Source organism: Clostridium sp. D43t1_170807_H7 (assembly GCF_015555905.1).
Lineage (GTDB): Bacteria > Bacillota > Clostridia > Clostridiales > Clostridiaceae > Clostridium.
The window spans coordinates 1-49,970 of the sequence record NZ_JADNLK010000020.1 but is presented as its reverse complement, the minus strand read 5'-3'; the positions used below and the strand labels follow the sequence as shown (position 1 = coordinate 49,970).

Annotated in this window: 44 protein-coding genes, 1 pseudogene and 1 other annotated feature; of the genes and pseudogenes, 12 read left to right on the top strand and 33 right to left on the bottom strand. The window is 26.1% G+C overall.

The window, feature by feature from the left end:
* Positions 1-206 precede the first annotated feature (206 nt).
* On the top strand, positions 207-467 hold the full coding sequence (locus I2E98_RS12345) for a stage V sporulation protein S (RefSeq protein ID WP_195469200.1): 261 nt from the start codon (positions 207-209) through the stop codon (positions 465-467).
* Positions 468-606: 139 nt separating this feature from the next.
* Positions 607-867: an HPr family phosphocarrier protein gene (locus tag I2E98_RS12340; RefSeq protein WP_195469199.1), complete on the top strand. Its 261-nt coding sequence runs from the start codon at positions 607-609 to the stop codon at positions 865-867.
* Between the two features lie 56 nt (positions 868-923).
* Here I2E98_RS12340 and I2E98_RS12335 read toward each other — a convergent pair whose 3' ends face one another.
* Complete coding sequence (locus I2E98_RS12335) at positions 924-1,148, bottom strand: DUF378 domain-containing protein (RefSeq protein ID WP_195469198.1); 225 nt, start codon at positions 1,146-1,148, stop codon at positions 924-926.
* Positions 1,149-1,286: 138 nt separating this feature from the next.
* On the opposite strand from I2E98_RS12335, the gene purB reads away from it, so the two are divergent.
* The 6 genes from purB (at position 1,287) to I2E98_RS12305 (ending at position 9,237) form a co-directional block, all read left to right on the top strand.
* A complete protein-coding gene (purB, locus tag I2E98_RS12330; protein ID WP_195469197.1) occupies positions 1,287-2,717 on the top strand; it encodes an adenylosuccinate lyase in 1,431 nt (476 codons plus the stop codon).
* Positions 2,718-2,852: 135 nt separating this feature from the next.
* Entirely contained in the window at positions 2,853-4,691 is a 1,839-nt protein-coding gene (locus tag I2E98_RS12325) for a hypothetical protein (RefSeq protein WP_195469196.1), read from the top strand.
* 117 nt (positions 4,692-4,808) lie between these two features.
* On the top strand, positions 4,809-6,734 hold the full coding sequence (locus I2E98_RS12320) for an ABC-F family ATP-binding cassette domain-containing protein (RefSeq protein WP_195469195.1): 1,926 nt from the start codon (positions 4,809-4,811) through the stop codon (positions 6,732-6,734).
* Positions 6,735-6,811: 77 nt separating this feature from the next.
* Positions 6,812-7,423, top strand: a complete 612-nt coding sequence (locus I2E98_RS12315) for an acetate uptake transporter (protein WP_195469194.1) — start codon at positions 6,812-6,814, stop codon at positions 7,421-7,423.
* Positions 7,424-7,534: 111 nt separating this feature from the next.
* Positions 7,535-7,723, top strand: coding sequence for a hypothetical protein (locus I2E98_RS12310; protein ID WP_195469193.1), 189 nt, complete (start codon positions 7,535-7,537; stop codon positions 7,721-7,723).
* Positions 7,724-8,289: 566 nt separating this feature from the next.
* Positions 8,290-9,237, top strand: a complete 948-nt coding sequence (locus I2E98_RS12305) for a tyrosine recombinase XerC (protein WP_243251117.1) — start codon at positions 8,290-8,292, stop codon at positions 9,235-9,237.
* 118 nt (positions 9,238-9,355) lie between these two features.
* Here I2E98_RS12305 and I2E98_RS12300 read toward each other — a convergent pair whose 3' ends face one another.
* Positions 9,356-9,754, bottom strand: coding sequence for a hypothetical protein (locus I2E98_RS12300; RefSeq protein WP_195469191.1), 399 nt, complete (start codon positions 9,752-9,754; stop codon positions 9,356-9,358).
* 156 nt (positions 9,755-9,910) lie between these two features.
* On the opposite strand from I2E98_RS12300, the gene lexA reads away from it, so the two are divergent.
* Entirely contained in the window at positions 9,911-10,519 is a 609-nt protein-coding gene (gene lexA, locus I2E98_RS12295) for a transcriptional repressor LexA (protein ID WP_243251115.1), read from the top strand.
* Between the two features lie 66 nt (positions 10,520-10,585).
* The gene (locus I2E98_RS12290) at positions 10,586-11,545 is read left to right on the top strand and encodes a DUF3267 domain-containing protein (protein ID WP_195469189.1); all 960 of its coding nucleotides are present in this window, start codon (positions 10,586-10,588) and stop codon (positions 11,543-11,545) included.
* Between the two features lie 52 nt (positions 11,546-11,597).
* Here the strand turns inward: I2E98_RS12290 and I2E98_RS12285 are convergent, their stop codons facing one another.
* The 13 genes and pseudogenes from I2E98_RS12285 to I2E98_RS12220 all read right to left on the bottom strand — a co-directional run bounded on the left by I2E98_RS12285 (position 11,598) and on the right by I2E98_RS12220 (position 28,148).
* A complete protein-coding gene (locus tag I2E98_RS12285; RefSeq protein ID WP_195469188.1) occupies positions 11,598-12,875 on the bottom strand; it encodes a methionine gamma-lyase family protein in 1,278 nt (425 codons plus the stop codon).
* A 127-nt stretch (positions 12,876-13,002) separates the two neighbouring features.
* Positions 13,003-13,239, bottom strand: a complete 237-nt coding sequence (hfq, locus tag I2E98_RS12280) for an RNA chaperone Hfq (RefSeq protein WP_195469187.1) — start codon at positions 13,237-13,239, stop codon at positions 13,003-13,005.
* Between the two features lie 50 nt (positions 13,240-13,289).
* Positions 13,290-14,216: a tRNA (adenosine(37)-N6)-dimethylallyltransferase MiaA gene (gene miaA, locus I2E98_RS12275; RefSeq protein ID WP_195469186.1), complete on the bottom strand. Its 927-nt coding sequence runs from the start codon at positions 14,214-14,216 to the stop codon at positions 13,290-13,292.
* Positions 14,217-14,229: 13 nt separating this feature from the next.
* On the bottom strand, positions 14,230-16,245 hold the full coding sequence (gene mutL, locus I2E98_RS12270; RefSeq protein ID WP_195469185.1) for a DNA mismatch repair endonuclease MutL: 2,016 nt from the start codon (positions 16,243-16,245) through the stop codon (positions 14,230-14,232).
* A gap of 10 nt (positions 16,246-16,255) precedes the next feature.
* The gene (mutS, locus tag I2E98_RS12265) at positions 16,256-18,982 is read right to left on the bottom strand and encodes a DNA mismatch repair protein MutS (protein ID WP_195469184.1); all 2,727 of its coding nucleotides are present in this window, start codon (positions 18,980-18,982) and stop codon (positions 16,256-16,258) included.
* A gap of 186 nt (positions 18,983-19,168) precedes the next feature.
* Positions 19,169-20,512, bottom strand: a complete 1,344-nt coding sequence (gene miaB, locus I2E98_RS12260; protein ID WP_195469183.1) for a tRNA (N6-isopentenyl adenosine(37)-C2)-methylthiotransferase MiaB — start codon at positions 20,510-20,512, stop codon at positions 19,169-19,171.
* Between the two features lie 235 nt (positions 20,513-20,747).
* Entirely contained in the window at positions 20,748-21,683 is a 936-nt protein-coding gene (locus tag I2E98_RS12255; protein WP_195469182.1) for a GNAT family N-acetyltransferase, read from the bottom strand.
* A gap of 95 nt (positions 21,684-21,778) precedes the next feature.
* Positions 21,779-23,685, bottom strand: a pseudogene (locus I2E98_RS16065) (bifunctional 4-hydroxy-3-methylbut-2-enyl diphosphate reductase/30S ribosomal protein S1).
* A 44-nt stretch (positions 23,686-23,729) separates the two neighbouring features.
* Positions 23,730-24,392 (bottom strand): (d)CMP kinase, encoded by a 663-nt coding sequence (cmk, locus tag I2E98_RS12240; protein WP_195469203.1) that lies wholly within the window; start codon positions 24,390-24,392, stop codon positions 23,730-23,732.
* Between the two features lie 160 nt (positions 24,393-24,552).
* Complete coding sequence (locus I2E98_RS12235; RefSeq protein WP_195469179.1) at positions 24,553-25,767, bottom strand: NAD(P)/FAD-dependent oxidoreductase; 1,215 nt, start codon at positions 25,765-25,767, stop codon at positions 24,553-24,555.
* A gap of 81 nt (positions 25,768-25,848) precedes the next feature.
* Positions 25,849-26,745, bottom strand: coding sequence for a MurR/RpiR family transcriptional regulator (locus tag I2E98_RS12230; protein ID WP_195469178.1), 897 nt, complete (start codon positions 26,743-26,745; stop codon positions 25,849-25,851).
* A 112-nt stretch (positions 26,746-26,857) separates the two neighbouring features.
* Positions 26,858-27,397 (bottom strand): class I SAM-dependent methyltransferase, encoded by a 540-nt coding sequence (locus I2E98_RS12225; RefSeq protein ID WP_195469177.1) that lies wholly within the window; start codon positions 27,395-27,397, stop codon positions 26,858-26,860.
* Between the two features lie 10 nt (positions 27,398-27,407).
* Positions 27,408-28,148 (bottom strand): pseudouridine synthase, encoded by a 741-nt coding sequence (locus tag I2E98_RS12220; protein ID WP_195469176.1) that lies wholly within the window; start codon positions 28,146-28,148, stop codon positions 27,408-27,410.
* Between the two features lie 252 nt (positions 28,149-28,400).
* Between I2E98_RS12220 and ilvA the strand changes: the two genes are divergently transcribed.
* Positions 28,401-29,600, top strand: coding sequence for a threonine ammonia-lyase (ilvA, locus tag I2E98_RS12215; RefSeq protein WP_195469175.1), 1,200 nt, complete (start codon positions 28,401-28,403; stop codon positions 29,598-29,600).
* 78 nt (positions 29,601-29,678) lie between these two features.
* On the opposite strand, the gene pyrE is transcribed toward ilvA, so the two are convergent.
* Positions 29,679-30,350 carry an orotate phosphoribosyltransferase gene (gene pyrE / locus I2E98_RS12210; protein WP_195469174.1) on the bottom strand — a complete coding sequence of 224 codons (672 nt, stop codon included), beginning with the start codon at positions 30,348-30,350 and terminating at the stop codon, positions 29,679-29,681.
* A gap of 188 nt (positions 30,351-30,538) precedes the next feature.
* Here pyrE and I2E98_RS12205 point away from each other — a divergent pair, with 188 nt between their 5' ends.
* Positions 30,539-31,495, top strand: a complete 957-nt coding sequence (locus I2E98_RS12205) for an alpha/beta hydrolase (RefSeq protein ID WP_195469173.1) — start codon at positions 30,539-30,541, stop codon at positions 31,493-31,495.
* A gap of 145 nt (positions 31,496-31,640) precedes the next feature.
* On the opposite strand, the gene I2E98_RS12200 is transcribed toward I2E98_RS12205, so the two are convergent.
* The 17 genes from I2E98_RS12200 to I2E98_RS12120 all read right to left on the bottom strand — a co-directional run bounded on the left by I2E98_RS12200 (position 31,641) and on the right by I2E98_RS12120 (position 49,799).
* Positions 31,641-32,558: an LD-carboxypeptidase gene (locus tag I2E98_RS12200; RefSeq protein ID WP_195469172.1), complete on the bottom strand. Its 918-nt coding sequence runs from the start codon at positions 32,556-32,558 to the stop codon at positions 31,641-31,643.
* Positions 32,559-32,646: 88 nt separating this feature from the next.
* A complete protein-coding gene (locus tag I2E98_RS12195) occupies positions 32,647-33,594 on the bottom strand; it encodes a hypothetical protein (protein ID WP_195469171.1) in 948 nt (315 codons plus the stop codon).
* A 125-nt stretch (positions 33,595-33,719) separates the two neighbouring features.
* Positions 33,720-34,535, bottom strand: a complete 816-nt coding sequence (locus tag I2E98_RS12190) for a TerC/Alx family metal homeostasis membrane protein (protein ID WP_195469170.1) — start codon at positions 34,533-34,535, stop codon at positions 33,720-33,722.
* Positions 34,536-34,663: 128 nt separating this feature from the next.
* Positions 34,664-35,629: a DUF523 and DUF1722 domain-containing protein gene (locus I2E98_RS12185; protein WP_243251111.1), complete on the bottom strand. Its 966-nt coding sequence runs from the start codon at positions 35,627-35,629 to the stop codon at positions 34,664-34,666.
* A gap of 142 nt (positions 35,630-35,771) precedes the next feature.
* A complete protein-coding gene (pulA, locus tag I2E98_RS12180) occupies positions 35,772-38,969 on the bottom strand; it encodes a type I pullulanase (protein WP_195469168.1) in 3,198 nt (1,065 codons plus the stop codon).
* Positions 38,970-39,254: 285 nt separating this feature from the next.
* The gene (locus tag I2E98_RS12175) at positions 39,255-39,668 is read right to left on the bottom strand and encodes a hypothetical protein (RefSeq protein WP_133016210.1); all 414 of its coding nucleotides are present in this window, start codon (positions 39,666-39,668) and stop codon (positions 39,255-39,257) included.
* 164 nt (positions 39,669-39,832) lie between these two features.
* Positions 39,833-40,357 carry a tryptophan transporter gene (locus tag I2E98_RS12170; protein WP_195469167.1) on the bottom strand — a complete coding sequence of 175 codons (525 nt, stop codon included), beginning with the start codon at positions 40,355-40,357 and terminating at the stop codon, positions 39,833-39,835.
* A gap of 144 nt (positions 40,358-40,501) precedes the next feature.
* Positions 40,502-40,755, bottom strand: a binding site (T-box leader).
* Between the two features lie 48 nt (positions 40,756-40,803).
* Positions 40,804-41,148 (bottom strand): hypothetical protein, encoded by a 345-nt coding sequence (locus I2E98_RS12165; protein WP_195469166.1) that lies wholly within the window; start codon positions 41,146-41,148, stop codon positions 40,804-40,806.
* Between the two features lie 103 nt (positions 41,149-41,251).
* Positions 41,252-41,779, bottom strand: coding sequence for an isopentenyl-diphosphate Delta-isomerase (gene idi, locus I2E98_RS12160; RefSeq protein ID WP_195469165.1), 528 nt, complete (start codon positions 41,777-41,779; stop codon positions 41,252-41,254).
* A gap of 120 nt (positions 41,780-41,899) precedes the next feature.
* The gene (locus I2E98_RS12155; RefSeq protein ID WP_195469164.1) at positions 41,900-42,268 is read right to left on the bottom strand and encodes a hypothetical protein; all 369 of its coding nucleotides are present in this window, start codon (positions 42,266-42,268) and stop codon (positions 41,900-41,902) included.
* 51 nt (positions 42,269-42,319) lie between these two features.
* Positions 42,320-43,096, bottom strand: coding sequence for a tetratricopeptide repeat protein (locus I2E98_RS12150; RefSeq protein WP_195469163.1), 777 nt, complete (start codon positions 43,094-43,096; stop codon positions 42,320-42,322).
* 42 nt (positions 43,097-43,138) lie between these two features.
* Positions 43,139-46,015, bottom strand: coding sequence for an SNF2 helicase associated domain-containing protein (locus I2E98_RS12145; RefSeq protein WP_195469162.1), 2,877 nt, complete (start codon positions 46,013-46,015; stop codon positions 43,139-43,141).
* 103 nt (positions 46,016-46,118) lie between these two features.
* Positions 46,119-47,000, bottom strand: coding sequence for a DMT family transporter (locus I2E98_RS12140; protein WP_195469161.1), 882 nt, complete (start codon positions 46,998-47,000; stop codon positions 46,119-46,121).
* Positions 47,001-47,158: 158 nt separating this feature from the next.
* Entirely contained in the window at positions 47,159-47,395 is a 237-nt protein-coding gene (locus I2E98_RS12135) for a DUF1292 domain-containing protein (protein WP_195469160.1), read from the bottom strand.
* 160 nt (positions 47,396-47,555) lie between these two features.
* Positions 47,556-48,275: an amino acid ABC transporter ATP-binding protein gene (locus I2E98_RS12130; RefSeq protein ID WP_195469159.1), complete on the bottom strand. Its 720-nt coding sequence runs from the start codon at positions 48,273-48,275 to the stop codon at positions 47,556-47,558.
* Positions 48,276-48,285: 10 nt separating this feature from the next.
* Positions 48,286-48,927 carry an amino acid ABC transporter permease gene (locus I2E98_RS12125; protein WP_195469202.1) on the bottom strand — a complete coding sequence of 214 codons (642 nt, stop codon included), beginning with the start codon at positions 48,925-48,927 and terminating at the stop codon, positions 48,286-48,288.
* A gap of 56 nt (positions 48,928-48,983) precedes the next feature.
* Positions 48,984-49,799 (bottom strand): amino acid ABC transporter substrate-binding protein, encoded by an 816-nt coding sequence (locus I2E98_RS12120; protein ID WP_347708036.1) that lies wholly within the window; start codon positions 49,797-49,799, stop codon positions 48,984-48,986.
* Positions 49,800-49,970 lie beyond the last annotated feature (171 nt).

The following is a 49,970-nucleotide window of genomic DNA, read 5'->3' as shown; positions in this document are numbered from 1 at the left end:
CGTCTTAAGACGCAAGCTAGTAATTTGCCCTTATAGGGCTCATGAAAAACCACCAGCTTAGCTGGTGGATATTTATTATTTATAAAAATTTTTTTTATATTTTAAATAAAAGAAGGAAATTTAAGTATTTTGTAGAATATATTATCATATAAGTAACTATACGTTATTACATGTAAACGATTTTAAATTAGGAGGTAGAAATACAAATGGAAGTATTAAAAGTATCAACAAAATCTAACCCAAATTCAGTGGCAGGTGCTCTAGCAGCAATAATTAAAGAAAAGAATATTGTAGAAATACAAGCTGTAGGTGCAGGTGCAATAAATCAAGCGGTAAAGGCTATAGCAATTGCAAGGGGTTTTGTAGCACCAAGTGGAAGGGATATAATATGTGTGCCTGCCTTTACAGATATTGAAATTGATGGAGAGGAAAGAACTGCAATAAAATTAATTGTTCAACCTAGATAAGTAAATAAAAAACATATTTGAGAATAAAAAATGCTTAACTTTTTTATTAAAAAGTATTTTGGTATTGAAATTCTTTAAAAGACAGTATATAATGTAATCGTTAGATATATAATATATTATACGTAAAGAGGTGTGTTTAATGGTATCTAAAGAAGTAATAGTGAACAATGGAACTGGTTTACACGCAAGACCAGCGACTTTATTAGTTAAGAAAGCTTCATCTTTCAAATCAGATGTAAGCATTGAATTTAACGGAAAGAAAGCTAATGTTAAAAGCTTAATCGGTGTTTTATCATTAGGAGTTACTAAAGGGGCTAACATCACAGTAACAGCTACTGGTGATGATGAAACTTTAGCAGCTGAAGAAATTGCTAAATTAATCGAAACTTTAGAAGACTAAAATAAAAAAAGTGCTTTATGCACTTTTTTTATTTTGCTATTTTTTATGTAGTAAAGTTAATTATTGTTTGTTGTTTTAAAGATATTACATCTAAATAGAAGAGAAATTAGGTCTATAGCGCCTATTAGAATTAATACATATATTATCCTAAATATAATAACATTATTACCTACTAAAGAAGCTATAATATTAGTAGTAAAAAGGCCTATACCACCACAGTTAATTGCTCCTAATAAAACAAGTATAGCAGATAGTTTATCAAAGAAGTTTAACTTACACATAATAAATCCTCCGTATTGTATTATTCATATAAAATAATATGAAAATTTTTTTTGAAATATAACTAACAAAATAAATAAAAATATGATATAATACGAATTATATTATATTAATAACAGATAACATTCGGAGGTATTTAAATGACAAATCTATACAATTCGCCATTAAACTCAAGATATGCATCAAAGGAAATGAGTTATATATTTTCTGATGATATGAAATTTTCAACTTGGAGAAAGCTTTGGGTTGCTTTAGCCGAAGGGGAAAAAGAATTAGGATTAAATATTACAGATGAGCAAATAAATGAATTAAAATCTAATATAGATAACATAAATTATGAAGAAGCAATAAAAAAGGAAAAAGAAGTAAGACATGATGTTATGAGTCATGTTTACGCTTATGGATTACAATGCCCGAATGCGAAAGGAATAATACATTTAGGGGCTACTAGCTGCTATGTTGGAGATAATACTGATATAATAATAATGAGAGATGCTTTATTATTAACTAAAAAGAAGATAGTTACTGTATTATATCACCTTTCTAATTTTGCAATGAAATATAAAGATATGCCTACTTTAGGATTTACACATTTTCAACCAGCTCAATTAACAACTGTAGGTAAGAGAGCTTCGTTATGGATGCAAGATTTAGTTTTAGATATAGAAAATATAGACTTTTTATTAACTAAACTAAAATTAAGAGGGGTAAAAGGAACAACTGGTACTCAAGCTAGCTTTATGAATTTATTCGAAGGTGATGAAAGTAAGGTTAAGGCATTAGATACATATGTTGCTGAAAAAATGGGATTTGATAAAAGTTATGGAGTAACTGGTCAAACATATCCAAGAAAAGTTGATTCAATAGTATTAAATACATTATCTGAGGTAGCTCAAAGCGCTTATAAATTTAGTAATGATTTAAGATTATTGCAAAGTATGAAGGAGATAGAGGAACCATTTGAAAAACATCAAATAGGATCTTCTGCAATGGCTTATAAGAGAAACCCTATGAGAAGTGAAAGAATTGGTGCTTTAGCAAGAACCGTAATTGTAAATGCATTAAATCCTGCAATAACAGCATCTACACAGTGGTTTGAAAGAACATTAGATGATTCTGCTAATAAGAGAATATCTGTTGCAGAAGCCTTTCTAGCATTAGATGGTGTATTAAATTTATATATTAATATAGCTGAAAATATGGTTGTATATGAAAAGGTAATTGCTAGTCATGTTAATAATGAGTTACCATTTATGGCTACAGAAAATATAATGATGGAATCTGTTAAAAAAGGCGGAGATAGACAAGAATTACATGAGAGAGTAAGAGTACATTCTATGGCTGCATCTCAAAGAGTTAAAGGTGAAGGATTAAACAATGACTTAATCGAGAGAATTATAGCAGATGAATCATTTAATTTAAGTAAAGAAGAAATCTTAGCTATTATAGATCCACAAAAATTTGTTGGAAGAGCTCCAAGTCAAGTTGTTGAATTTATAGAAGAGTATGTTGAACCTATTATAAAAGAAAATAAAGATGCTTTAGATATAAAAAGTGAAATTAATGTTTAATTATTCTTAGAAGAACTCGCTTTAGGCATAGTATTATGCTTGAAGCGAGTTTTTATATTAAATTATCAATGAGAGTAATGTAATTAATAGGAAAATCATATCTTATAGTAATAACAGTATAAGGGGAAATTTATTATGAATAGCATTTATAAACTTATGTTAAATAATAAAGCTTTTAATGATATTATTGAAAATTTAATAAATAAAAAGAATGTTGCGATAATAAAGAGAGATGAAGACCTTAATGAGATTATTAAGTATTTTAATGATTTTATAATAAATGAGTTTGATAAGAAAAGATTATATGAAATTATTAATGAGCTAAAACAAGGTGATAATGATAAAGATTTAGAGATTAAAAAAATGACAGTTTTAAGAAGACAAATAAATAATAATGCAGAAAATATTATAAAAATATTTTCTGCATTTATTGATAGAAATCAAATAAACTACTCTTTAAATGATTTATATTCAATTACCAATAAAAGTATTGAATTCAAAGATAAGGAGTTTGAGTATTATTCTATATTGAGTAAATCTCCAATAGTTATAGAAGGTGATAGTTCAAAAATAATTAAAGAAGTTGATTATTTAATAAAAAATAAATATGTAAATAGTTTTATTAAATATAAAAAATTTAAGAATAATAGAAAATTTCATATAATAAGGAATAATATTAATAAAACTGATATTGATAAGGTTATAAGCAAATTAGGTGGAATTTTAAATAACAACTTTGCGTTTATACCACCAATTTATTTTAATGAATATACAAATGATTTTCAAAGTGAAAAAGTATATTATCAAAATTATAGTAATGATAAAATTAAGGAGTTAGCAAAGAATATAAATTATAAACATAATAAAGAAATTCTTGATGAGGCAGAAAGCTTTAAATGGTATAAATGTTTTGGAATAAAAAAATATAAAGAAATGACTATTAAGAAAAAAGAATTATACGAGGAATATAAAGAAAAAGAAAAATCTATATATAATCAATATATTGAAAATATAGAGAATTTAAATATGTTTTCAAAATCATTTTCTTTTGTGAATGAGGTTTATGAAGATGGAGTTTTAGATGAAATAAATAAGAGAATTGCAAATGAAGATGAATTATATAATTATATAAAATATATTAAGGAAACATTATCTATATATAAAGATTACTTAGAAGTGGAAAGCGATATTGAAATGTTGAGTGAAATTTCGAAGGAGCTTTTAAATTATATATATGAAAAATTAACTAATAAGAATGATTTGAATAGTATATTAGAATTTATACCTAATTATTATCACTATAAGCAAATAGAAGCTATAGAAAATGATAAGATAGATACAATAAATTCTTATAATAAGGTATATGAAAAAATAACTAGATTAAATGGAGCATTGAAATCATATCATAAAATATTATTAAAAGCTTTAAGAGAAAATTGTAATAAAGAAGCTAATAGATTTGCTAAAGAAAATAATATGAATTTGGATACACTAGATATTGATAAATTAATTAATGGAAGGTATACCGAAGAAAATATAGAGTTTTTATTAAAGATATTTCCAATAGCAATTTTTGATGAAAAGCAATATATGGAAAATAAAGAAAAGATAGATGAACTCTTTAGTTTGACTGTTCAGCAATCGGATTTAATGGAGATATCAGATAATAAAGAGATAAAGTGTAATGAAGTTTGTAATGAAAATTTAGATCGAAGTATATTTAAAATGCTTAATAATTTAGGATATACTATTTTTCAAAAAGAAGATGATATTTCAATTATATATGTTGATTTTGGAAAAGCAGAAAATAAAGTTATATATATAAATAATAAAGAGTTTTTTGATTTTAAAGAATTGATTAAAATAATAGATTTAATCAATTCAGGTTGTAAAGTGATTTTTGTATGGTATAGAAACTGGTGGATGAATAAAAATGAAGAGGTTCAGAAAATACACAAATTATTAAATGAATAATTAAATTTATTGAAATGGCATCTATAAAGGATGCCATTAATTTTGTATTAAATTTGAACTGTATTATTAAAATATGATAAAATTAGTGAATGAAATGAATAATCAAAGGAGAAAGAAATGAATTTATTAAATGTTGAAAATATTAGTAAAACTTATAGCGAAAAAATATTATTAAATAATGTATCTTTTGGTATTAATGAAGGAGATAAAATTGGAATTATTGGTCTTAATGGTAGTGGAAAGTCTACTTTATTAAAGATTGTTACTGGTAGGGATGAGTTCTTTGATGGAGTTATAACTAAGGGAAAAGGTGTGAGAGTAGAATATCTAGAGCAAAATTCTGAATTTGATGCTGATGCAACGGTACTTCAACAGATATTTAAAGGTGATACGCCTGAGATGAAGTTGCTAATGGAATATGAAGAATTACTTGAAAAAATAAGTAATAATGGCTTTAATGAAGAAGATAATAATAAGTTAATAAAAATACAAGAAAAAATAGATACATTAAATTTATGGAATTTAGAAAGTGAAGTAAAGGTAATATTAAACAAACTTGGAATAACAGATTATGCAATGAAAATGGGTTCTTTATCTGGTGGACAAAAGAAAAGAGTATTTTTAGCTTCAGCTTTAATTAAACCTTGTGAACTATTAGTTCTAGATGAGCCTACAAATCATTTAGATTCTGATTCTATAGAATGGTTAGAAGAATATTTAAATAGCCGTAAAGGGGCTTTATTAATGATTACACATGATAGATATTTCTTAGATAGAGTATCTAATAAGATATTAGAATTAGATAGAGGAAACATATATCAATATGCAGGTAATTATAGTGATTTTTTAGAGAAGAAAGCTGAAAGATTAGAAATAGAAGCTGCATCTGAAGAAAAAAGACAAAAGTTAATTATAAAAGAATTGCAATGGGTAAGAAGAGGAGCTAAGGCTAGAACAACAAAGCAAAAAGCTAGACTTCAAAGATTTGATGATTTAGTTAATCAAGAGTACATAGCACCAAAACCAAGTCTTGAAATGTCATTTATAGGAACTAGATTAGGTAAAAAAATTATTGAGTTACATGATATAAGCAAAAGTTATGGTGAAAAGAATCTTATAAACAAATTTAGTTATACTATTTTAAAGGAAGATAGAATTGGAATAATAGGAGATAATGGAGTTGGTAAGACAACATTATTAAATATAATAAAAGGTTCCATTATGCCAGACAATGGTGATATAGAAGTAGGAGAGACTGTAAAAATAGCTACTTTTACACAAGATGATTCTCATATGGATTTATCAATGAAGGCTATAGATTATATAAAAGAAGGTGGGGAATGGATTCCTACTGAAGATGGAAGTAAAATAAGTGCATCTCAATTAGCAGAAAGATTCTTGTTTGATGGAACTATGCAGTATACAATGATTAAAAAGCTATCAGGTGGAGAGAGAAGAAGATTACATTTGTTAAGAGTGTTAATGGAAGCTCCAAATGTTCTTATATTAGATGAGCCTACAAATGATCTTGATATAGAAACGTTAAAGATATTAGAAGATTTTATTGATGAATTTGTAGGAGTTGTAATAGTTGTTTCTCATGATAGGTATTTTTTAGATAGAATTTGTAATAAGATTTTTTCTTTTGAAAATAAAGGCTTAATTAATATCTATAACGGGAATTATAGTGACTATTTAATAAATAAAGAAATTAAGTTTTTGAGAGAAAAAGAGGAACAAATTTCTAAAGGAGAGAACACTAAGAAAAAGGAATATGTAAAGAATAAGGATGAAAGACCTAAATTTACTTTTAAAGAACAAAAGGAGTTTGAAAATATTTATAATGATATTGAAACTATAGAGATGAAAATAGCCGAGATAGAAGAGGAAATGAATAAGAACTCTAGTAGTTATGGTTTGTTAAATAAATTAGATCAAGAGAAAACAAAGCTGGAAGAAGAATTGTTGGAAAAGTATGAACGTCAAGAATACTTAGAGGATATAGCTAGAAAGATAGAGGAATATAATAACAATAAGTCATAAAATATTGACAAGATATTGAGTTTCTGATAATCTTGATTAGGTCATAATAAACGATAAACATTACTTAGGAGGAAAAAATGGAAAACACACAAAAGGTAAAAATTGTTACTGCTGATCCGTCAGCATTAGGATTATTTGGACTAGCTATAATAACGTTAGTTGCTTCATCTCAAAAATTAGGATTAACATCAGGAGTATCTTTAGTATTACCATGGGCTATATTCTTAGGTGCAACAGCTCAATTATTTGCATGTATAAATGATTTTAAACATGATAATACTTTTGGAGCAACAGCATTTGGTGCTTATGCATTCTTCTGGTATTCAATGGGATTCACTTGGTTAATCCAAAATGGAGTATTTGGAGAAAAATTAGCTCAAGCTACAGATACTAAGCAATTAGGATTTGCTTTCTTAGGTTATTTAATATTTACTGCATTTATGACAATAGGTGCTATGGAAACTCATAAAGTATTATTTACAATATTTGTTTTAATTGATTTCTTATTCATAGGATTATCATTAAATTCATTTGGTATTATGCCAGAAATTTCACACGGATTAGCTGCATGGTCTGAATTATTAATTGCAATAATGTCATTCTATGGTTCAGCAGCTGCTGTATTAAATAAACATTTTGGAAGAGTATTTTTACCAGTTGGAAAGCCTTTCGGAATTTTCAAGAAGTAAAAATATATTTATAGAATTGAGGAAAAGTTTGTATAAACTTTTCCTTTTTTTACTTTATAAATTTAATTTGATGATGTATACTAAAGGTATAATTACACAAAGGAGTAAGATATGAAAATTAAGATTACTATTAAAGGACAAAAGGAACCAATAATATATAGAGGAGATCGTATTGATGTTCTTGATTTTGAAATGAATGGAGAAATGTATAAACAAATACGATATTTTAGAAAAGGATTTTCTAAATCAGAATTATTAAAATCTGATTTAGTTATTAAAATTGTAGAAGTTGAAAAATAAGACGTATTTTTATATGCGTTTTATTTTTTTTGTTCATAAGAATGGTTTTAGATTTGAATAAAATTTTAAATTTATATTTTTATAAAATATAAATTATATAATATGAAGAAAAAGTTGAAATTTTAAAAATGATAGAATCGAAGTTGAGAATTGATAAAAAATTAAAGTGATTAGGTATAAAAAAATAAATAATAAATATTTTAAGGATATTTTATGATAAATCTAGAGGGAACATGAATGTTTAAAAAATAAATAGCTAATACAAGAAAAATAACTCTAAAAAATTAAAAAAACGTAGAAAAAACTCTAAAAATAATTTCGCTAAATAACCATTTAGCGAAATAAATATTATTGTTAGCATAAAATTCCTATGATATAATGAAATTAATGCTAAATTGCATATAAGGAGGATTTAAATGACTGAAATACAAGGCTCAGATGCAAAAAGGATCAAAAGTAAAATTGATATAAATTCAATTATAAAAGATGATGAAAAGTATATTAATAATATAAAGAATAGATTTGGTATTGAGGTTCAAGAAGTAAATAAACTTCCTAAGGTTATTATGGATTTTTTAAATTATTTAGAAACTATTAAAGGTAAGTCGCAAAATACTATTGAAGCTTATAAAATAGATTTATGTTTATTATTCAAATATTTAAAGGTATATAAAGGCTATTACATACCAGACGATATAGAATTTGAAGATATACCTATAAATGATTTAGGAGAAGATTTTGTAAGAAGCATTGTTTTAACAGATCTTTATGCCTTTTTATCTTTTGTAGAAAAGCAAAGGGGTAATGGAGCTTATGCTAGAGCTAGAAAAGTAGCTACCTTTAAATCTTTTTTTAATTATCTACAAGGGAAAGCTAAGATAATAAATTCTAATCCAGCAACAGAATTGGAATCTCCTAAAATAAATAAAAGGCATCCAATATATCTTACATTGGATGAAAGTGTTTCACTACTCTCTTCTTTAGATACTAATAATTGTAATTATTTAAGAGATTATTGTATATTAACTTTATTTCTTAATTGCGGAATGCGTTTATCAGAATTGTGTTCAATAAAAATAGATAAGATAAAGGGAGATACCCTAATTATAATAGGAAAAGGTAACAAAGAGCGTACTGTTTATTTGAATGATGCATGTATATCAGCTATAAATAATTATCTTTCTAAAAGAAATGATTCCAAAGCTACAGATGAAAATAAAAAATATTTATTTTTATCATCTAGAAATACTCCAATAAATAAAAGGACTGTAGAGTTGTTGGTGAAAAAACATGTTAAGAATGCGGGATTAACAAATGCTAAGTATACTCCGCATAAACTTAGGCATACTGCAGCTACTTTAATGTATAAGCATGGTAATGTTGATATTAGAAGTTTACAAAGCATATTAGGTCATGAAAATATATCTACAACACAAATTTATACTCATGTAGATGAAGAAATTTTAAGAGAAGCAGCTAATTCAAATCCTCTTGCGAATATAAAAAATAGATAACAGAACATATGTTCTGTGCTCATGAAAAATCCATTTTTGTATTAAATAGATAAAAAAACGCTTTATAAATTAAAAGAAACTCAAAAACAATAAGAGTTTCTTTTAATTTTAATATTTTCTATTTTTTCATTTTTCTTATACCTGGATAAATTTCTTCAGTTAATTCTTCTAATTCTGTATCGTTATCTACTCCAAGTTCATCGAAGTAAACAATATTATCAAAAGCATCAACATAATCTTCATTATTATCTAAGTTATTTAAAATGTCATTGTAATTTTCTAATGTAAGTTCCTCTTCAGAATCATTTTCACAGTCTTTTTCTTCTTCTTTTAATGCATCTAAAGCGTTCTTTAGCTCCTCTTCAATAAATGCATTTTCTTCAACGGTTTTAGCTATATCATCAATATTAATGGCTCTAATGTCAATACCATCTTCTTCTAAGCATTTTCCACAATTATCACAGATTTTTTTAGAAAATAAATCACAATAATCATCTTCAGTATATTTATAAGTCATAAAATCACCACCTAGTTCTATTAACCTTATCATTCTATCAGTTATTTTATTATATTTCAATAATAAATAATGTTTAAATATTATTTATTATTATAAAGAACATAAGTTTGATATTGTAATTGGTATATGTTATAATAGATTTAAATAAGTGAGGTGTTGAAAATGCGTGAAGTAAGCGAAAAACAAAATGAAATATATGAATTCTTAAAAACTTACACCGATAACAAAGGATACCCTCCTTCAGTAAGAGAAATTTGCGAAGCTGTAGGATTAAAATCTACATCATCAGTTCATGGTCATCTTAAACGTTTAGAAAGTAAGGGGTTAATAAAAAGAGATCCTACTAAACCAAGAGCGTTAGAAATAATAGATAATTCAGTGAAAAGAGAGATGGTTAATATTCCTATAATAGGAAAGGTAACTGCTGGTTTACCAATATTAGCAAATGAAAATGTAGAGGATATATTCCCTATTCCACTTGATTATGTTAGTCATAATAAAGAGTTATTTATGCTTAATATAAGTGGAGATAGCATGATTAATGCAGGTATATTCGATGGAGATTTAGCTATAATAGAAGAATGTAAAACAGCAAATAACGGTGAGATAGTTGTTGCATTAATAGAAAATGAAGCTACTATAAAAAGATTTTATAAAGAAAAAAATCATATTAGATTACAACCGGAAAATGATAATATGGATGCTATTATAGTTGATGATTGTATAATTTTAGGCAAATTAGTTGGGCTATTTAGGACATATTAATACTTAAGGAGTCATACAATATTGTATGACTCTTTTTATTTTAAATGTGAAGGTGTGTGATTAATAATGAGAATAGCTTTAGGTAGGTTTATTAAGAAAACTGGAGATTATGATAGTGAAAATATAATATGCCCTATAGAAGATTATAATAGAGATAAGTATCTAAATAGACGAATTTTTATAAGAATACTATTCATTCTTTTATATGGCTATGGGTTTGGATATATACTAGCTAGCTATTCTACAACGGTTCAGGATATTGAAATAACGATTGTAAATTTTATAATCTTTTATATTGTTAGTTTCTATTTAATTCAAATTCCACATGAATTTATTCATGCTTTGTTTTATAGGAAACCTTTTAAAAATACCAATAATAGTTTAGTGTTTTTTAACAAGAAACGAATTGTTACTAGTGAATTAAATGAAGAAATACACCCTGCTCTATTATGCTTTAATTTAATTATGCCATTTATATTATTTTCTGTTTTACCATTAATAGCAATTGAATGTTTAGGAGAATTCGATTTATACTTATACTCTCTTTCTTTTTCTAATGCTATACTATCTTCAGATGACTTACTTAATATAGTTTTACAATTTTTTGTCAAACCTAATGAAGGTGGATATAAGAAGTTGTTTATTATACCTAATAATTATGATTATTTGATTGAGAGTGAAGATTTATTAGAAAGTAATTATATAAAAAGTGATAATATTGAAGTTATTGAAGAAACCTTTGCAGAAAGTACTGTAGAAAGTGATTTTGATAATAAAGAAGATAAAGAAGAATTGAGTAGCGATATTAATAATAATGAATTAGAAGTTTTATATAAAAATGAGACAGAAGAGCTTAATATTGATAGTAATAAAAAAATAGAAGATATCAATATAGAGATTAATGAAGAAATAAAAGATACAAATATAGATAAAATTGAAAAAATTGATGTTGATTCCAATGTCAATGAAGTAGAATTAGAGTTTAATGATCATATCACTGATATTAACGATATTATACATGGATAAAATTATATTTAAAAAAAGAGACTATATAATTAAATATAGCCTCTTTTAATGATTAAATTATGTTATTTAGTGAAATTAATATACCTATTTTAGCATGGTCAAATGTTAATCCACCTTGTAGATATGCTATATAAGGTTCTCTTATAGGCGCATCTGCAGATAATTCAATAGATGAACCTTGAATAAATGCACCAGCTGCCATTATAACTTCATCATTATATCCAGGCATTGCCCATGGTTCACATTCAACATAAGAATCGATTGGAGATCCTTTTTGAATACCCTTACAGAATTTTATTAAGTTCTCTCTATCGTTAAATTTAATAGCTTGAATAATATCACTTCTCTTATCGTTATACTTAGGTAAAACTTCAAATCCTGCAATTTCCATTATTCTAGAACAGAATACAGCTCCTTTAAGAGCTTCCATAACTATATGAGGTGCTAAGAATAACCCTTGATAAAGTTGTCTCATAATGCCAAATGTAGAACCACACTCCCCTCCTATTCCAGGAGTTGTTAATCTATAAGCTGCTTGTTCTACGTATTTTGCTTTACCAGCCACATATCCACCTGTTGGTGCTATTCCACCACCTAGATTTTTTATAAGTGATCCAGCAACTAAATCTGCCCCAACATCTGTAGGTTCAATTTTGTCTATTAATTCTCCATAACAGTTATCTACAAAAACGCAAACATCACTTCTGATTTCCTTTATTTTTGAAATTATTTCTCCTATTTCAGAAACTAAGAATGATTTTCTCCATCCATATCCTGTACTTCTTTGTATATGTACTAATTTAATTGTAGAATCTTCTTTAAGGACTTCTATAATCTTTTCAGTATCGAAAGTACCATCCTTTAAATCTACTTGTTTGTAGTTAACTCCATACTCTTTTAATGAACCTATATTTTCTTTTCCACTTATGCCAATTATGTTATGTAAAGTATCATAAGGAGCGCCAGTAATACATACCATGGTATCTCCTGTTTTTAAATTACCCATTAATGCACAACCAATAGCATGAGTACCATTTACAAAGTGTGGTCTAACTAAAGCACTTTCAGTATTAAATATTCTTGCATATACTTTATCTAAAGTATCTCTACCAATGTCATCATATCCATATCCTGATGAATTTGTAAAATGCATATCACTTATTCTTTCTTCTTGGAATGCATTAAGTACCTTTAGTTGATTATACTCTCTTATTTCATCATAAATTTTAAATTGTTCTTCTACATCACTTAAAGCCTTTTTATATAATTCAAATACATGTGGCTTTATGTTGTAAGATTCCATCATTAACTTTTCTGTTTCTCTTAACATTAAAGTTCCTCCATTATATATTATTTCATAATAATTATATATAATAATATGTTAAATATAAAGTTTTTTTATATTTAAAAGTTATAAAATTAATATAATTATAGAAAAGAACTGCTATAAGCAGTTCCTATAAGTTTTCATTATCTAAAAAAGGTAGAGGTTTTGATGGGGTTATTGTTGTAATTGAATGCTTATATACTAGCATTTGCTTTCCTTCGCAATCTAAAATAACAGTAAAGTTATCGAATCCTTTAACGAATCCTCTTAGTTGAAAACCGTTAACTAAATAAATAGACACTAAAGTTTTACTTTTTCTTGCGTTATTTAAGAAAATATCTTGAATATTATTACTTTGTTTATTCATAATAACCACCTCCATGGCTAAGCATTTATTTTTATATAATTATAAACTTATTAATTGTTTAAATCATCTATTATTATTTGAAGTATTTCATCATCAGATAATAGATCTTTATTTAAGAATTTAGCTCTTGGATCCTTTCTAAACCAAGTTAATTGACGTTTAGCATAGTTTCTAGAACCTTGTTTAATCATTCCTATAGCCTCTTCTAAGGTTATGGAATTTTCAAGGTATAAAAGCACCTCTTTATATCCTATTCCTTGCATTGCCTGCATAGATGAATTATACCCATTTTCCTTTAATTTAATACATTCTTCTAGAAGTCCATTTTCAAACATTATATCTACTCTTCTATTTATTCTTTCATAAAGCCTTTCTCTATTCATATCTAATACAAAATAATGAATGTCGTATTTGCTTTTATAGAAGTCTTCACCAGCATTAAATGAACTAAAAGGTTTATTAGTTACTTTATATACTTCTAATGCTCTTATTACCCTCTTCCTGTTATTAGGATGAATGGACTTATAGCTTATAGGATCAATTTCTTTTAACATTTCGTGAATATAACTATCACCATTAGCTATCGCAAGTTCTTCTAATTCTTTTCTATATGCTTCATCACTTGGCGCATCAGTGAAGTTCATATTACAAGTTAATGCATTTATATAAAGTCCTGTACCTCCAGTTAAAATAGGAAGTTTATTTTCTGTTAGTAAATCAGAAATTATTGGTTCTGCTAAAGTTTTAAAATCTACAACTGAAAATGGTTTATCTGGAGTTGTTACATCTAGCATATGATGTTTTATACCATCCATTTCAGAAGGGGTTATTTTTGCTGAACCGATATCCATGTACTTATATATTTGCATAGAATCTGTTGATACTATTTCTCCATTTAATTTCTTAGCTAACTCTATAGATAAAGCTGTTTTTCCTACTGCTGTTGGACCAGCTAAAACTAATATTTTATTTTTCATATTATAAACCTTTCTATACTATCCTTCTAAACTTTTTATCTAATTCATATTCTGTAAATTTAATTATTATAGGCCTTCCATGTGGACAGTTAAAGGGATTATCTATATATCTTAAATCAGAAATAAGTTTCTCCATTTCTATTTGTGTTAAATAATCATTTGCCTTAACTGCAGCCTTACATGCCATAGTAGCAATTTTATTTAACTTAACTTCTACTGTTTTACCACTACCCAAATTTTTTAAATTATCAATTATACTTAATAAGAAATTTTTGGCATCTAGTTTTCCTAAAAAATAAGGAACTTCTTTTAATGCAATTGTATTACCGCCAAACTCTTCTATAACAAATCCTGAATTAGTAAATATCTCCATGTTTTCCTTATAACATTCATAGTCATCTAAAGATAAATCTATTATGCAAGGAATTAGTAATTGCTGCACTACAATTTCTTTACTTTCTATATCTTTTACATACTTTTCATACAATATTTTTTCATGAGCAGCATGTTGATCTATTATATAAAGCGTATCTAAATATTCAGCTAATATATAAGTTTTATTAAACTGACCAATAACTCGTAGATCCGGAAATTTGGCCTTATTTACCTCTTTTTCCGTTACTACTTCTTTATTTATTTCTACAGAGGCTGTAGACAAATTTAAATTATTAACTTTTTCCACTTCAGATAAATTAGTTTTTGAAGAGGTAAAATTATTTGTAGTATAATAATCATTATTATTAGTATTTTCATTTATAGTTGTATTATTTAATGATTTAGAATTATTATTTAGATTATCATTATACGAATTAATAGTTTTATTTTTATTTAATTCCTTTAATTTATTATATAAATCCTCTTCTTTAGCAACATCATGTATAGTAACGTTATTATATATATCCTTTATAGAAGGTTCAACTTTATTAGAAACAATTGGTTCATCTATATGGTTACTTTTAGATGCTGTATCTAAATCTAATTTAAGTTCTTCAATAACTTCTTCATTTACAAATTTATCTTCTACCGCAAATGAATTAAATATATCTTCTTTTAAAGCAGTATGAACTGCATCAAATACTCTTTTATAAATAACTCTTTCATCTTTAAACTTTATTTCAGCTTTTGTAGGATGTATATTAACATCTATAGAGTCTGGTGATAAATCTATAAAAAGTACAAAGAAAGGGAATTTGTTGACAGTTGAGAATGATTTAAATGCATTTTCTACCGCTGCTACGATTGTTTTATTTTTTATATATCTATTATTAACAAATATACTTTCGTTGTTTCTAGAACCTCTAGCGATTATTTCTTTGCCTATATAACCATGAACTTTTAGAGTTTCATCTTCGTAGTCAAAAGGTAATACATGCTCAGATATATTTTTCCCGTAAATAGTTCGTATAACATTGTTTAAGTTACCATCTCCGTATGTATGCAATGTCTTTTTACCATTGTTAAATAGTTTAAAAGATATATCAGGGTTAGATAAAGCTATTCTTAAAATAATATCATTTATCAAACTACCTTCTCTTGAAGTAGATTTTAAAAACTTTCTTCTAGCAGGAACATTAAAAAATAAATCTTTAACTTCCATTACAGAGCCGTTATTCATCCCTATATCAGTTAATGATAATTTTTCTCCAGCTTCTAAAATTATTTCCTTACCAAAGTCACATTCAGAAGGTTTACTTCTAAAGGTTAGCTTAGATACAGATGCTATAGATGGTAAAGCTTCTCCTCTAAAACCTAAAGTATTTATAGAATATATATCTTCAACAGTTTTGATTTTAGATGTAGCATGTGGTAAGAAGGCCTTTTCTATATCTAAATTATGAACTCCTGATCCATCATCAATAACTCTTATAAGTGCTATTCCACCCTCTTCTATCTCAATAGTTATATTCTTAGAGTCAGCATCTATAGAGTTTTCTACAAGCTCTTTAACTACAGAGGCAGGACGCTCTACAACTTCCCCTGCAGCTATCTTATTAGAAGTATGTTCATCTAATAGATTAATTCTTTTCATAGAGCACCTCCTACTTTAATTTTTTAGCATCCTGAACTATTTTAAATAAAGTATTCATTGCATCTAAAGGTGTCATAGTCATAACCTCTATATTTGCAATTTCTGATAATAAAGATTCTTTTTCAAGCATAGTGAAGTCTATTTGTAATACTTCATCTCTTTCTTTAGCTATAGTAGTTTCATTAACTTTTTTAATTTCTTCTTTAGGCTTTTCTTCTATAGGAGTTTCTATAATAATTTCTTCTTTTTCTATAGCTACTTCCTTTTCATTAATATTTTCAGATTTTATTGGGTTTTCTTTATAATTATTAAATAGTTTATCTATTTCTATTGATTTTTCATTTTCTAATTTAGCTAATATATGTTTTGCTCTATCTATTACTTCTAAAGGTAATCCAGCAAGTTTAGCAACTTCAATACCATAAGATTGATCTGCTCCACCCTCAACTATCTTTCTTAAAAAGATAACTTGCCCATCAGTTTCTTTAACAGCAACTGAATAGTTTTTAACACCATCAATTATTCCTTCTAGTTTAGTTAGTTCATGATAGTGAGTAGCAAATAGTGTTTTGCACTTTAAGTTATTATTTTTAGAGATATACTCTATAACAGACCATGCAATACTTAATCCATCATAAGTTGATGTTCCTCTTCCTACTTCATCTAATAATACTAAACTATTAGGGGTAGCATTTTTTAATATATTTGATACTTCCCACATTTCTACCATGAATGTTGATTTACCACCAGCTAAATCATCTGATGCACCAATTCTTGTAAATATTTTATCGCAAACAGATATATTAGCTTTTTTAGCAGGTACAAATGAGCCTATTTGAGCCATAAGAGTAATTAATGCAACCTGTCTCATATAAGTTGATTTACCAGCCATATTAGGTCCAGTTATTAAAAGTAATCTATTATCATGTTTGTTAATACATGTATTATTAGAGACAAATTCACCGTTACCTATTACCTTTTCTACTACTGGATGTCTACCATCCTCTATCTCGATTATTCCTTCATTATTTATATTAGGTCTAATATAATCATTGTCAACAGCAACTTTAGCTAAAGTAGTAAGAGCATCTAAAGATGATATTATATTAGCGCTATTCTTTAATCTAGGAATTTGAGCTTCTACTTTATCTCTTAATTCTACAAATAGTTCATATTCAAGAGCCATTAGATGTTCGTCAGCACCAAGGATCTTTTCCTCAACTACTTTAAGTTCTTCTGTAATATAACGCTCAGCATTTGCTAAAGTTTGTTTTCTTATATATCTTCCTTCAGGTATTAGGTTATAGTTAGCTTTAGAAATTTCTATATAATATCCAAAAACTTTATTGTAGCCTATCTTTAATGACTTAATTCCAGTAAACTCTCTTTCTTTACTTTCTAGTGAAGCTATCCATTGTTTACCGTTTAATTTTGCCTCTCTTAACTCATCTACTTTCTCAGAATAACCAGCCCTTATTATATTACCTTCTTTAATAGATGTTGCAGGATCCTCCAATAAGGCCTTTGAAAGCAATGTACTTATATCTTCTAATACATCTAAGTTTTTATACCATTTATTTAATAGATCTGCTTTACACACAGATAGTCTTTCTTTTATTTCAGGTAATTTTTTTAGTGATATATTTAAAGATATTAAATCTTTTGCATTTACATTTTTATTAGAAATCTTACCTACTATTCTTTCAATATCATAGATATCTCTTAAAGCTTCACGTAGTTCTTCTGTAAAATAAATATTATTAAATAATTCATCTACAGAATTTAGTCTATTATTAATTTCATCTATATTAATTAATGGTTCCTCTATCCATTTTCTTAATGCTCTTCCACCCATTGTTGTAGATGTTTTATCTAAAACCCAAATTAAACTACCTTTTTTTGATTTTTCCTTAAGATTTTCTGTTAATTCTAAGTTTCTTCTAGAACTACTATCTATAGTCATATAATTAACTATACTGTATGTTTCAAGAATATTGATATTAGAAAGGCTCATTTTTTGAGTATCTAATATATATTTTAATAAGATAGAAGAGGCTATTTTACTTCTTAAATCTAATCCAGCAATTTCTACTTCACTAAATTGATTTATAAGCTCATCGTCAGTACAATTAAAATGAAGTATATCTTTCTTTGTTATTAATGCATTACTTATATTATGAATCTCATTTATTAAGTCTTCATCAAAGTTTATATCTACAATCACTTCTTTAGGTGAAATCTTAGATACTTCATCTAAAAGAGTTGTTTTTAGCTCTTTAAAGAAAGTAGTTTTGAATTCACCAGTAGAAATATCTGATGATGCGACTCCGTAATAGCCATCTTGATTATATATAGCCATTATATATGTATTTTTATATTCTTCTTCTCCATTTGCCTCAGAGAATGTTCCTGGTGTAATAACTTTTATTACATCTCTTTTAACAATTCCTTTAGCTTGAGCTGGATCTTCTACTTGTTCACATATTCCAACTTTATATCCTTTAGCAATTAATCTAGAAATATAGTTTGAAGCTGCATGAAAAGGAATACCACACATAGGGGCCCTTTCTTCTAGTCCACACTCTCTACCAGTTAAAACTAGTTCAAGCTCTTTAGATGCTATTTTTGCATCTTCAAAGAACATTTCATAAAAGTCACCTAATCTATAGAAAAGAATACAGTCTTGATACTTATTCTTTATCTCCATATATTGTCTCATCATTGGAGTTAAACCCATGTTAATCACCTCTGTTATAGTTTGTATGCTAAATTCAATATCTTAGCCGTTTATCAACAATTATACAACATTTCTAAATTAATAGAAAGTAATAAAATATAATCCGTATACTATATGGTATATGGTGTTTTAGCGAATAATTAATATAAAAAAGGATAACTTCTATACAGAAGTTATCCTAAAAAACTATTTTATAGCTTCACCGATTAAAGAGAAGTTTTGAGCTTTAGTAATTTTAACATTTACTATATCACCAACTTTTACATCTTCTCCAGAGAAGTTAACTAATCTACCATTTCTAGTTCTACCTGAAAGCTTACTTTCATCATTTTTACTAGTACCTTCAACTAATACTTCAACAACTTTTCCATCATAAGCTTTATTCTTAGCTATAACACCATTATTTACGACTTCGACTAATTTGTTGAATCTATGGTGTTTATCTTCTTCAGAAACTTGATCTAACATCATATCAGCAGGTGTATTATTTCTTCTAGAATATATAAATGTAAATGCTGAATCATATTGTACTTCTTTTACTAAGTTTAAAGTATCTAAGAAGTCCTCTTCAGTTTCACCAGGGAATCCAACAATTATATCTGTTGTTATAGCAACATCTGGTATTTCTTGTTTAATTTTATTTATTAAAGACATATAATACTCTCTTGTATAATGTCTATTCATTTTCTTTAATATTCTATCAGATCCGCTTTGTACAGGTAAGTGAATTTGCTCACATAACTTACCACATTCTTTAATTGCTTTAATAACATCTTCATTTAAATCTTTTGGATGAGATGTCATAAATCTAACTCTTTCTAAGCCATCAATTTCATTTATCATTCTTAAAAGTTCTGCAAATGAAACTTCATTTTCTAGTCCTTTTCCATAAGAGTTAACATTTTGACCAAGTAAAGTAACTTCTTTGTATCCTTTTGAAACTAAATCCTTTATTTCATTTATTATATCTTCAGGCTTTCTTGATCTTTCTCTACCTCTTACAAATGGTACTATACAATAAGTACAGAAGTTGTTACATCCATACATAATAGTTACAAATGCTTTTACATCACTTTGTCTATCTATTGGTAAACCTTCAACAATTTCCTCTTCTTTATTGAATATTTCTTTTATTTGAACTCCTTCTGTTCTTACTCTGTTTAAGTATTCAGGGAATTTATATGCATTGTGAGTTCCAAATATAATATTAACATATGGGAATTGCTTTAATATTTTATCAGCCATACCTTCTTGTTGCATCATACAACCACATATACCAATTATTAAATCAGGATTTTTTTCTTTTAATTTTTTTAATTGACCTAAGTTACCAAATACTTTATTTTCAGCATTTTCTCTAACACAACAAGTATTATATAAAATTATTCCTGCTTCATTTTTATCTTCTGTTCTTGTATATCCAAGTCTTTTCAGCATACCTGAAAGCTTCTCCGAATCCTCTTCATTCATTTGGCAGCCCCAAGTTTCTATATAGTATTTTAATAAGTTATCATTTATTTCGTTAACCATAAAAAATTTCCTCCATTGTTACTTATATATTCAATTCTTAATGTATTATAACATAATATTTTGTAAAAAATAAATACTAAAGCACTTAGTATTTTTTTCTTTCACCCTTTTTTGTGTAAAAAAATAAGGATAGATTTAACTATCACTTATAAAAATTTAAAATATAAATTTTTTTATAAAATAAAAATTCTAATATGTGTAAATAAAAATAATTGAAAATGATAAAATATATTTTTTATCTTTCCCATCTATTAATTATAGATTTAGGAGTAAATCCAATCCAATTATATAATTTTAATGCACTATAATTAGTTTCCTCAACTCTTATAAATAAGTCATCAATGTTCATATTCTTAGCTGTTTGAATTAAATGGTTTAATAAAATTTTACCAAACCCATAATTCCTAAATTCCTTTATTATGCCAAAATTAACAACAGTATACATATCTCTATTATAAATTATTTGCCCATATCCAATAGCTATATTATTAACTTTAATAAAAAGTGATAAATCTTCAATATAATAATCTTGCTCTATATCATTTTCTATATCCTGAATCTCTAAAGGAACTCTAGTAGAGGCAGAAAAAATAGAATTTTGCAATTTGCATCGCAGCTCTTCATCTTTTTTTAAAACAACTTTTTCTATAGAGATTTTTACTTTATTTATATTAGAATTATATAATATATTTATTTTCTTTAACAAATCTTTATTATCTTTTAATGAAGATATTAGATTAGCTATTTGTTGTGTTTTATTATAATTTTTTAAATTAATACTCATCAAAATTGAAGGCTTTACTTTCTTAAAACCTAACTTTGAAAGCATTTCATTATTAGTTTTATCATCACAAGTTTCATAAGAGAGAATAGTGTTATTAAAGTTATTTAGGATGTTGGGTGATAATAGAGATAAATATTCTGGTTTAACATATAATGACCATACACGAACTGGAATTTCTACTGGAACTTCATACCATATATAACCTATAACATTTTTATTATAAATAAATAGTTTAACAAACTTTTTTAAAAAAATTTTTAAAAAGAATTTTTCATTTTCATAGTATTCAAAAAAGTTTTTATCGTAGTTTTCTTTACTGAATCTCTCTAAATTTAAAGTTTTAAAATTCTCAAAATTATTACTAGACAACCTTTCCAACAATACCATACTTAACCTCTATTTTTTTATTTTCTCATAACCTTTAATATATAAAAAGATTACACTTATATATATATGTGTAATCTTTTTTTTATTGCTAAAAATTATTGTGCATCTTTTATACTTAATGCAATTCTTTTATTTTCTTTATCAATACTTAAAATTATACATTTAACCTCTTCATCTATTTTTAATACTTCAGAAGGATGTTTAATGTGATCATGGCTTATTTTAGAAATGTGAACTAATCCATCGATTCCAGGTTCTAATTCTACAAAAGCACCAAAATCATTAATTCTAACTACTTTACCTAAAACAGCTGAATTAATAGCATATTTTTCATCTACTACGCTCCATGGTTCTGGAGTTAAAGCTTTTATACTTAAAGATAATTTCTTTTGTTCTTTATCTAAGCTTAAAATCTTAACATCAACTATTTCACCTATTTTTAATATTTCTTCGCAAGAATTAACATGTTTCCATGAAAGTTGAGATAAGTGGATTAAACCATCAATACCATTAATTTCTGCAAAAGCACCAAATTTAGTGAATCTTTTAATTTCAGCTTTTACAATATCACCTTCATGTAATGAATCCCAAGCTAACTTTTCTTTTTCAACTTTAGCTTCTTCTAATATTATTCTTCTTGATGCAACTATTTTTGAAAGATTATCTCTTGAAAAATCAATTAATCTTACAGTTAAAGAAGTTCCAACTAGGCTTTCTTTATTTTCAACATATTTTATATCTATTTGAGATGCAGGGATGAATATTCTAACACCATTATAGTATGCTACTAACCCTTTTTCTTTAGCATCTTTAATAATAACATCAAATTCAGATTTACTATTGAATAAATCTTCTAATTTAGATAATGTTTCTTCTTTTTCATATTCTAATCTAGATAAAACTACATAATTATCTTCATTTTTTAATTTTATTACCTTAGCTTTTATTGTATCTCCAACTTTTAAAGTTTCTAATACTGAATCAAGTCTATCTTCAGATGTTAATTCTTTAAAAGGAATTACTCCATCAGACTTATATCCAACTAATGATATTTGTAATTGACCATCCTTTATTGAAAGTATTTCTCCTTCAATTTCATCACCGATCTTAAATCTTCTGTCCATTTCATTCATTAATAATAATTGTTCTTCCATTTTTATAATCCCTCCATAATTTTGATTACTTCCTTTATAATCCAATCTGGAGTTGAAGCTCCAGCTGTTATACCAACATTTTTAATATTCTTATTTTCTAATAAATCTTTAGGTAATTCACTAGCATTTTCAATATGAATTGTGTTATCACAGTTTGCTTTAGCTATTTGATATAGCTTAGTTGTGTTTGAGCTATGCTTACCACCTATAACAATCATGAAGTCAACATTTTTTGATAAATCATATACACTTTTTTGTCTTTCTTCAGTTGCTGCACAAATTGTATTAAAAGATTTTAATTCTTTAATTGATTCTTTAGATAAATTAGCCATTGTTTTATCCCAATTTTCTTCTTTTTCTGTAGTTTGAGAAACTACACAGACCTTATTAGGAATATGATCTTTAAAGCTACCATCATTAGTAATTATGGCATCATTATTACACCAACCATTAATACCAACAACCTCAGGATGTTTTTCATCACCAAGAATAACAATTTTATATCCTTCACGTGAGAATTTATTAACCTTTTGTTGAATATTAGTTACAAATGGGCATGTTGCATTTATAACAATTAATCCTTTTTCATTTAAATAATCAAATGTTTGTTTTGATACACCATGAGATCTTATTAAGATAACATCTCCTTTACTTAGAGTATCTATGTCATTTAGGTCTATTGCATATATACTATTTTCTTCTAAGTATCGTACTACATCACCATTATGTATTAATGGGCCCAATGTATATATTTTTTTATTAAATTGTTTTTGAGTTTTTATTGCTTCATCTACTGCCCTTTTAACTCCAAAACAAAAACCAGCATTTTCAGCTAATAATACCTTCATAAATTTTCTCCTATATCTTTAGTTTTTAAATGATATCTCTTAATCTATTGTAAAGCATTTTCTATAAAATTACAAATTATTTCAGTCACTTCAGTAATATTATAATTAGAACTATCAATTTCTATAGCATCATCAGCCTTTTTTAATGGATCAACAGCACGAGTACTATCAATGTGGTCTCTTTTTATTATATCTTCTAAAAGTTTATCATAATTAACATCTAAGCCTCTGTTTAAAAGCTCTGTGTATCTTCTTCTTGCTCTTTCTTCTGGTGATGCTGTTAGGAAAAACTTAAATTTAGAATTTTTTAGTACTACTGTTCCAATATCTCTACCATCCATAATTACATTATATTTTTCTGACATTTTTCTTTGTAAAGTAACAAGCTTACTTCTTACTTCAGGAATAGAAGCATAATTAGAAACTATTTCACTTATTTCAGGCATTGTTATTTCATTTTGAATGTTAACACCATCTAATATTAAATCATCATTTTCAAAATGCATTTCCATGTTATCTATCATTGTCATTAATGCATCAATATTAGTAGTAGCGATATCATTTCTTTTAGCTAATAAAGCTACAGCTCTATACATTGCTCCAGTATTTATATACATCAAATTAAATTTTTTGCCTACTAACTTAGCTATTGTACTTTTTCCCGCACCAGCTGGTCCATCTATTGCTACTGATATTCTCATAATAATTTTTCCACCTTTCAAATAAAACCTCTATCTTATGTTCTTATTAATTATATAATTAAAATTAAAATATAACAATCGTTAAAGAAAACTTGATATTTAAACTAATAGTTGTAAGAATAAATTCTTTATGGCTTTCATAACGAAATTTTACTTTAGAATATTATTAAATATTGCTTCCAGCAATATATCCAGTTGATAATGCTATTTGTACATTATAACCGCCAGTAAATGCATCTACATCTATAACTTCACCTGCAAATGATAAGTTTGTAATTAACTTTGATTTCATAGTAGATGGATCAATTTCTAATGTATTAACACCACCAGCTGTTACTATTGCCTCTTCAATAGGTCTTAATCCTTTAATATCCATTTTGATATTTTTAATTATATGTACAAGATTTTTTCTTTCCTCTTTAGTTATAACATTTACTTTTTTATCCTCTGGAATGCCACTTAATTTAATTATTAAAGGAATTATCTTTTGAGGTAATAAATCATTTAAAGAATTTTTAAATTCTTTGTTTTGATATTTTAAAAAATCCTTTTGAATTCTTTTGTCAAGCTCCTTAGTTTCTAATGCCGGCTTTAAATCAAGTAAAGCTATATAACTTGAATCATTTTTTATAAATCTTGAACCTTTTAATACTAATGGACCAGACATACCAAAGCTTGTGAATAGCATTTCACCTTGCTCTTTATATAAAACCTTATTATTTTTTAAAATACTTAATGAAATATTTTTAAGGGATAATCCCATTAATTCCTTCAGCCATTTTTCATTTAATTCAATAGGAACTAATGAAGGCTTTAAATCAATTATGCTATGCCCAAGTTTTTTTGCAAACTCATGCCCTTCACCTCTAGATCCTGTAAGTGGGTAAGAAGCTCCACCGGTAGCTATAATGAAATGATCACCCATTATTTTTTGAGAGTTATTTATTTCAACACCTAATATTCTATCGTTTTTAGATAAAATATTAGTTACTTTAGAGTTTAGTTTAACTTGAACATTATTGTCTTTTAATCCATTAGAAAGTCCTTTTATAATATCAGATGACTTATCAGATGATGGGAATATCCTTCCACCACGTTCTGTTTTTAATTTAATTCCTTGGTTTTCAAAAAAGTTTATAGTATCTTCATTTGTAAAGGAATAAAGTGAACTATATAGGAAATGAGGGTTTCCATAGATATAATCAAAAAATTCACTTATATCTTTAGCATTTGTAACATTACATCTACCTTTACCTGTTATAAATAGTTTTTTACCAACTCTATCATTTCCGTCTAAAAGAATAACTTCATGATTTTTAGAGGCAGTAATTGCGGCCATTATTCCTGCAGGGCCAGCGCCTATTACAATGACTTTTGCCATTTAAAATCCTCCTAAAATTTTATTTATAATAACTAGAGGAATTAACATTTGTTAATTCCTCCTCTTTTAGAATAAAATATCTTAATCATCTCCGACATTTCTATTATTATAGGAGTAGACATTGTATTCTTGCCATATTTCTTCAAGACTATTAAATGTAGAAGAAATGTTTTCTTTTTCTCTCATTCCAACAGCTATTATTAAAGCATTTATTACTGATAATGGGGCTACTAAAGAGTCAACAAAAGACGCCATATTACTTTGAGCAATTAATGCATAATCAGCTCTTGTTGCTAATGGAGATAAAAAGCTATCTGTTACAGCTACAACTGTTGCACCCCTATCTTGAGCAAATGCTAAAGCATCTATTGTTCTACTAGCATAACGTGGGAAACCAATTCCTATTACTAAATCTCCTTCACCAACATTTATCATTTGTTCAAAGATATCAGAAATGCCATAGCCAACAGTTTTTACATTTTGTAAAATAATATTTAAATAGAAACCTAAAAATTCAGCTAATGCCATTGAGCTTCTAAGACCTATTATATAAATTCTCTTAGCCGTAAAAATATTATTAACAACATCTTCAAATGTATTATAATCGATTTTTTCCATTGTAGATCGAATGTTTTCCATATCTGCTTTTAAAACACCTTTTAAAGCATGACCTTCAGTTATATAGTCACTAGATAACTCCAATCTTTGTACTGTTGTTAATTTATTTTTTATTAATTCTTGAAGAGATTTTTGAAGTTTAGGATATCCTGAAAAACCTAATTCTATTGCAAATCTTACTACAGTTGATTCTGAGACTCCAACTGAAGTTCCAAGTTTAGCGGCTGTCATAAATGCTGCCTTATCATAATTTTTTAATATGTATTCAGCAATTAGCTTTTGCCCCTTACTTAATCTAGGAAATCTCATTTGAATTAACTTCATTAAATCCTTTGATTCATCATTAATACTTCGTTCCATTATTGTACGCTCCTAATTTAATTAACTTCAATTATTTTAGCATTATTTATAAATTTAATCAATGTTAGCATATTAAAAATTGCAAGATTTATAAATAATAATTCAAAAAAAACTATTTTTTCTCCACTATTACTAGTAACGGGGACTTGTCAGATCTATTTATACATTCGTGTAGCATAACTCCAAACTTATTTTTAGGTAAGTTTCTTAAATATTGAATAATGCAACTTTCCTCTTCTTTACCTTCATTATGACCTCTATAAATAGCTATGGTCATTATTCCATTACTAGATAATAAATTTAAAGAAATTTGTATACTTTTAAGACTAGTTTCTGCTAAAGTTGTTACTTCCTTATTGCCACCTGGTAAATATCCAAGATTGTAACATATACAATTAATTTCTTCATTAACAAATTCATCTATTTTATGGTGCGATTCATTTATTATTATTACGTTATTATTTTTATCTATGTATTTTTCACAAGCCTCTTTTTGAATTTCAAAAGCATATACTTTGTTAAAGCATGAAGATAAAAAATCACAGTCATATCCATTTCCTAATGTTGCATCAACTGCGACATTTTTATTTTCTACATATTCATTAATAATATTATGTGCTAATATACTGACATCAGAAACATATTTAAACATAATCTAACCTCTACAAACCTTTAATATAATTTAATTCACTATCAGTTAAGGGTCTCCACTCCCCTTTTTTTAGATAACCTAATTTTATATCTCCTATTGAAACTCTTTTAAGGCTTATAACTTCATGATTTAAAGAAGAACACATTCTTCTTATTTGTCTGTTTTTACCTTCGTGTATTGAAATTTCAACAGTTGATAATATTTCATCACAATTTTTTCTTTTATTGAATCTTTTCTCTTCAGATATCACTTCAATATCTGCTTCAGCAGTAACATAACCGCCAATATCTATTCCTTTTTTAAAGCGTTTGATATCATTTTCACTAAATTTACCTCTACATACAGCAATATAATTTTTCTTTATAGATACTCTAGGGTGTATTATATTATTATAAATACTACCATCATTTGTTAATATCAATAATCCAGAACTATCGTAGTCTAATCTACCTATAGGATATATTCTTTCTTCAACATTAACTATATCTAAAACAGTTTTTCTACCCTTTTCATCTTTAACAGAAGTTATGTATCCTTCTGGCTTATTAAGCATTATGTAAACTTTTTTCTCTTCTACTTTTATAATGTTATTATTATATTCAACAATATCTTTTTCAGGATCAATTTTAGTTCCGACTTCTGTTATAACGATACCATTTACCTTAATTTTTCCATCTAAAATTATTTCTTCACACTTTCTTCTTGAAGCGATACCACATCTAGCCATGTACTTTTGTAATCTTTCTTCCATTTTATTCACTCCGTCTCTTAATATTCAAAGTAATTATATAGTTTATAGTTAATTAATACAACTAAATCTTTATAGGTTTATATTATAAACATAAAATAATTTTGATTAATATTTATAAGTATGCAATAGTTACTTAATTTTATATTTTATGTATAAATTATCAAATTATATTCGATAATTGTATATTTATGTGATAATATATATATATTAGAAAAATTACTTAATGTTACATATGAAAAGGGAGGCTATGTTATGTATTTGGAAAAAATTAAAGAAGCTAGGGAAAATATAAAGGGTGTGGTTACTAAAACGCCATTATTGTATAGTAATGTATTTAGTAAAGGTAGTAATAATGATGTATACATGAAGTGTGAAAATCTTCAATTAACAGGGGCATATAAAATTAGAGGTGCATTAAATAAAATTATATCTTTAACTGAAGAGGAAAAAGCTAAAGGGGTTATTTGTTCATCTGCAGGAAATCATGCTCAAGGAGTTGCTTATGCATCATCATTACTGGGAGTAAAATCTAGCATAGTAATGCCTGAAACTACTCCATACTTAAAGGTTGAATCAACTAAAAATTATGGTGGTAATATAGTGCTTCATGGAAAATGTTATGATGATGCTTTTATTAAGGCAAAAACTATTGAAGAAGAGGAAGGGAAAGTTTTTATACATCCTTTTAATGATATGGATGTAATTTATGGACAAGGTACAATTGCATTAGAAATATTTGAAGATATTAATAATTTAGATTATATACTTGTTCCAATAGGTGGAGGTGGTTTAATCTCAGGTGTAAGCCTTGCTGCTAAATCCTTAAATCCAAATATAAAAATAGTTGGGGTACAAGCTGAAGGGGCACCTTCAATGGCTTTAAGTATACAAAATGATAAAATTTGCACATTAGATAGTGTTAATACCATTGCTGATGGTATTTCAGTAAAGACACCTGGAAGTAAGACTTTTGAAATTGTTAGAGAATATGTCGATGAAATTATAACAGTTTCAGAGAGTGATATTGTAGATTCATTCCTTTTATTAGTTGAAAAGCATAAATTAGTAGCTGAAGCATCTGGTGTTGTAACTTTAGCTGCATTAAAGAAATTAAAAGCAAAAAATAAAAAAGTATGTTGTATATTAAGTGGTGGAAATATTGATATGCTTACAATATCAAAATTAATAAATAATGGACTTGTTTCAAAGGGTAGACTATTTTGCTTCTCTGTGGAGCTTAAAAATGTACCAGGAGAGTTATTAAAAATATCTGAAGTTTTAGCAAAGGAAAATGCAAATGTGGTAAAACTTGAACATAATCAATTTAAGGCTATTAATAGAATTCACAATGTATTATTAGAAGTTACTGTAGAAACTAATGGACATGAGCATATTGAGAAGATTATTAATTCATTTGAAAGAGAAAAATATTCTATTAAGGTTATGTATTAAGCAACCTATAAAAAGTTAATAAAAATAATATAAGTCTGCAATTTAAATTGCAGACTTATATTTTATTATGTGTAAATTCTAAACTCCGTATTTTTTGTAATATTCAGCTATAGCAGCTTTTATTTTATCATCAATATAGACAGTTCCATCAATTTCTCTATTATATAAGTATTCAACAACTTCAGCCATTGTAACTATAGGATAGGTTGTAATTCCAAATGCTTCTTTGATTTCAGCTTGAGCTGATTGTTCTCCTTTACCCTTTTCCATTCTATCAACAGATATTACTAAACCAGCAATTTCTACATCACCTTGAGCTTTTAATATTGGTGCTGTTTCATAAATTGAAGTTCCTGCAGTCATAACATCTTCAACTATAACTACTTTTTTTGTGCTATCTAGTTTAGCACCAAGTAATATTCCACCTTCGCCATGATCTTTAACTTCTTTTCTGTTTGAACAATATTCAACATTTGCTCCATATAGTTTGTTCATAGATATAGCAGTAGTAACAGTTAATGGAATTCCTTTATAAGCTGGTCCGAATAATACATCTACATCAGAACCAATATGCTCATTAATAGTTTTAGCATAAAATTCACCTAATTTTTCAAGTTGTTCTCCTGTAGTATAGTTTCCTGTATTAATAAAGAATGGTGTTTGACGTCCGCTTTTTGTAACAAATTCTCCAAATCTTAAAACATTACTTCTTACCATAAATTCTATAAATTCTTGTTTGTATTTTTGCATAGAAAACAACTCCTCTAATATGTATATTTTTCTTAAATATTGTAACATTATTCGGTAAAAAAGCCAATAAATATTTAAAATAAATAAATGTATATTTATGGTTAGTATATTTTGAAGATGTCAATAATTAAAAGGTGAAAGTTACTAGGGAGAAGGTATAAGTAGTATTTTATTTTTAGGAGGTAGATATGAAGATAAAAAAAAGATCACTATTTATTACAATTATTATTTTAATAATAGTTATTATTTCAGCTATTCAAGTAAAAAGATTAAAATTTTTATTTGAAATTATAAAATTAAGTAATAGCTTACCTACCATATCAAGTGATTTTTATAATGAGCCAATTAAAGATATAACCTATAAAGATATAGTATATAAAAAAAGAGGTAATAAAGAGCTTACATTAGATATTTATACAAATAAAGAAGCTAAAGAGCCAACGCCAGTAATTATATATGTATTTGGAAATGGGTGGATGTATGGTGATAAAGTAATACCTTCTGCTATAGAATCTATTATTGATTTATTTAAGGATGAAGGTTATGCAGTAATTAGTACATCATATGAGTTAATGGATGATGAAGTTATTTTAGAAGATCAGATATCAGATGTTAAAGATACAATTAGATGGGTATATAAAAATAAAGATAAATATAATTTGGATGTAAATAATATAGGAATTATAGGACCATCTGCTGGGGCTCAACTTTCAATGATGGCTGCTTTCTCACAGGATGATGAATTCATAGGGGATCAATCGTTAAAATCATATTCATCTAAAGTAAAGTACATAATTGATTTATTTGGTCCAGCTAGATTAAGTGAAGTAAATTTATCAGTTGGTCCAGAAGAGGTTGTTGAAAAGTTTACTGAAAATGATATAGAAAAATTATCTAAAGAATTTAGTCCCATTGAATATGTAAGAGAGGATTTACCTGATACGCTTATAATTCATAGTTTAAAGGATAATATTGTACCCTATGAAACTTCTGTAGAATTATATGAAACTGCATCAGAGTATAATAATAATTTTGAGTTATATACATTGCAAAATTGCACTCACTATCTAGAAAACTTATCAAACACTGAAGCTCTAAATTTATATATGAAAATTGTTGATTATATATTAAGTGAAACTAATTAAATATAAAGTGGAGTGTCATAAGCAGATACATGGATAAAGAAAAAATGAAATATTAATTTAGAGGGAACATTGAAATTGAACCGTAGAATTTCACAGTTCCCGGAAAATAAATATTTCATTTTTTCGCCCCATGTGGTGCGCAATATTATTCAAGGATTTTTATTTTTTTATTATTAGCATCAAGAAGTATTTTTGATCCTAAAGGTAGTGTTAAAGTTGGAAGACAATGGCCACAAACTAAGTTGCTTATGGTTGGCTTTTTTAATGGTGAAATAATTTCATTAAAAACTTCTTGTAATGATAAACTTTTTTTATTATTTGGAGCAATACAATTAGTAAAGGATCCTAAAATTATTCCATTTGCATCTTTTAATTTTCCAGATTGTTTTAACTGAGTAAGCATTCTATCTATTTTATATGGTACTTCTTCTACCTCTTCTAAAAACAATATCTTATTTTTCGTATTTATTTCATATTTAGTTCCTAATGAAGAGCAAATTAATGATAAATTTCCACCGATAAGCTGGCCACTACTTATACCATTATTAATAATTTCAAGATTATCTTCTTCAGGATTAAATAGTTCTTCTACTTTATCATTCTCAAAAATAAATTTTTTGTAGTAATTAGCGCTATATTCATCTAATCCTTTTATTAGTTCAGTTGATATCATGGGACCATGATATGTTATAAGTTTACTTTTTTGATTTATAGCAATGTGAAGTGCAGTAATATCACTGTAACCAACAAAAATTTTAGGATTTTTTTTGATTAGTTTAAAATCTATAAGGTTTAATAATCTAGCACAACCGTAACCACCTCGAAGTGCAAAAATTCCTTTTATATTTTTATCTGCAAACATACAATTTATATCATTTGCTCTTATATCATCAGTTCCAGATAAAAATCCATGCTCTGATAGGCAGCTCTCTCCTACTACTACCTTTAATCCTAACTGATTTAATGAATCTACACATTTATCAATTAAATTTTTATCGGTAGGGCTTGCAGGTGCTATTATAGCTACACTATCACCTTGTTGTAATGGTTTAGGTTTAATCATTTTTATCATCCTTTTATAATCAATATATTTTAATATATTATTTATAAATTATAATTAGTAACTATTGATTACTATTTTTGATGTAATTTTAAATTAGCATACTAATTGGTATTAAAAGTAAAGATTCTCCCGGAACTTTAAATCGAGGTTGCTCGGGTAAATAAATACCCGCACTTGATAGATTTTCCATAAGTGGCGAACAACAGCTTAAAAAGTTTTCATAAAAGTTAGGTTGCCCGGATTTTCTTAATAAATGAATATATTGATTTGAGTTACATTTTCTAATAACCTTTCCAACTATAGTACAGGGGCAATCTGCACTATCGTAAGTATTTGCATAAGTACTAATGAAATTACTATTATTAACTGTTAATACAACATCCATATTGCCACACTTTACAATCATATCTTGACTGTTATTAGTAGTTAAAAGTGATTTTAAGTAATTAACTTGTTTGTACATGGTATCATAGTTTACAAATGAGCTATTAGTACTTTTTAAAGTTTGACAATATGAATTTAGATTATCTGTTCCAATACAGGATAATAAATTAGATAAACTATCTATATAAGATACCATAGATTCGCTAGATATTTGTCCACTTAATTTAACATAATCACCTGAACTTATATTAGATGTCGAATAACTACTGCTATCCAATTCTTTAATTAAATTTGATTGATTTAAGCCTTCAAGTAATTGGTGATGTATCTCAAATGTTGTAAATATTCGAGTTAACTCTTCTTCACGTCTAACAAATCTTCTACCTTCCAATGATTGATTATCCCTATTTACTGTTGTTACGGTATCAGCTTCAGTGAAGTTTTTTCCTTTATATCCATCACGTTCATCTCTTACGCATCTATCTTCACCATAATGTTGGTTACTGCCTTCAGTTCCTGTTTTTGCGTTTAAGGTTCTATCTTCTATAAATCTAGAGGTCCTTTTTTCAATAAATCCATCTATAACTAGAGAATTTAAATTCTTAGTTAAGGCCTCATCAAGATAAATAAGTAAGTCAAGAGCATCACTCAAAAGATATTACCTCCTTATAGAGTTTTATACAATATCATAATGATTTATATTTTAAAGTTTATTATTTTTTAGATCTATAATATTTAAATATAAGAGGCTTATATATAGTATTCTAAATATGATAATTAATTACTTCTTATTAATGAAAATAAAATACTGCTTAATAAAATAATTGCAATAACTAATAATGACACTACTGTTGATATATTAATTCCCCAAAATGCAACAAATAATTTTATACCTGTAAACATTAGAATAAATGCAACTCCATATTTTATATAACTAAACATACTATTTAATTTTGCTAATAGGAAATAAAGGCTTCTTAAACCTAAGATAGCAAATATATTAGAGGCATATACTATATATGGATTAGTGGTAATTGAAAAAATTGCTGGAATAGAATCTAATGCAAATATAATATCGGAACTCTCAATTAATACTAAAATTAATAATAATGGAGTGGCATGTAATACTCCATTAATTCTAACAAAGAAATTTTCATGATGTAATTCATTTGTAACTGGAATTAAATACTTCATAATATTTAAAACTTTACTTTTAGAAAAATCAGTCTCTTCTTCTTTATTTAATAATATTTTTAGCCCACTACAAAATAAGAAAAACCCGAAAATATATAAAACCCAATTAAATTTGTTAATTATTGCAACACCTAAAAAAATAAATATAAACCTTAATATTACAGCACCTATAATTCCATAAGTAAGTACTCTTTTTTGATATGAAATTGGAATGTTAAATGAGGTAAATATAATCAAAAATAAAAATAAATTATCTACACTTAAACTTAATTCAATTATGTATCCACCTAAAAATTCAAGTCCATAATCTGCTCCGAAAATAAAATAAATAAATACATTAACTACAAAGGCAAGGCTTGCCCACATTACAAAATTTCTTAATGCACTTCTTGCTCTCAAAATACTTCTCCTTATATTAAATTAATTCACAGAATAATTATATGATTTAATATATAAATTTATTTATAGTTAAGGAGAATAAAAAAGTAAGATTAAATTTTAAATTTAATCTTACTACTAAATTAATATTAGTGAATTAGTTTTCCGGAATCATTAACTAGAATTAAATCTTCTGGATATGGCATAAAAAATGTTTGATCCATCAAATGATTAAGAGCAAATCTAATAATATAGCTTTTAACTAAGTATAAAGGAACAGAAAATGGCACATATCCGTTTTTGTATTTATCGATGGTATTCCAAATGAATTTCATTTCATCAGGAGTTATTTTATCACTAAATTGATCTAGTGATTTTAATAGTACGTTAATATTAGATGTATATCTAGGAGCTTTTTCTAATAACCTATGAAGATAGAATTCATATTCTTTAAATAATGATTCTAAATTTTCAATTTTATCTTTATAAATAAATTCATCAAGTATTCTAGAGTACTTTTGGCTATATGATAAAAATAATAGTGTGTTCTTCAAATGGAATTTTTTAAGCTTTTCGAAATCAAGACTATTTTTAGCATTTCTAAAATCACATAATATAAAAATTCTAGCAAGAAAATGTTCACGTATTTTAAAATTTGTTAATCTGCCATCATCTTCAATAGGCGTATAAGGAAAATGTTTAAAAACAGACTCAGCAAAAAATCCTTTTTCCCTTCTTATAGCTCTCCCCTTTTCAAATGTTGTATATATTTTTGCATCTTTAACTCCACAACAGGGTGATTTACATTTTAATATGAATCCATCAACAGCATTTAGCTTTTTTAAAAACTCTTCAGAGAAGTTTATCATATCTTCTGTAATAACTTTATTTTCTTTAGGCTGAACAAGTTCCTTTTTATTATCTATTTCAACTATCCTAATAGAATTTCTTGGAATGGTTAATCCACACTCTACTTCTGGGCAAACTGGTATAACTTCAACATATTTTCTTAGTTTATCTATAAATTCATTTTGTTCAATACTTCCGTTATATCTACAATTCTCAAAACCTAGACAGCTACTTATAACTATAATCGGCTTATTGGTATTCACCATCATTATCTATCCTTTCTAATGCTTGTATAATTATTTTTTGTTTAATCTATATTATTTATACAAGAGAACATTATACAGAAAATAACACTATAAAATATCTAGTTATAAATTAAGATATTTTATAGTGTTATAAATTAAGATATTATTTATTAATTTTATTACATAGAATCATTATCGAAAATGACTTCAACTTTGGAATTTCATTGAAATTAACTTTTTTTAATATATTTAACCCTGCTATTTTATCATTGGCAATAATGTTCCAATATCCAGTTTTAGAAATAGGAATATAGGAATTTACATCATAATTATCGATGCTTGTGGCATTATAAATAACTACAACTTCGCCCTTATCATATTCACTTAAATCAATATGATTAATTATAACTCCACTATTTTCATTATTATTGGCAAATATAAACTTTGCTTTGTTTTTTATAATATCAGCATTATCTATATTAAAATATGGTAATTTTTTTCTTATATCTATTAATCCTTTAGTATAGTTAAATATATCTATAAATCTATTTTTATCACTCCACTTAATTGAATTGATTTCATCACTACTTTTATAACTATTATGATCACCTTGTTTTGTTCTTAAAAATTCAGAGCCATATTGAATAAATGGAATTCCTTGAGCAGTAAATAATATTGATAAACCTAATAAATACTGTCGTACAAGAGTATTATCTAATGGATAAATACTTATATTTTTTCTATAGTCACCTTGAGATAAATATAAATTTTGACTTTTTTCTATTTGATCCCAAAGAGTATAATTATCATGTGCATCTGCATAGTTTATACTCTCATTTGGATTGGATGTTAATGTATAAATAGAACCCTTCAATCCTTCGATTATATTCCAATTACAAATATTATTATGCTGATCTCCATTTATAAAGCCATTTGATGGATTATTATTACCTCTTATTGCATCTCTAAAAGTATCATTAAAGACAGAAAAGTTTTCGTTTCTTTGTGATCCTTTAAAGGTACCATTCATTAAAGGTGAGCTTCCACCTTTCCAAGGTTCACCGTAAATTAAAAAGTTTTGATCAAATTTACGAGATTTACGAACTATTTCTTTGGTTGTATTTATATCAATTAATTCCATTAGATCAAATCTAATTCCATCAATTTTATAATTTTTTATCCAATGCATACATGAATCAACTACAAATTTTCTAACCATTGGTCTTTCGGTTGCAAGTTCATTTCCACAACCAGAGCCATTTGTAAATCTTCCAAGAGAATCAGTTCTAAAGTAATATCCAGGAACAATATTATCCATATTCATAGTGCCCATCATGTGATTATAAACCATGTCCATGACAACTCTGATACCTTTTGCATGGAATTTCATAATCATTTCTCTTAATTCAATAATTCTTGTTACTGGATTATAGGGATTTGTTGAGTAACTCCCTTCTGGAGCATTAAAGTTTTTAGGGTCATATCCCCAATTTCTATTATTAGAGCTTGGAAAACGTTCATCTACTGAACCAAAATCAAAAACTGGCATCAAATGAACATGAGTTATTCCTAATTCTACTAAATGATCTAATCCAGTTTTTACGGTTTTTTCACTATAAATATCTTTATATATTGTATTTTCTTGTACTGCTCCTAAATAAGTTCCTTTTAGGCTATCACTTACACCAGAGCTCTCATCAATTGTAAAATCTCTTATATGCATTTCATAAATAATAGAATCATCTTTTCTTTTTAATTCAGGAATATTATGATTGGTAAAACCATAAGGTTTTGTATTTTTATCATTTATGTCTAGCACATATCCTTTATCACCATTTACACAAACAGAAGTTGCATATGGATCTACTGCATATGTAATTTTATCATATAATTCTCCATTTGCATCTACATCCTTGAAGTAAAGTTTGTATAAATAATACATTTCATTTGCATCAGATTTATTTATAACAGTTGTATATACCCCCGTTTTATAATCATATATCATAGGATATTTAATTGAGGCCTCTTCTTGATTAATATACCATTCCTTATATAGTAATAATTCAACCTTATAACTTGTTGGAGCCCAAAGTTTAAAGGAAATCGCATTGTTTAAATAAACTACTCCTAAATCTTCTTTTGAATAGTAGAATTTGTCTAAAAAATTTCTAAATAGTACTTTATATGGCTTATAAGCATTAGAGGCGGAAACTAAAAGTAAATCATTAGCACGTATATGTTTAGGAAGGTTAGTTATAATAACTTCTTTTCCTCTTATTATAGAAGAGGTTCCTTCGACTTTTTCACCATTTAAATATAATTCAAAATCAAGTCCTAATAATGGTTCACTTGATAGATATACTTTTACTTTATTATGATCATCCATAATAGCAGATTTTATATTAGTTTGAGTTGCTATTATGGCCTCTCTTAGAGAAGTATATCTCCTTGCATCTCCATAAACTATATATATGTCTTTATAGTTTCCTTTTAAATCATAAGTGTTAGTTTGTTCAGCCCAATAATTTATCCAATTATTACCCCATTGTTTCTTTCTAATAATTAAGTAATCTTCTTTTATATATAAAGCAAAGCCATAATCAGTATTAAAGCTAAAATCTCTTTCTTCACCATTACAAGTTTCATCAAATGACCAACAATTCCATATATAATCATGACCTTGATAATTACTATCTTCTAAATAAAAATGTACTAATGTACCACTATATTTGTTGTCTTCAACAAGTATTTTTTTAGTAGCAATTAAATCTTTCTCAATAGTTTTTCCACAAACAACAATTTCAGTTCCTTCTTTTACATTATCGTTTACTATCAAGTATCCATTTTCTATTTTTACGCCATCAATCTCTGTATCTAAATACCATATCATTTCGGGAAGGGATATTCTTCCATATAAACCAGTGCACACACCAATTAGTTCGATTGGTCTTTTATAAGTTACTATATTATTAGATGAATAAATTTTTATTGTATCAGTAATTTTTTCCCATACAAAACTAAAACTATTTTTTTCGCTTCCTTCAGAATCTATCCAGATTTCATTTCCATTACAATCAATTAATATATATTTATATCTATATTTACCTGGCTTAAGACCTTTTGGAAAATTTATTTCTCTAATCATTTTAAGTACACCATCATTTGTATCTACTTGCCAGTTTAATTTATAATCTTCTGACTTTTCCCAAGCATTAAAATCACCTACCACGTAGGCATATATACAACCATCATATTTTGCTGTGAATCTTATTGTATTAGAAAGAGGACATAAGTCTACTGAGTAGCTTCCTCTTTCATTATCATTTATTTCGAATTTTTCAATATAATCTGAACTTTTCATATAAACACCCCGCTATATAATTCTAGCCTAAAATTTAATTAGAAATACATTAAAAATAAGCAAAAATATATATTTTAACCATAGTATACAATAATTGTAACATTTTTTTGTTATTTTTCATATAAAAATTCATAAAAAAACAAGATAAGACATTTAATAGAATGTTTTATCTTGTTTTATATTTAAAATATTTTTTTATAAGCTTAAGAAATATGCGTTTATTTTGAATTTCTATATCTTTTATTTCACTTAATAAATTAATATATTAGAAATTTAATTTTAAATTTATTCAACTTGTGTTAATAATCTTCTCATAACATCTTTAAGTTTATTATATCCTAACTCTTCATTAGCCATGACTAAAACAGCCTTTATATCATTATCAGAAGGTTCCCATTTATATGCTTTAAAATCTATTATAGAGTCTTCAGGTAAGTATTCTTCAAGTTCAAAACCTAATTCCTCTGTAGAAGCCATATATTCGTCAAATAAAGAATCTTCGTCTAATTCATTAATATTAATACTTTCCTCAATTTCTTCATTTAATATATCGATACTTACACTTAAATTAAAGGCAACTATATCTTCTCTTTTAGAACCTTTACTCATGTCTTTTATTACTTTAAATTCAGTATTTTCTTCAATTATATTTTTTATGTCCTTACTATCTAAAACTCTATTTCCAAATGCTATGTACATTATTATTTTTCCTCCTAGGTTTTAATTTACCTTTTACAAAATGTGATATCACTTTTTGTAAAAGGTATTATATCAAAAAAATCTTATTTATAATTTAACAAAATAAAGTATAAATATCAACAACAAATATTAATAATATTATTAGTATTTGGTGTTTTGAGCTTTCATGCTCTTATAACTCTCTTTAATGATATATTTATTGCTTGATAAAGAATAAATCCGCCTATTGTGTTTATTAAAAGTGCTGGAATTACGATAGTAACAAAAAGTATTGAAAATTCAGCTGGTAATCCAACAATATATTGTGCTGATAATAAGAAAGTAGTTCCGCTTATTAATGTTCCTAATGGAAAGCTTATTATTACTAATAAGTTTTGTTTGATATTATTATTAATATTTATATATTCTAATATTTTATTTAAAAATAATAAAATATTATACATTAAATTTATAGTAACTATTTTATCTATAATATTAGGTAGTTGCCCACCAGGAAATTTAGTTGTTAAGGCAGTAAATATACCTGTAATTATTGCAGCAATAAGTGATGTTTTATAGTTATTATTATTAATTATCATTATAATAAAAAGCATTGCTAAAGCAAAATCAGGTTGCATTGGTAAACCTAGAGCTGGAGTTATTTGATGTAATATAGCACCTATAGCTAAAAGAAGAGCGTTAATAACCATTTTTTTGTATTCATATTTGTTTTCATTTTTATTCCCCTTAAATTTAAATAATAATCATAAATTTTAAAAGTAAAATTTGATTTAGCCATTGTTCATACCATATTAATCACCTCCTTGAATTTATAAAAAAACTCCGTCCTATAAACATAGGACGGAGTAAATAATCCGCGGTACCACCTAATTTATGAAAAATAAATAATAAATTTCATCACTTAAAACCAAGTACTAACATACTTGTCCTACTATAACGTGTAGGTTACGGTATCCGGTACTAAGAAACCTTTTCCCTTTACTTCTCTAAGGCCCATTCATATAACTCCTTCTTGTTAAGATCTCACCATCCTTAACTCTCTTTAATGAAACTAAGATATACTACTATCCCTTGTCTAAGAATTTAAATTTTATTGTTAATACCATTATATCCATAAAATAGATGCAAGTCAATGCTATTTTTTTATATTATTTATTGATATATTTGATACTTGTGGAAATAAGTTTTCATAAAACTTATCAAAGCCATCATCAGCTAATAACACTTCTACTTTATCATTAACATAAAATTTATTCATAGTGCTAATTACTAAATCAAATTTTTTAAGATTATTTTCTTCAAGTAACACTGTATAAAGATAAGCTAAGTGATTTTGCATATATGATTGTATATTATTCATTTCTTCTTCTGAGATTTTCCCTTCTTTACATAAATCCTTAATTGGACCATTCTTAAATGCAAAGTAAGATGATGCCTTTGCTATATTAGCTATATATTCTTGTGGCTTTTTATTATCCATATTTAGTTATTTCCTTTCATTTGTAAAATAATTAGATTTTTATATAAAATATTTTATATTACTATTAATTTACTTACAATAGTTTTTAATATATTATATTAATCTAAAAATCTAAGTTTTCTTCAATTTCTTTTATATGATTTTCCATTATATATCTAAACCAATAAGTATATTTTTGGGGATTATTTTGTAAATCAGTTTTTATTTCATTTATTGATATCCATTTATAATCTTCAACTTCTAATGGATTTATATAAACTTTATCTGAATATCTACCAAAGTATACATGATCGAATTCATGTTCTATAAGATTGTTATCAAACTTAATATAGTACATAAAAGAAAATACTTCTTTTAAATCACAAGAAAATCCCATTTCTTCTTGCAAACGTCTTTTAGCAGCAGAATCTGTACTTTCGTTTTTATTAGGGTGTGTACAACAAGTATTTGTCCAAAGACTAGGTGAATGATATTTTCCACTATATCTTTTTTGTAAAAGTAGTTCATTTTTATCATTAAAAATAAATATTGATAATGCTCTATGAAGCACACCTTTAATATGAGCATCCATTTTCTCAATATACCCCAGTTCCTTGTCATTTTCATCAACGCAAATTATAATTTCCTTCATTTCAAAATTCTCCTTAATAATTTTTTATAATTAAATAAGCTTTTATAGAATTGAGATATTTAGATAAAATAAGCGTCGCTAGTAATTTACGACGCTTATTTTAAAATATTTATAAATACTTTATCTTCTTTTAAGCAACTTATACAAACCAATTAATCCTATTAAAGCACCTATTCCAGCCATAACTGCAACCTTAGAATCTATATTTTTCATTTTATCCATTAATGAACCAGTATTACAGCATCCACATGAACATTCTGAATCATCATTTATAGATTCGTCATAATCATCATCTAAATAGTTAATATTATCATCATAATCCATATTATTATAATCAGAATCAGAATCAGATTTATAAAAATTAATGAATTCTTCTTCCCAATTATTTGAGTCTTTGTAATATGATCTTTGAGTAATAGCAGGAACTTTTATTCTTTTTGTAGCTGCATCTAAATTTTTGCTTAAGTTTATCCCTATACTTTGGTACATAAGTATCACCTCAACCTTAGTATAATCACTTTTTTTAAACTTAATTCAAAATTATAATTTTTCTATTTCATTGATTTCTTTTATATATGTTTCATTAGTGTTATCTGCATCATGGACTATATGTAAATAACTTAAAGCATCATCATATTGTTTTAATGCTTTATAGCACATTGCAATGCCAAAATAGACATCAATTGTTCCTTCTTGTAAATCTATTGCTTTTTCATAATTTACTAATGAGCTATTATAATCTCCAATACTAAAATAGTATTCAGCTAACCCGATATAGGCTCTACCGATATTTTTATCAAGTTCTAATGCTTTATTAAAATATTCCAAGGCTTTATCTTTATTGTTTAGGTATTTTAAGTTAATCCATCCTAGATTAACTAATATATATGCAGTATCATTAGAATCTAGTACATTACAGTTTAATATATCTTCACCTAATTTAATAGCCTCTTCATATTTATTTAAATTAATATTAACATCAATTAAGTAAGCTGTAACAAAAAAACTATTAGGATTTTCTAATCTTAAATCTTCGAATACAGCCTTACTTTCTTCAAATTTGTTTAAGTAAAATAAAGATTCTCCTAATAAACTTTTAGCATATGTACCATTAGTACAATTATTATCTAAGCCTGTTTTTAAAGCGCTTACAGCTTTATCAAATTCATCTAATGACATATAGCAATCAGCAATATATGCATAGAAATCTACATTATTACTTTCTTTTAATGCATTTAATGAAAATTCAAGAGCTAATTCAACATCTTTATTCATTAAATCATTGTATTTTTCTAAAAAGTCTTTATTTAATTCCATTATAATACCTCTTTTTATTGTATTTTAGTAAAGTTATTTAAATTATTCAAATAACCTTAATATTTCATCCTTTGATAGTTCAAAAATATTATTAGTATCTAGAGAGTTATCATCTAAAATTTTATTTATTAATTGCTTTTTCTCATTTTGTAGTTTAATAACTTTTTCCTCTACTGTATCTTTTGATATAAGCTTTATTACTTCAACAATATTTTTCTGACCTATTCTATGAGCTCTATCACTTGCTTGGGCTTCTACAGATGGGTTCCACCATGGATCAAAGTGTATAACAACATCTGCGCTTTGAAGATTTAGACCAGTACCACCAGCCTTTAAACTTATTAGGAATATTGGGATATTACCTTCATTAAAGGTATCTACTGCCTCATTTCTCTTCTTATGTGACAGTGTACCATCTAAATAACAATATTTCAAATTTTCTATTTCTAATCTTCTTTTTATACTGTGTAAAACAGAAGTAAATTGAGAAAAAACTAATATTTTATGTCCTTCATCATTAGCTTGATGTAATAATTCTATTAAAGCATCTATTTTACCACTTTCACCTTGATAATTTTCTAGTACGACACTTGGATCTAATGCTATTTGCCTTAATTTTGTTATATATGATAGTATTTCTATCTTACCATTAGAAAAGTCATCATCACGTATTTTCTTTTCAATTAAATCTATAACTTTATTATTATAAATGCTATAAACTTTTTGTTGAGATTTGGGAAGCTCTACTTCAATAATTTTTTCAATTTTTGATGGAAGCTCTTTAAGAACATCTTTTTTTAGCCTTCTTAATATAAATGGCTTTATTAAGTTTTTAAACTCAATAGATAATTCATTATTATCCATGAATCTTCTATAATATTTAACGATAAAAGTATCTCTATCAAATAAGTATCCAGGCATTATAAAATCAAAGATAGACCATAGTTCTAATAAAGAATTTTCAATAGGTGTTCCTGTAAGGGCAAATTTACTTTTACTATTAAGTTGCTTTACATACATTGCATTTTGTGATGTATGATTTTTTATATTTTGTGCTTCATCTAATATTACACAATTAAAATCAATATTTAAGTATTTATCTATATCATTTTTTAATAATGAATATGTAGTTATTAAAACATCATATTCCTCAGTATTATCTAAAGTTTTACTCCTATCATCTTTTACTCCTGTAACTACTTTAACATTTAATTCAGGAGCAAATTTAGTGAATTCTTGTTTCCAATTAAAGACTAATGAAGAGGGAGCTATAATCAAAGAAGTTTTTTCTTTAATAGATGATATAAATGCAATAGCTTGTATAGTTTTACCTAATCCCATCTCATCTCCTAATATTCCACCAAATCCTAGATTATATAAAGTTTTAAAAAAACAATATCCCGTATATTGATATTGTCTAAGCTCTCCAACAAATTCTCTTGGAAGTTCATATTTTAATTTATTTATATTATTAAATTGAGATTTAAGATTTCTTAGATATCCAATTCCTTTCATGAATTTGATATTATTTTCTTTTATAAATTCATTTGCGTATAATCCTTTACTTTTATGAAATTCAATTGTGTTATTTTTTATATCATTACAAGAGTTAAGATTATCTATTAATTTTAAAAAGTTATTTAATTCTAAGGACTCTAAATCTAGATACTCACCATTTTCAAGTTTATAATATTTTAAATTATCCCTAAAAGCTCTTAAAACATTACTTATTTCAAATTGAGGTATATCTTTTATATCAAATTTTAATTCAAAATAATCATATTTTCCAACAGATATATGTCCTATTATCCCCTTAGAATCTATCTTACGTATTCCTTTAAAATTTTCTGAATAATAAACTTCACCAAATTTTTGTAACTCATGAATCTTATTTTTAAAGAAATTATATATATAATCATCACCTAATGTTAAGTAATATTTATCATTAATATGATCAAATCCAAGGGCTTTTAAAGCAGACATAACTTCTTGTTCTTTATTAAAATCTCTATATATTATTTTTTCATCGAATTCATTAAATATATTAAATTCAAATTTATCATATTGAACTTTTAAAGTCATTAGAACAAAGTTATTTTCCTTATTAAAATAGAAGTTGAATTTTGGCTTAGCTAAAATAACTTTTTCTTTAATGTTTGATGATAATATTAAATTATCACTTATATTATTAAGAGTTGGAATAAGTTCTTTTAAAACTCTTTCTTCTTCACTTTTTGGAATAATAACATTATTATCTTTTTTGAAGATTTCAAAATAAGGTCTTATTTTATTAATAAAGTTTTTTTCAGGTAAATATATAGTAGTACCTTTAAATAAGACATTATAATTGTTATTTAATATTATTGGTAAATCAGATAGAAGTTGTAACTTATACTCTTTATCTATATATTCTAGATTCATTTCTATATATGGGTTTCCTAATAGGATCTCACAGTCAACAGGTCTATTAAAGAAGCCTTCATTAAAATAAATATGATGATCCTTTACAATATAAAATAATTCCCTAATTAAATATTTAGGTGGATATATGTATTTACCTTCAATTAATCTATCATTAGATTTTAGATATTTAGATTTACTACCTTCTATCTCTAGAAGTTCATAAATAAAGTCAATTAAAGCAAGATCATTACTTGAGAAGTATTGCTTATTTATATCAAATGTGAAATCATTACTATATTTTAGAGATATGCTATTTTCATAATACACCAAAAATTGTCTTATATCTCTTATTATATTTAATTTATTAGATGGCTTATTTTTTAAACCAATTTTAAATTCTATAGAAAGTTGACCTTTATAATCTATTTTATTTAAATACAGTTCTATTTTTAATTCTTCTTTATTTTTATTATTAAGAAGGATATCTAACACACTTGAAGTTTTATTATTATACATATTACTCCTCCTTTACAAGTTTTAATTATAGCATAGATAAATAAGTATTTAGAAGTATCAACAATAGAAAAAGTTGCACTACATATAGTACAACTTTTTTCTATTACTTTCTTTCAATTTTATCTAATTTTTTATTGTATAAAAACATATATAATGATACAGCAAATATAATTATGTATCCAATTACACTTAGGTAATCTGGAATAACACCAAATAAAACTATACTTATTATTGCTGAGAAAAGGATGTTACTATAGTCAAATATAGATATTTCTTTTGCTTTTGCATATTTATAAGCTATAGTAATACCAAATTGTCCAATACTAGCAAAGATACCTGCTAAGATTAAATAAACAAACTGTAACATTGACATTTCTTTATATACTATTAGCATAAATGGTAATATAGCTATTGTAGAAAAGAATGAGAAGTAAAATACAATAGTATAGTATTTTTCTTTTCCACCTAAAACCCTTAAGCAAGTATAAGCTACAGCTGCACATATAGCACCCAATATACCAATTAATGATGGAATGATATCAAAATTAAATTGTGGTTTAATTATAAATAATGCCCCTATAAAAGCTACAATAATAGCTAGTCCTTGTTTTATATTTATTTTTTCCTTTAAGAAAAGAGCGCTGAATATTATTACGAAGAATGGACTTAATTTATTTAACATATTAGCATCAGATAATACTAATTTATCTATTGCATAAAAGTTAAAAACTATTCCTAGTGTACCAAATACTGAACGTAAAATTAAAATTTTCTGATTTTCTAATTTTCCAAAGAAACTTTCTTTATTAATAAGTATTAATATAAATGCAATTATACAAGATGTTATATTTCTAAAAAATGTCTTTTGGAATGATGGTAAATCTCCTGAAAGTTTAACAAATGCAGACATCATAGCAAATCCAAATGCAGACATTATTATAAATAAAACACCTTTTGTTCTATTACTTAATGTTATATTTTTCATATATCCTCCTAAAAAAATTTTTCTTTTTATAGATTACCACAAATAATAATTATCATCTATATGTAATTATCAATTTCAACGTAAATTTAAATAAACAAATATTATTAATAATACTTTAAATAAAAAAAGACCTATTTAATAGATCTTTTTTACTTTTTTTAAAATTTAATACTAGATACTTGTCTAACCATATTTAACTCATTTTCAGATTCAACTTGAATTAATGTTTCATTCCAATCTTTATCAAAAGCAATTTTGAATATTTCTACATCACTCTTATTATTTACTGGAGCCATTGCAACATATTCGGTTTTATTAATTAGTTTTTGCTCTAATATAGCATATTCAACCTTATTTCCTGCATCATCTGTAAATTTCATAGTTTTTTCAGACATTTTAATCTCTCCTTATAACATTAATAATATTAGTATTATAAAAAGAAGAGGAAATTATTATAGAAATTTATAAAAACAACTAACGGAACAAATGTTTGCTATCAACAAAAGTGTCATTTTTGTATTAAATTATTAATTAAATATATATAAAATTAATAATTTAATTATATTGAATGGCGTTTTCTGATATTTCGGTTTTGTCGTTATATATGTGTTTATCAATAATTACTCCAGAATCCATTGATACAATTTTATTAGAAACAAGTTTTGCAAACTCCATATCATGAGTAATTATAAGCATAGACATACCTTTTTTACTTAAACTTTTAATTAATGCAGCAACATCTTTTGTTAATGATGGATCTAGAGCTGAAGTTGGTTCATCAAAACACATTAATTTTGGATTTAACGCTAATGCCCTACCAATAGCTACTCTTTGTTTCTGCCCCCCAGATAATTCACAAGGATAGTTATTAGCTTTATCTGATAATCCTAAGAATCTTAAAATTTCATTTGCATTTTGTATTGCAGTATCTTTGTTTTCGCCTAATACTCTAATAGGAGCTTCAATAATATTTTCTAATACAGACTTATGTGGAAAAAGGTTAAATCCTTGAAAAACAAGTCCTATATTTTTTCTAATAGCATTAATTGATTTTTTATCTGCATACTTTCCATTTTTACAAAGAACTTCTCCAGCAATTTCTATAGTACCTTCTTCACATGTTTCTAAACCTGTTATTGTTCTAAGTAAAGTTGTTTTTCCGCCACCAGATGGACCTACAATTACAACAATTTCACCTTCCATTATATCTAAATCTACACCTTTTAATACTGTAGTCTTACCAAAAGATTTCTTTAAACCTCTAATCTTTAACATAATTCACCTCTTAATTATAGTATTGATATTTTTTTTCAAGTTTGTCTAATATTTTAGTTAAAACTCCTATAAGAATTAAATAAACTATTCCTATAATCACTAAAGGTAATAAAGATGAATCTCTATTACATGCTATTTTACCCACTCTTAATAGTTCATCTAGGCCTATAACATATACTAAAGCTGTATCTTTTACTAAAGTTACTATTTCATTTGCTACAGGCGGTAATACAGTTTTAAAAGCTTGTGGAAGTATTATTCTAAAAAATGTATCTTTTTTTGATAAACCTAATACATGAGCAGCTTCATACTGTCCAATTTCTACTGATGATATTCCTGCTCTAAATATTTCTCCAAAGTAAGCACCGTAGTTTAATGTAAATGCAATTATAGCCGCTGGAAATCTATTAATTACAATATTTAAATTAGGAAGTCCAAAAAATATAAATACTATTTGTAAAAGAAGAGGAGTTCCTCTCATTATTAAAATATAACAACTTGTTATTTTATTAATAATTTTTATTTTAGACAACCTACCTAATGCTACAACAATTCCTAAAGGAATAGATAATATTAATGTTAAAATAAATAGTTCAAGTGTTACCTTTAATCCCTCTAAAACTTGTGGCAATAAGGTAAAAAAATAATTTATAAGTGTATTAAGTGCAGCTATTATATTTTCCAATTTAGTTACTCCCCTTTTTTTATTTATTCAGATTTTATTGTAATATCCTCATTAAACCATTTTTCAGATATTTCTTGTAATGTGCCATCTTCTTGCATTTCTTTATAAGCTTTGTTAAAGTCATCTACCATTTCTGTATCACCTTTTCTAATACCAACACCGTATTCTTCTTCACCAAAGTTATCATCTAATATTTTAAATTTTTCTTCACCTTTTAAGCTTAAATAGTATCTTACAAGAATTTCATCTGCTACTACAGCATCAATTCTACCAGCTTCTAAATCCATTAAAGCTTGGTTATTATCTTCAAAAGTAATAGCACTTCCACCATTAAAACTACTATATAATTCTTCTTCTTTTTCCATTGCAGTAACAGCTGAAGATTCACTTTGTGCACCAACTTTTTTATTAGCTAAATCTGATTTTGAATTAATATTGCTAGCAGCTAGTGTTACTATAACTTGCTTATTTTTTAAATATGGAACTGAGAAGTCTACTTTATTTTTTCTTTCTTCTGTTATTGTATATCCATTCCATATTAAATCGATATTACCTGATTTCAGTTCAGACTCTTTCATTGTCCAATCAATTGGTTGAAAAATAATTTCTTTATTTAACCTTTTACCTAATTCTTTTGCTAAATCAACATCAAAACCAGTTATCTCCCCGGATTCATCTTTAAACCCCATTGGAGCAAATGCATCATCCATTCCAACAATAAGTGTATCTTTATCTAATGTGCTTTCAGAAGATTCATTTGAACAACCAACATAGGCAATTGATAAAGCTAAAATACTTCCCCCTAAAATTATACTTTTTATTAATTTACAAAAATTCACAAATATATCCCCCTTATTTAAAACTTTTCTTATTTAATACTTTAACACGTTAAAGCATTAAAAGCAATACCTCTTATTTATTTTATTATATAAATAAAAAAAGTGGCTTTCGCCACGCTCCCTTCGGGAATTTAATTTATAGTATGCCAAAAAGCATAGAGCTAATAGTAG

What these genes read in the sequence shown, in the direction of transcription:
- I2E98_RS12345 (WP_195469200.1), top strand. Translation starts at nt 207, where the DNA reads ATGGAAGTATTAAAAGTATCAACAAAATCTAACCCAAATTCAGTGGCA.
- I2E98_RS12340 (WP_195469199.1), top strand. Translation starts at nt 607, where the DNA reads ATGGTATCTAAAGAAGTAATAGTGAACAATGGAACTGGTTTACACGCA.
- I2E98_RS12335 (WP_195469198.1), bottom strand. Translation starts at nt 1,148, where the DNA reads ATGTGTAAGTTAAACTTCTTTGATAAACTATCTGCTATACTTGTTTTA.
- purB (WP_195469197.1), top strand. Translation starts at nt 1,287, where the DNA reads ATGACAAATCTATACAATTCGCCATTAAACTCAAGATATGCATCAAAG.
- I2E98_RS12325 (WP_195469196.1), top strand. Translation starts at nt 2,853, where the DNA reads ATGAATAGCATTTATAAACTTATGTTAAATAATAAAGCTTTTAATGAT.
- I2E98_RS12320 (WP_195469195.1), top strand. Translation starts at nt 4,809, where the DNA reads ATGAATTTATTAAATGTTGAAAATATTAGTAAAACTTATAGCGAAAAA.
- I2E98_RS12315 (WP_195469194.1), top strand. Translation starts at nt 6,812, where the DNA reads ATGGAAAACACACAAAAGGTAAAAATTGTTACTGCTGATCCGTCAGCA.
- I2E98_RS12310 (WP_195469193.1), top strand. Translation starts at nt 7,535, where the DNA reads ATGAAAATTAAGATTACTATTAAAGGACAAAAGGAACCAATAATATAT.
- I2E98_RS12305 (WP_243251117.1), top strand. Translation starts at nt 8,290, where the DNA reads ATGGATTTTTTAAATTATTTAGAAACTATTAAAGGTAAGTCGCAAAAT.
- I2E98_RS12300 (WP_195469191.1), bottom strand. Translation starts at nt 9,754, where the DNA reads ATGACTTATAAATATACTGAAGATGATTATTGTGATTTATTTTCTAAA.
- I2E98_RS12290 (WP_195469189.1), top strand. Translation starts at nt 10,586, where the DNA reads ATGAGAATAGCTTTAGGTAGGTTTATTAAGAAAACTGGAGATTATGAT.
- I2E98_RS12285 (WP_195469188.1), bottom strand. Translation starts at nt 12,875, where the DNA reads ATGTTAAGAGAAACAGAAAAGTTAATGATGGAATCTTACAACATAAAG.
- hfq (WP_195469187.1), bottom strand. Translation starts at nt 13,239, where the DNA reads ATGAATAAACAAAGTAATAATATTCAAGATATTTTCTTAAATAACGCA.
- miaA (WP_195469186.1), bottom strand. Translation starts at nt 14,216, where the DNA reads ATGAAAAATAAAATATTAGTTTTAGCTGGTCCAACAGCAGTAGGAAAA.
- mutL (WP_195469185.1), bottom strand. Translation starts at nt 16,245, where the DNA reads ATGAAAAGAATTAATCTATTAGATGAACATACTTCTAATAAGATAGCT.
- mutS (WP_195469184.1), bottom strand. Translation starts at nt 18,982, where the DNA reads ATGGGTTTAACTCCAATGATGAGACAATATATGGAGATAAAGAATAAG.
- miaB (WP_195469183.1), bottom strand. Translation starts at nt 20,512, where the DNA reads ATGGTTAACGAAATAAATGATAACTTATTAAAATACTATATAGAAACT.
- I2E98_RS12255 (WP_195469182.1), bottom strand. Translation starts at nt 21,683, where the DNA reads ATGGTATTGTTGGAAAGGTTGTCTAGTAATAATTTTGAGAATTTTAAA.
- I2E98_RS12235 (WP_195469179.1), bottom strand. Translation starts at nt 25,767, where the DNA reads ATGGCAAAAGTCATTGTAATAGGCGCTGGCCCTGCAGGAATAATGGCC.
- I2E98_RS12230 (WP_195469178.1), bottom strand. Translation starts at nt 26,745, where the DNA reads ATGGAACGAAGTATTAATGATGAATCAAAGGATTTAATGAAGTTAATT.
- I2E98_RS12225 (WP_195469177.1), bottom strand. Translation starts at nt 27,397, where the DNA reads ATGTTTAAATATGTTTCTGATGTCAGTATATTAGCACATAATATTATT.
- I2E98_RS12220 (WP_195469176.1), bottom strand. Translation starts at nt 28,148, where the DNA reads ATGGAAGAAAGATTACAAAAGTACATGGCTAGATGTGGTATCGCTTCA.
- ilvA (WP_195469175.1), top strand. Translation starts at nt 28,401, where the DNA reads ATGTATTTGGAAAAAATTAAAGAAGCTAGGGAAAATATAAAGGGTGTG.
- pyrE (WP_195469174.1), bottom strand. Translation starts at nt 30,350, where the DNA reads ATGCAAAAATACAAACAAGAATTTATAGAATTTATGGTAAGAAGTAAT.
- I2E98_RS12205 (WP_195469173.1), top strand. Translation starts at nt 30,539, where the DNA reads ATGAAGATAAAAAAAAGATCACTATTTATTACAATTATTATTTTAATA.
- I2E98_RS12200 (WP_195469172.1), bottom strand. Translation starts at nt 32,558, where the DNA reads ATGATTAAACCTAAACCATTACAACAAGGTGATAGTGTAGCTATAATA.
- I2E98_RS12185 (WP_243251111.1), bottom strand. Translation starts at nt 35,629, where the DNA reads ATGGTGAATACCAATAAGCCGATTATAGTTATAAGTAGCTGTCTAGGT.
- pulA (WP_195469168.1), bottom strand. Translation starts at nt 38,969, where the DNA reads ATGAAAAGTTCAGATTATATTGAAAAATTCGAAATAAATGATAATGAA.
- I2E98_RS12175 (WP_133016210.1), bottom strand. Translation starts at nt 39,668, where the DNA reads ATGTACATAGCATTTGGAAATAGAGTTTTAGATAGTAAGGACATAAAA.
- I2E98_RS12170 (WP_195469167.1), bottom strand. Translation starts at nt 40,357, where the DNA reads ATGGTTATTAACGCTCTTCTTTTAGCTATAGGTGCTATATTACATCAA.
- I2E98_RS12165 (WP_195469166.1), bottom strand. Translation starts at nt 41,148, where the DNA reads ATGGATAATAAAAAGCCACAAGAATATATAGCTAATATAGCAAAGGCA.
- idi (WP_195469165.1), bottom strand. Translation starts at nt 41,779, where the DNA reads ATGAAGGAAATTATAATTTGCGTTGATGAAAATGACAAGGAACTGGGG.
- I2E98_RS12155 (WP_195469164.1), bottom strand. Translation starts at nt 42,268, where the DNA reads ATGTACCAAAGTATAGGGATAAACTTAAGCAAAAATTTAGATGCAGCT.
- I2E98_RS12150 (WP_195469163.1), bottom strand. Translation starts at nt 43,096, where the DNA reads ATGGAATTAAATAAAGACTTTTTAGAAAAATACAATGATTTAATGAAT.
- I2E98_RS12145 (WP_195469162.1), bottom strand. Translation starts at nt 46,015, where the DNA reads ATGTATAATAATAAAACTTCAAGTGTGTTAGATATCCTTCTTAATAAT.
- I2E98_RS12140 (WP_195469161.1), bottom strand. Translation starts at nt 47,000, where the DNA reads ATGAAAAATATAACATTAAGTAATAGAACAAAAGGTGTTTTATTTATA.
- I2E98_RS12135 (WP_195469160.1), bottom strand. Translation starts at nt 47,395, where the DNA reads ATGTCTGAAAAAACTATGAAATTTACAGATGATGCAGGAAATAAGGTT.
- I2E98_RS12130 (WP_195469159.1), bottom strand. Translation starts at nt 48,275, where the DNA reads ATGTTAAAGATTAGAGGTTTAAAGAAATCTTTTGGTAAGACTACAGTA.